We start from the raw sequence: 48786 nt of genomic DNA, 5'->3' as shown, positions 1-48786 counted from the left end.
GTGCTGCCATCGTCTGGTATCACAGTCTCCTCGGCTCGTATCACACCCACGGCCGACCATTCCCTTCCCTTTGACGCGTGCATGGTAGTCAGCACGAGCGCATCCGGCGTAGGCTCATTGTTCGCGCGCCGCAGGAATTCCAAGCGATCAGAGAATGGCCCGTTGAGTCGAGACAAGATGTCGTAGGTCGTGTTGATTGCTCGCTTACCCTGGTCCTTCATTGCCCACTGGAGCATACATTCCCGTACCCCATCGAGGACGAGAGAGAAGAACTGGCGCTCGCACAGCGAGCGCCACTCAGAGAGCTTCTTTATCAGGTCGCGATACTTGTCCGCAGCATCTTCCGAAATGCCGATTGCCACGAGATCTTTCTTCTTCGGTTGATCATCGAACTGGGGCATCGGCCCAGACTTCTCGTGCACTAGCTGAAGATCATGGGATCTGAGACCTGCGTAGCCGAGTAGTGAATCGAGGCCAGTTGCCTTCGTCTTCTGGATCAATTCGAGCAGGCTTCCCATCAACGCCGCTTCAGGCCGATCGAGTATCGAGCGCCCGGCAGCTCGGTAATACTTGACGCCGTGCGAGCGGCATACCGCCTCCACCGGATCGAGAATTCTGTTGGTTCGCGCGAGTACCGCCGCAGTCTTCCCCTGCCGCAATACCGGTGTCAGAGCTTCTATCGCAGCAACGGCTTCCGCGTACTCGTCATCGAATCGCTGAAATCCCACCGTGCCTCCAGGGCCTCGGTGCGCCACCAGCGTCTTCGGGATTCTGTCACGATTATTCTGGATGACTTTGTCGGCCGTGGCCAGAATCTCAGAATGGGAGCGGTAGTTCTGCCCAAGAACAACTGGCTGAGCGTCAAACTGCGTGATGAACGCCTCCATGCCTTTAGAGCCGCATGCGTTCCTGAAGCCATATATGCTCTGATCGTCGTCGCCAACGATCGTGACGATCGCGCCCCCTTGAGCGTGTTGAGCAGTCCATAAGGTTTGCAGACTATCGCAATCCTGATATTCATCGACAAGCAGATACGTGAGACGGTAGGGGGCGATGGTGCCACGCTGCATCCCATCAACAGCGAGACGCAGGAGGTCCTGGAAATCGACACGCCCGTTGCGCTCCAAGGCGTTTTGATACGCTTCGAAGAGCTGTGCCTCGATGGTTCCTGCCGGGGGACTGGAAAGATCGGCTTTGAGACGCTCAATGACGGAAACGGCATCTTCTACCTTCCACTCTAGTCCGTTGTCCTGGAGTACCTGAGAGAGGATGGCGAGCCGATCCCCGTCGGTTGTGATATCGGGGCGCTTCCCGGACTTTTGCCCAAGCTGCTTGTAGGCGAGGGAGTGGAAGGTTCCCGCCACCAGCCGCCTCTTAGCGCCAGGACCCGCCAAGGCCAAAATGCGGTTGCGCAATTCCACCGCAGCATCCTTGCTGAATGTCACCGCGCCGACCGTGGCATGGGGTTCGGCCAGCAGCATCGCGGCCTTGGTGGCGATGGTCTTGGTTTTTCCAGCACCAGGGCACGCCACGGCGACGCAGTGTCGGCGCATCTCCACGACTTCCCGTTGGGATGGATTGAGTTGGTCGAGCAAGGAAGTCATAGAGCAAGCAGCCGTCAGATTCCGCGAATCGTCGTCATCAATTTCAAGTGCGTGGTGTAGCTACGCAACGCCAGCGGCTGGAACTTGCGCAGGAAGCTGTTCACCTGGTCATTGACGTCGGACTGATCACGGATTCCGTTCCACACCATAAAATCAAACTCATCCATCGTCTTGTCGAAGTTGACCAGAACCTGCAGCGCGCGCAGCGAGAAGCGTGAGTACGCTTGGATCTCCATCTCCAACGACGGCCGGGTAACCGTGGGCCGGAAGATGATGTCGTTCTTCGCCTTCATTTCCGCCTCGCGCATCTCGCAGTAAGCCTTCGCCACGCGCAATTGCTCGTCGACGTAGTCCTCAAGCTTGGCAAGCTCACGTTCGAGGAAGTCGTTGACGGTAGTCAGTTCGCTTCGGCTGAACGTATCCGCACCGAAGCGCTGCAGGTTCAGGCTCATCCGGTTTAGGTAGGGCCACGACTGGAGGAACAGCGGGCGGAGCCGTGTGTGGTTCAGCTTCAGGTCGACTGCCACCACTGCGGCACCGGCGAGCTCGCGGTTCAGGATCTGCAGACCCAGGTCGCGGCGGCGCTTGACGATGGCCGCGCGTTGCTCGGGCGGCAGCTCGCGGAACAGCTTGCGAGTCTTCTCCACTTCGGCCTTTTTCTTCTCAGCGTCGGCGGCAGAGATCACACCGTCCTTGCGTAGGGAGTCCGCCGCATCGACCATCTCTTGAAGCTCATGCTCGACCGAACCCGGCTCAAGCTGGCCCGCTTCGGTGAACTCCGAAGTTCCGGCTGTGGAGGTATGGTCGCCGGAGAGGGCGACCTCGGCCGGCAGGGTCATTGCATCGTCGATCATGTCGATATGTTCTGCGGTGGTCATGTAGGTTCTCCGTTGGTGCGGTATAGGGTCCGCGAATTGAATGCAAAAAAGGGCGAAGCAAGCTAGCGATTGACGTGGAATGAGGCTGCAAGACGCCAACCAAGCACCCCGACCAGAAGTGCCGCAGCCGACCAGTAGTAAGCGAGCAGCGGCACGGGAACCAGAAGCGCTGACGCGCCGATGCCGAACGTAACCAGCAAGCCGTGCGCGGCGAGGTGAAAGGAGAGCGGACTCGCGAATCCGGCGGCAGAAGCTTTGATGCGCCTGGCAACGGCGCCGTCGTTGAGCATCGCGATCAGGAAGACGATGGTGCCGAATGCCCAGGTGTGTGCGACGGCTGCCCGATACAGCGCACGATAGATGGTCATCCAGAAGTTGCGCACCCATCGCCTCCCGAGGTCTGACGCACCAGCGTCCGAAAGGGCGGAGCTGGACGCTGAACCTGACAGCGAAGAGCGCAACAACCCAGAGTCGAGGAACCACGCACGAAACCGCTCATTCGCGGCACCTGTGGCGCCAGAGGCGCGCACTTCACCCAGGACGGCCTCGACAGAGGTCTGCTCGTCGGCGCCAATCTCGAAGCGCTCGCTCTCCGGCAGCATGGGTGCGAGCACGCAAAGCATCAGGGGTGCGGCGAGCAACCAAACGCGGATATGCCCGGCAAATCGGCTTCCTGCCATCACAGCACCCACTGGCGGAGAAGGAGAATGGGCAGTACGGCCAGCGAGCCAACGGCACCCCAGAAATGCCTGGGCTTCACGAGCGACAGGCGTATGAGCGAAAAGCAGAATGCTGCGCGGCCGTAACGGAACTCTTCGGGAATGGCGCCACGCTTCTCGGCCGCCATGTCCTGACGAATCCACGCTTGCATGCCTGCAGCGTCGTCCCACGCCACGCCGGACAAGCGGCTCGCGAGCTTGACCGGGAACATCCGGACGCTCTCCACGGCGTAGCGGAGGGACACACCCATCTCACTGAGCATAGAACTTTGCGACATCGTATTCCTCGAAGTAGCGGCGGAAGGTGTGACCAGTCAGCACGCGGGCGGCGAGCTGAAAGGCGGCGCTGCGCTGCGTCACGACGCCCGGGCAGGGTTCGTCGACAACCCGGCATACATAGCCAGGTTCCTGCCTTGCCTCGAACACGGGGATCGGCTCGTTGTATGGATACCAGACGTTGTACTTCTCACCTTTGAAGGCGGCATATCGCTTCTCGTAGAGCTCGTGCGAGCGCGAAAACAGGCCTTGCATGAAGGCGATGTTCGCGTCGCCGGCCTTACGCGCGGCCCGGTACGACTGGATGGCATCGACCAGCATTTCCTTGACCAACGGCTCTTCCCGGATGCAGAAGTTGAGGCCGATGTAGTCGACAACACGGCTGCACGCGTCGATCAGTTCGGGGGACACCGTGAACGCCGGCGAGAGCTTCGGCGACAGCTTGTATTGCTTGACCACTGCGCGGAACAGACTTGATTGCATGTCGGCGTACTATCCTTCGATGATGGGAATCCGGCCTTGGTAGACGGATCCACCAGAGATGCGCAGAAAATATTGCAGGTTGGGCAGCATAGTGATCAGCTGAGTCGGGATAAGCGGCGCCTTTTCCAGTTGCGTCGAACGCGAAACCGACCCGTTGAACTCGCCGATATGTGCCTCGGATCCAGTGCTCGTGCTGCTGGTGGTGGTGATGTTCTGAATCGCCGTTTCCCCAACCTTGTCCGAGAACCACTGGGCCGTGTCCGTGTCTTCCAATCGTAAGATGATCTGGTTGTTGAGATTCCCCAAAACCTGCATCATTTTTGCTGCGTTTCCCAGTTTCGCCTCCAAATCGGAGCGGCTTTGGAAGGCGACCAGGGCATTGAAGCCTGCGCCGCGGCCCTTGTTGAGGATCTGGATCACCTGCTCATTGATCGCTTCTGCCACCTCATCGATGACCAGGACAACCTTAGGCGGCTTGGCGTAGAAGTTGTAGATGGCCCCGGCCACCGACGCGACGTCGGACAGGATCATCGAGGCGATGGCCTTCGCGACGATGCTGCTGGAGAGCGAGTCCAGGCCGACGAACAGAACTGCCTTTTGCTTGATTACCTTGTCGATGTCCCAAATCTCACGGTCATCGGTGAAATCGTCCGCCTTGGGGGCGAGCATGAGCCCCGTCTCCCCTGTGGCAAGCATCTGCAGGAGCGGAAGGACCGAGGCGATGATCCGCATGTAGTGGTCGCGGTCATGGACAAAGGTGCCGACCAGGCCGTCGATGGACTCGTGCCCGCGGCCGACGTTGAAGTACCGCTCGGTGTACAAGCGAACCATTGCCTCGATCAGCGTCCCGCCGGGCCGCTGCCCGACCTGCTGCATGTAGGATCCCGCCTCGTCCTCCCAGGCGGTGAATCCCATTTCCGCGAAGAAGCGACGCAGAGCGCGGTCCAGCAGATTGTTGATGCCGCTTTGCGCGTAATTCAGGATGGAACGCAGGTTCGGCTTGTCACCGACGTAAAGCTCGCCCTTGACGGCACGGTCGATGAAGAGGAATGCGAAGTCGCGGAAAGGTCCTTCTTCCAGCAGTTGGGCAATTCGGCTGGCGATTTCCGACGGCTGCGACCAGTTTTCTAGCGGGTTGAGGCGGATCGACTCGGATGGCGCTGCCTGCTTCCAGTACAGGAACTTTCGGCCGGCGCGGGCGCATTCGCGCTCGACGCGCTCTTTCCATTCGCGGTCATTTTTAGGGTCCACAATAATCAAAATGTCGTTCGGATCGTGAACGACCTGGGTGCAAATGACCTCATAGGTGCGGGTCTTGCCGCTGCCGGTCGTTCCTGCCACAGCCGTGTGGCCCGGCATCGCCTTGTAGTGGAGAGGGACGTGCACCTTCTTCGGCTCCATCCCGTGGATCCAGGACTTGCCCTGCGGAGACCGGTCCCGTAATGCATTCGCCGGGGCAAATTGCCTCTCGATGACGGCGGCCACCTCTTTGGGAAGCCACTTCGGCAAGCCGGGAATGTCGTTGGTGGGCATCCGCAGGATGTCGTGAGCGATCTGGCAATGACGCTGTGTCCATTCGAACCCGGTGCCAAGGTACATGGCGTCTTCATCGCGCCGCATCTGTGCCGTGGTGTGCAGAAGGTTCTCGATGCGGATCTTGGTCAGCCACTTCGTGGAGATGGCCATGCGGAACTTCAGGGCCTTCCAGACTTGCGCCGCGCGCAGGGAAAATGCAGCCAGGCAGAGCAGGGCGAAGTATCCCCAGTGCGGCATCCCGGACAATGGCAGCAGGACCAATGCACCGAGCCACCCGGTCGCGGCTCGCATCTCGAAGATCGGCCGAAAGGGGTTCACATAATGGCGCATGCTCAAGGCTCCTGAACCGGCGGGCGCGATGCGAGAACGCCACTGATCTTCTCGGTCAGCACGAGATCGGTGCCCTGGACTCGCGCCAGAAAGGACAGCTTCTTTAGGCTCTCGATCAGCGTGTCGCTAGACAGCCCATAGTTGCCCAGCGCCCGCTTTGGCAAGACAAGCCGGTTGCCCGCCCACGTCACCGGAACCTTCCCCGCTGTAACGTCCTGCGCCAACGCGAGGAAGAACTCGCGCATCAGGTTAGATGCATTCCCGAGGACGTCTGCGAGTCCTTCGGGCGCGGTGGATTCATCCGAGCCGCGACGGAGGCTGCGCCCACTATCCAGCTGCATTGGCTGAGCACTACGCGGTACTTCTTGCGGGCTGGGGCGATCTTGCGGAGGGGTCGCGTCACGGGCTTCAGATGCCGGAGTCCCCTTGGCGCCAGCGGCTGCAAAGAGGCTGATGACAGAGGCTGCGGCGCTCTCGGTCGGAGGGACCACGGCATGGGGCGGGGTATCAGCCGGAACAGCCTTCACCGACTCCTGGGGCAGGGATCCCGCAGCGAGCAGGTCCGCCGACGGTGCCGGCGTCCCCACCGGGGCAAAGTCCGCGCGACGCGCCTTCAGCTCAAAGCTGGTGGTGGCGTCGACGGCAAGTCGGACCACCTTGTGCAGCAGCGATTCGAGCGTGACCGGTCGAGGTTCGGGGTTGATGGCGGCGAACAGCTCCGACAGCACTTCGCTGTCCAGGCTGGCCAGGATGTCCTGGCCGAGAATCTCGCGGGCGAGAAGGGCAGTTCGCATGCGTTCGACGGGTAGCGTCGCCGCACGGCGTGTCACACGGTAGCTGCCATCGCCCAGCCATGGACCAAAGGCGCCGTGCAGTGCCGGCAGCCATTCGGCGCCGTCAACCGCGCGGTGAAATTGGAAATGCCTGCAAGGCTCGTCCAGTCTGGAGCAGCAAGCTGCGAGGAAGAGGGCGTGCAGGTATTGCGGCTCAAGGCGACGACGTTGCTCGGAGGGCTTATCCGCACCGAACTTCTGGCCACCCGACAGGCGCATGGCGAAGTAGGCCACCTCGACCGTGGCACGGAACGCGCCACCCGGCTCCGCGTGCTCTTCAGGACGTAGCGGCATCGAGGAGAACCAGACGGCGCACCGTTCCAGTATCGCGGTCCACTTCTTCGCGAATACCGCCGGCTCGGCCTCGTTGGCGTACTGGCGGATCAGGTCGGTGCGCGCCTGGTGCGCCGTCAGAAGCTCGCCGGTGGTCATTGGGGTATGCATGTTCACTTCACCATCTTCCCGCCGAGCTTCCAGGCACCGCGGCCCGCGGCACGCAGCGCACCGCCGCCCGAGACGCCACCGCCTGTGCCGAACAGCTTGCCAGCGATAGCGGGGATTTCCAGAGAAATCAGTATCAGCATGATGGAGATAGCCAATGCGTACACGCCGGCCGCCATCGTGTCGGTGCCTGCAGCATTGACAGTGCCGAGCGTGGAGTCCAACGTGGTTGTCACGAGACGGGAAATGATCGCTGCGACAACGATGTACAGCGAACCGCTGAACATGTAGTCGAGCCATGCCGTGAAGTAGCGACGCGTAAAAGATGAGAAGGCTAGCGCTACTGCGATCGGGCCGACCACCACGCCTACCGCGACTTGCAACTCTCCAAGCATCGTGAAGAAGTAAAAGATAATCGCTGCAAACGCACAGGCCAGAAAGGCAAGGAACAGAAGGATCGCAGCAACCATGGACTTCAGAATGTTCTCTAGGCTGAATCCGCTCGTGGCGATCCTGACATACGAATCCCACAGCTTCCCGGCCGTTGTGATGATGCTCGCGCCTGGGGTGACCTCTGCGCCATTGATCCGCGTGGCTAAGGCGTTGAACCACTCGAAAATCCCCGGCCCGAACTGGTCGTAGCCGACATAGATCGCGGCAAAGATCCCAATGAGGGTCAATTCCTCCAACAGATCCGTCCAGGCAGCGGTGGCGTCCCCAGTCCCCGCGAAGCGGAAGCCGGCCAGGACAAGTGTGATGACGCCCAAGGCGAAGGCCAGCTTGTCTGCTTCGGATCGGACCGTATCGCTAAGCCTGAGTGCGCCCGCCGAAAGCCCGCTTCGCAGACCCTGAATCTTCCCTGCAGCCTTTCCGAGCCCTTCCGCAACCGTTCCCGGCGGGGAGATATAGACCGACTTGCCGTTACCGGGTTGCGTGCCGCTCCCCGACCCGCTATCGGTCGACCCACCGCCGGATGGCGTTCCTATCCCGGGAAGATCCACGGTTTCGCTTTGCGCGAATACGGCACCAGCACACAGGCTGAGAAGGACAGCCGCGAAGGCGGCGAGCAGCAGACGCGCGAAGCGTGACGGCATGACAGGGGCTCGAAAGGTACGCATCAGTTCTTGAACACCGTCTGGCGCAGTTTGTTGAGTTGGGCTTCCTGATCGCGTTGGATCTGCTGCGTCACGTTCGTGGCCTCGGTGTCGGCGGCTAGTGCCCTCTGGTCCTTCGTGGCATCCGACTGCGCCTTGGCACTCATGAGCTGCAGCACGTCGCTGTTCTGGCTGGCCAGCACGTCGAGCATGTGATTCGTCGCTTCTGCGGTCGCTTGGGCGGTAGGGGAGAGTGTCATGTCTTCCTGGATCTTTGCCCGTCGCTTCGCCAGAGACTGATTGTTACCCGCGATTTTTCTAGCTATGGAGAAGAGCTGCTTAGCTGCCTTGTCGCCATTGCCGATTAGCGTACGTTGGTCCTGGAACCATTGTTCAGGCGTCTTTCCAGACACAACCACAAGACTTTGGACACGCGCAAGAAAGTCGGCGCTTTCCGAAATGCCACCATAGAGGGACTGCAGTGTTTGGCCGTACTCCTCAAGCTTGGAGATGTCGGCCTTGATGACATTGGCCTGTTCCGCCAGGGCGGCAGGGTCGAGACCTGTGGCCTGCGTCAGTTGATTCAACATCATCTTGTACTGGTAGGCGATGTTGGTGTTTTCGTACACCTCGGTCTTCAGGGCCTGAGCAGCTGTCAGTGTGTTCTTCAGGAAGTTGGCCGCGTCGAAGACTGGCCAGCCGCTTGCGAATGCCGGCATAGAAGCGGACCCCATAGCGAGCGCCAGGATGCCAGCGGCAGTCATGCGTTTGATCATGGTGAGAATCTCCTTTACTTGCCAGTGCGGGCGAGGATCTCGCGCACATAGCGTTGTTGCCAGCCTGGTTCGCCTGATGCCATGTGCCTGTCTAGAACGGCTTGGGCATATCCGTCCGAGCGCAGCATGGCGATCATCTCGTCGGAAAAATTGGTTTGCAGCATGCGGGTCTGCGATCGCGTCACCAACAGGTAGTCGCGGTTCGGGACGGCATCATTGATCATCTTCACTTGATCGCGGGTCAGGCCGAAGGTGTCGCAATAGAGATCGGTATCCGTAAGGGCCTGGTTGTTCGGCAGGTAGATCAGCGAGCCGATGTTGTCCTTGAGGATCTCGAAGTCGGCAACACGGACGATCTGCCGCAGCGATTGGGTCGCCATGCGGATCGCGCCGTTAAGCTTGCGGATCGTCGTGACCCAGTTCTCCAGGCGGCTATAGACGTTCTTGTTCTTAAAGAAGAAGCCGGCTTCCTCCACCTCGATGACGACGTGCGCGATGCCATCCATCGTCTGCTTGATGCGGTAGAAGGCATAGTCCACGAACAGCACGGCGGCCGCAGGAAACTTCTCCATCAGGGATCCCATCTCGATGGCGAGGTCGTCGCTCACGTCGAAGGCGTCTTCCACGTTGTCGAAGAAGTGCCCATACTGGCCGCCGGTGGTCCACATCTGCAGGCGCTCGCGCAGGTCTGAATGCAGCAAGGTGCAAAGGTGAGTCAGCGTCCATTTCTCGCGCGGATAGCGAGACAGGATCTGCACAGCCTCGAAAATATCGGTGCGCTGCTGGGGGAGAGCCGAAACTCGTCGTCTTCCATCGCCAGACCGAGCCATTCGACCAGGTACGAGAAATTGGCGGGATCTGCCACCAGCACAAGCGGATTGACCTTCGTCGCGGCCTGGGTCTCGCCAGTGATATCAATGAACTTGCCCCCACCCAGCAACGTGGTGATGCGGGTGGAGCGGTCCTTGTCAAAGCGGATGCGACGCGCCTTTTGCCTGCCAGCCTGCGACATCAGGAAGTTCAGCATCACCGATTTGCCGGCGCCGATGGGGCCGAGCATGAGCAGGTGGCCGTTGCCGCCTGGTTGATGCAGGTCCAGGTTCTGCGCGGTGCGGTAGCGCGTGGGCAGGCAAGTTAGCGGCGGGATCTCGATGCCGGCCTTGTCGGTGAGCCAACCGTTCAAGCTCGGACCATTGTGGACGGCTCGGACCGGCGCGATGTCGGAGAGGGCGGGCGTCTCAACGAACTGCAGCCGGCGCTGCTTGTCCCAGCGACCGGGCAGGGTGCTGTTCCAGGCAGGCATCAGATTTGCCTTCTCCCGGATCGACCCGAATCCCGCGTTCGTCAGCGCGCCCACCACTTCGCTGACGGAGTCTTCAAGCTCATTCTCCGTGTCGCCGTAGACGATGATGGAGATGTTGGCGAATCCATGTTGCTGGCCTTCCGCGGTCAGACGCTTCAGTGCCGCCCCGGCCTCCTTGGCGAGCTGCTCACGTCCCTCGTCGTTCTCCGGCTCTTCCTTCGATGCATACTGCTTGATGATCGACCAGACGTTGAAGGCAGCCATCTTGTAGAAACGACGGACGGCCTCGATGTGCTTCGTCGCCTTGGCGGTGTCGAGGAACCGGAACATCAGGCAGATATCGAGTTCGGCATCGATCTGGGTCAGCACATCAAGGGCCGCCTCCTGAAAGCCGAGCCACTCCTTGACAGCGACGATGGCGCCATAGCGCTTGCCATGCGCGGACTCGAAGATCAGCCGCTCCGCACCGGCCGTGACTTCCGACTCGGTCAGGTGCGTGTCGAGCAACGTCATCGGATAGCGGATGCGACGCTGAGGCACAGTCGGGTTGGCGGTTTGATGGAGTTCGGCCAGCGCGTCCTGCAGAACCAGACGTTTCAGCCCCAGTCGGACGGCCCCGCCCTTGAAGGCATCCAGCATCGATTCGAAGCGCTTCGCGTCCGCGCTCATCCTCTCGACGTCGAAGGCGAATGCGTTGCGAGCCAGCAGAATGTCCTTCGTCGTCTCTACCGCCGCTGGCACAAACGCCCGACCTCCAACGGTCATGTGGTAGCTCATCTTGTCGAACACTTTATCCATCCCGTTTTCCGGCGTGTAGGCCAGATGCAGGCTATGGGTGTTCGTGAAGTACTTCCCGGTCGTCATGTGCTGCCGGTTCAGCTCGTCAATGCGCGCATCGGACGGAGACGCGAACTCGCCGCCCACGTATCGCTTAGTGCGACGGTGGCGCAACCGCCACCACGCAGTCACCCGGCTGTCGAAAGAGCGACAGGCCTGGTCAAGCTGATCTCTTGCCGAACTGATATCGCTGGCGTTTGGCGCATCCGCGTCAATACCCGTGAACTCGTAGCTTGCCAGCAGTGAGCCGTCCTTGTTCAGGACAAGCTCGGGCGTAAAAGGGGTGAGCCAGGGAGCGATTTCCTGGAGGGGCGGCGCTTCAGCATGGGAGGTCGCTATCAAAGCCGTAGGGACGGCGGAACCGGGCGTGCATGCGACCATGCCACGGCATCGAATCGTAGACGTCACCGTAGTGATTGAAGACGTTCAGGACCTGGTTCCACCACGGATCCCGCGTGGTGATCCAGCGCAGCAGGCCGTGAACCATGATGCCGAAGACCAATGCCGCCACGGGCAACTGCCAACCGGCCCTATAGGTGACGTAGATCAGCAATGCCGTGATCGTGCCATTGGCAATGGCAATGCCTCGGACCGCGCCACCGATCATGCGCGGAAGAGAAAGCGAGCGGCTGACGTGGTGGCTGCGCATGTCAGAATCCGGAGCACGCGGCGCCGATGCCGTAGTTTTTGAGGATGGGGACAGCCGCCGCCGCGATGCCGATACCAACCCCTGCGAACGAGACGAACTTCATGATGGTCGACTCGGCGTTGGCGATGCCAATCGCGGCCAGCACAATGATGATCAGGCCGGCCACGAACAGGAACGTGGTGTTGAAGAAGCTTGCAATCCCGCAAATGGTGTTGGTGAGACCGGACAGAAAGCTGGCGTCAGCGGCAGCAGCCGGAGTAGCGACGGCCATGAGCAGCAACAACGCGACACCGGGCGGTGTGGCCAACTGCTTCTGCGCTGCCTTAAGGGAGTTGCGAAAGGACATAGGTCAATAGCTCCTGGTTAAAAGACCCGTTTGAGTACGTAGTTGTTGTCGTCGAACCCCTGAATTTCCAGGACTTCGGAAAGGTGACGCAGCTCGCCGGTGCGCCGCATGTGGACCACATAGTGGAAGCACTCGGCGATGAGCTTGCGCATATCGTTGAGTTCCCAGCGGGAGCCTGGCGGGATGCCGAGCATGGCCATGCCCTCCAGGCGCGAGAGCGCCGAGCGGGCGGTGCTTGCGTGCAGGGACCCCATGCCACCATCGTGGCCGGTGTTCAGTGCCTGAATGAAGTCGAAGGCTTCGCCGCCTCGCACCTCGCCAACGAGAATGCGGTCTGGCCGAAACCGCAAGCTGAGCGCGACCAGCATTTGCGTCGTGACCTGCTTGTCGGTGTTGCTGAGCAGCCGTACCGAGTTAGGCACGCTCAGCTTGAGCTCTTGCGTGTCCTCGATGGTGATCACGCGTTCGGTGTCGGGTATTTCGCCGACCAGGGCGTTAAGCAGGGTGGTCTTGCCAGAGGAGGTACCGCCTGCGACGAGGATGCTCTTGCGCTGGCGAACCAGTCCTGCGAGCGCGTGCATGACCTCGTCGTCCACCGCGCCGGGCGGGAAAATCGGGGCTTCGGCTTCGCGGCTTCTTGCGACGGCCGCTGAGAAGGCGCCCATCCTGACGTAGTCGGCAAGGGTCAGATTGGTGTCGCGATGGCGTCGGATGCTCAGCGCGTGGCCGTCGATCGCGGTCGGTCGCATCACCGCTGCAATGCGCAAGCCTTGATGACCGGCGTTGATGATGCCTTGGTGCGTTCCTCTAACAGCCGACTTCTGCACGGACGAGGCGAGCGATCTGACGGCGCCTTCGACCATGGCAGGATCGAGCTTGATGTCGAGCTTGAGCAGCTGGCCCCTGCGCTCGATCCAGATGCTGTCGTGGCGGTTGATCATGACCTCGGCCACCTCGGAGGACTCCATGTACGGACGAACAGGCGACAGCGACTCGAAGAACATGCCGACGGCACTGTCTTCCAGTTGGCTCAGCTGTAGTGCGGGGTGGTCGAAGGCATGGGTAGACATGCCCGCTATTGTTGATTCGCTACCGGATGACGTGAGCGTCGAAAGCTCTACGATTTTCGCGAGTTTTCTCAGAATATCGGAAACGAGGGCTGTGCCGCGCCCCGCGCCGTGGCTGGCTGCGGATCGGGTCACGACCTTGTGCGCACCCCTTCAGGCCGGCTAACGGACTTGCGAAGCCCAGACTCCCGATTGCGTTTCGGGATGACCGTTAATCATGATTCACAGTATTCCCCAGAAAGCTCACACAAATATGTCGCCTTTCTGGTCTTGCATGATTGCCTCTGATGGTCATATCCGGACCGGCGAACACGACCGATCGTGCGACGGAGGTACGAGAATGAAATTACCCAGAAAGCTGTTGAATATCACATAGCTTTTGACGGCCGGTGGGGTAGCAATTGCTGGTTCAATTAGCGGCATCCAATAGGACGCCTCATGCGACTGCTTTCCCGAAAGACCGATTCCAAAACCGCACTGTCCCCGGCCCCCGGTATGTATGCCGGAGAGAGCGGCGATCAGGTGATCTTCGACCGTACGACGCGACTCTCAGTCGAGCGCAATCACTGGAAGCTTGCCACGTTGGGACTGGTCGTGGTCGCGCTGGCCGCGATCCTCACACGCCAGCCGCCTGAACCGCAGGTGCGCGCGTTCGGTGTCTCGGCGGACGCCGGTGGCAAGCCCGTCGTGCGTGAGCTGGAGGCGTACCAGCCCAGCAACGTAGCGATCCAAGCCGCATTCAAGGACTTGGTGGTGCGCTGGTTCACCATCGAGCCGATTCTGACGGAGAAGATCGAGGACTCGCGGATGTCGAAGAGTCTGCGGTCCGTCAAGGAGCAGATGATCGGTGCGGCGCGAGGCCAGTTCGATGACTGGGTCGTCGACGATGAACCCGTCAAGGCGGTGAGCGCATCGCCTGGTCTGACGCGTGAGCCGAAGGTGACGAATGTCTCGGTACTGCCGGATAGCACGGTGGTGGTCGACTTTGTTACGACCACGGTGGAAGAGGGACGCAAGCCTAAGCCCACTCGTTATGCACTGACCGTGCGCTACCAGATCAAGCCGCCCACGGGCGAGGCCATTCTGGGCCCCAACCCATTTGGCGTACACCCGGTCTTCTTTACCCTTCAGAAGTCCGGCGTCTGAACATCATGGATTCCCTCATGCGTAACCGACTCTCGTCGCTGGCCATCGCCGGCAGCATCGCTCTCGTTCTCTCGTCACCGTTGGGCTTTGCCGCCGACAAGGTGGCGCGCAAAGGCCTCGGTGGCGTACCGCCGCTCGGCGTTGGTGATATCAGCGATGCGATGAACCCGTTCAATCCGCTGAATGGCGGTGCCGATCCGGTCGCGCTGCCGGCGGACTCGCGTCTCGTGGTCTTCACGTACAGCCAGGACCAGATCTTCCGCGTACTGTCGGCGCCGCTCAAGACGACGACGATCGAATTCCCCGCCGGGGAGACGATAGCCTCGGAACCGGCCTGGGGTGAGAACGTTCGGTGGAGCTATGACACCGACGGCATTAACCACATCTATTTGCGCCCGCATGCGCCAGGCCTCGTGAACACGCTCTCGGTGAACACGAACAAGCGTAGCTACGAGTTTACTCTGGTCTCGTCGCCTCTAGGCGGCATGTTCTATCAGAAGGTCCGCTTCAACGTGCCAGAGCCGATGATGGCGAAGGTGAAGGCTCGGGGCGGAGATGCGCCCGGAATAAGCGGCGCAGAGCCGGACCAGGCTACGCAACCTTCGCTTGGTGTCTCCCCGGACAAGCTGAATTTCGACTACTCGGTGGGTGGCAACGCCGAATTCCGTCCCGATCAAGTCTTTGACGATGGTAAGGCGATCTGGATGCGCATTCCCAAGGGCGCTGACTGGCCCGTCGCGCTGGTGAAGGACGGAAGCGACTTCGTCGTCGCGAACTTCATCCGCCGTGGTGAGTTCCTGGTGCTGCAGCGTCTCGCGGAGAACGTGGTGCTGCGCTCGGGCAATGCTGAAGTCACTGTGCAACGCGGTCGCCGCCGGCTGCTCGGCTTGTTCTGAAGGGGGCCAAGGTGAAGAAGACGCAAGTCGAGGACGTGACTGACGCGCAGGCTCGCGCGACCAAGGGGAAGCTTCCTCGCAATATCGTCTATTCGTTGGCGACCGTGGCGGCGGTTGTCGTCGGCACGCTGGGGTACTACTACCAGAGCCGCAGTGATGCGGAGATTAAGCAGAAGGCTGAAGAACAAAAGGCCGCGCGGCTGCGCGACCGCACCTCCGCGTCGGAACAGGGCAACAGCCTGGACCAGGAGATCCGCAAGCAGCAAGAAGAAGCTCGCGCCGAGGCTGCGCGCCAGAAGGTGCTTGCCGGCAAACAGAACGAGCCGGCAGGCAAGGCACCCATCCTGACCGCACAGGATTTTGGTGGCGGTGGCCAGAGTCAGGGTGGCGAGAATTTGTCTAAGAAGAGCAACGAAGATGCGCTCTTCACAGCGCCCATCTTCAAAAGTGCTGGTCAGCTGAAGAATGCGCGGGCTTCGGGTCAGGCGAACCTATCGGGCCTGCCTGATGATCCCGCGCAGATGCGCGCAATGCAGCAGGCAGCGGCGGCGGGCGCCGGCGGCGTGGGTGTGCCCCCGGGCCAGGAACCTGCGACGGTATCTAGCGACCGGCAGTTCCTGAACGAGACGTCGGCGACGAAAACCCTGCGCACCAGTTTCTCCGGCGTACTGCCGAAGTGCACGCTGAGCCGCGGGTTCGTCATCCCGGCCACCTTCGTTGGCGGTAATAACTCGGACAAGCCAGGTGAGTTCCGCGCGACGGTGGATCAGGACGTGTACGACACGGTAGATGGGACCTGCAAGGTGATCGCGGCCGGCACGACGCTGGTCGGCGCCTATAGCCCAGACATCGCCATCGGGCAGGAGCGCTTGCTCGCGGCATTCATTCGGATGCAGATGCCGAATGGCAAGGTTGTGCCTCTCTTGGGTATGCAGGGTACGGACACCAACGGCTACGCCGGCATTAGCGGCGACGTCAACAATCACTTCTTTAAGATCTTCTCGGGTGCCGTGATCATCGGCTTCCTGGAGCAGCGATTCAACAACACGGCGACGGCCACCACAGCGACGCCGGGGGGACTGACCACCTACGGCAACACCGCCGGGCAGGTTGCGGCGCAGACCGCGCAGACCATCCTCAATCGCAACCAGAACATCCGGCCGACGATCACCACCGAGCCGGGCCAGAGGATGCTCGTGCAGGTCAAACACGACATGGTCTTGGAGCCCTACCGTGATTGAGCGCGCATGCCTCTTAGCGACGGCGCTCGCGGCGACGCCTGCCATCCCGCACGCGGCAACGATCGAGGCGATTGTCAGTCCGACCGCGGTGGTCGTGCGTGCGGATGGTGCCGCACGGCTGCTGAGCCTTCCCGGTAAGCCAGTGCTGTACTGCGGGCTGGAGCGCTTCCTAGGCTGGTCCGCCCAGCTGATCGGTGCGCAGATCGAGGCTGGCGGCGCGCAGGGCCCGGAGATTGTCCGGGAGGGAAAGACGGTACCCCTTGCGAGCGTGTTTGCCGGTGAGGGCTGGCTGCGGCCGACCGAATTGACCGAGGCCGCGCAAGAGGCGATGGTCGAGCGTCGTGGCGGCTGGGCTTGCGCACCGAAGGCTGCACCGTTTGCGGCCATGAGCCGTCGCGTGGACCCGCTGATTCTGGCGGGCATTGCCATGAACGAGTCGGCCTATCGCGGCCGGCCCTGGCCCTGGACGCTCAACGTTGCCGGACGCGGCATGTTCTTCGCCACCCGCGAGGATGCGCACGCGACGGTCAACCGCCTGCTTGCCGCCCGGCGATGCGACTTCGACGTCGGGATTATGCAAATCAACTGGTGCTACCACGGCCAACGCTTTGCGTCCCCCTGGGAGGCGCTGGCGCCAGCGACCAACATCCGCGTGGCCGAGACGATCCTGATGGAGAACCTGCAACGGAGCGGGTCCGCGATGAAGGCCATCGCCTGGTACCACAGCGCCGATTCGAGCCGCGGCGGTGCCTACTTTGCTCGCTTCATGACCCACTTCAAGCAACTCGATCCGGCGACCCATACCCAATGACCAAGTCCATTATTTTCGCCGCCGCGCTGCTCCTTTGCGGAACCGTTGCCGCTGCACCCACCGATCCGTTCGATTTCGACTATCAGGTAGTAGCGGCCTCGGCCGCACGGCCGGCCATGATCTTCAACGACGGCAGCAGCACCTACATCCAACCGCGCCCCGGGCAACAGGTCGTCGCGGAAGGGGGCCAGTCTTCCGGTCCGTACGTAGTACTCGAAGGGGTGCCCGAGGTGGTGCGCTACACGGCGAACGGGAGCGCTGTCACGGCGCGTTGGAAGCGGGCCCATGGTTTTACCGGCGAGCCTGCGAATCCGACTGGCGACCTGCCGCGCGCCTTCACCGGGTTCATCGGCCGGCTGGCGATGATCGGCGGCCACAACGGCCTCGCGTTGGTGCGCCAGAGCGATACCACCTTGGCGCTGGCACCCATGATCAAGACCATTGCGCCGACCGGCTGGACCGGGACAGCGCAGAAGGATATCGCGCTCAGCGAGGAACTGCGCTTTGCGACGCGGGCCGGCGAGAACTGGGTGCAGGCGCTCGAGCGCCTGTTGGCGCAGCGCGGTCTGTACGCAGAAGTGGATTTCGACCGAAAGAACATCGCGTTGCGGGCCACCCCGCCCAAGTCTCTGGAGATTGCGGGTTCCGGTGCAACAGCGGTGGCAGCGACGGCAGCACCAGCGCCCGAGCTCACCGCGGCGGCCACCGATGCCAGCGAGGCCGATGGCTCCGCGCTCAACGCCGCCTTCAATGCGGAGGCCATTCGCGACAACAAGGCCGGTCGCATCGAGATGCGATTCCCTGCAAAGCCGACGAACCTGCTGGTGCAAGGGGAGGGCGGGCGCGAGATCGATACCGATTGGAATGAAGCCGAAAAGGTTTTGTCGTTCCACACCGCCGATCGGTTCACTGTGCGCGGTGACGGCAAGGCTGTGGAGGTCGCGCGCGTGCCCGGCATTGCCTATCAGTTCCCCCGCGACAACGCGGCTGGCCTGGAGCGCGTCTTCGAGAAGGACGGGGCCACCTACCTGAGTTTCCGCCAATCGCTGATCGCGGTGTCGGTGCGGGATGAGGCCAACCAGTCGAATGGTGAGCACAAGGACCGGTACTACAAATACAACGGCATCAGCGCGCGTCTGATGGTGACGGCTGACGGCAAGACGGTTAACGTGACCCGCCAACCCGAAGTCCGCTTCTATGAGCGGGCGGCGTCATGAGGCGTCTGCTCAAGCGGGTGTCGCCGCTAGTGGCGCTCGTGCTCTCCCTCTGCGGGCCGAGTTTCGGCTGGGCGGACTGCCTGGACGATGCCGCGATGTTCCACCAGGTGAGCCCGGTGTTGCTGCGAGGCATTGCGCAGCACGAGTCTGGGATGCGGGCCAATGCCGTCAATCGCAACGCCAACGGCAGCGAGGATATCGGTCTGATGCAAATCAACACGGTGCATCTGCCGAGGCTCGCCCGATTTGGCATCACCCGGCAGGCGCTGTTCGAGCCTTGCACGAATGCCTATATCGGCGCCTGGATTTTGCGAGAGAACCTGGATCGATACGGGCCAACTTGGGATGCGGTGGGAGCCTACAACGCGGCTTCGCCGGATAAGCGTCTCAAGTACATCAACCGTATCTACAGCACGCTCCAGCGCGGGGCGCCGGCCAACCAAGCCATTAGATAACCGAAGGTAAAAAGTCATGCTTCCCATTGATCAGATGCGCCGGTTGAGCCGGACTGTTCTTGCCACGAGCGCGTTGTGCGTGTGTGTCGGTGCCCATGCGGCCGTGCCGTCCGCGACGCCGTTCGGCATAGAGCCAACAGGCAACTTCGAACCCGCGGCGCCGCTCAAGGGCGATGGCTGGCAGCGTCTTGCTGCAAACACGAAGGCGAAGTTGCCCAAGGCGGCGGGGCCAGCGGTGCCCGCTGCGAGCGATATCGCCCCCGCGTCGGTTCCGCCCGTTTTGGCAACGTCGCAAGTCGTTGCGGCGCCAGCAGGGTCCGCAATTGTCGCGGCTAGCAACGCTGCGGCGCCTGCCGCCTGGACAGTGTCGGCGACGGACGGGAACTACCGGCAGCTGATCGAGGCGTGGGCTACCCGTGCGGGGTGGACGGCCGCACCGTGGGAACTCGACAAGGATCTTCCGATCGTGGGGAACGACTCGTTCCAAGGCGACTTTAAGTCAGCGGTGCGTCACGTCTTGGAGGCGACAGAACTCACCGACTACAAAGTTAAGCCGTGCTTTCACTCCAACAACATGGTGCGCGTCGTGAAGCTGACCACCAAGTGCGATCTGACCCAGTAAGGCCATGCAAATGAACCGAATCTTTCGCCCCACCGCCGCCGCCTTGCTCGTATCTTCGACACTGGCCGGTTGCGTCTCGCCGCGCCTGCTCGAGGATACCAGGCAGGCTGCCGAGGACACTCGGGCCCAAGGTGACGCGATGACTGGTGCGCTCTATGCCCGGATGCGCCGCGACCGCGCCGCCGTTGAGGCTGAACAGGAAGTGTCCAAGCCTTTCCTCGTGGGCAGAGCCGTTCCGACAGCGCGAAACGTTACCCTCCCGCTTGCATTGCGCAACAATGTCGACACATGGGTGATCTTTCCAGAGCGTGTCATGCCGCTGGCGGTAGCCGGGCAGCGCATCACGATGGCCACGGGCATCCCGGTAAAGGTCGAATCGGATGTCTATCTTCCCGCCAACATGCTGCTGCCGCGCAGCATGATGTCGCAGGCCGGGCAGATGTCGCGCAACCAGCAGGCCGGTGGCGCGATGCCGCAGGCGATGCCCGTGCTTGGCCAGGCACCTGCTCTTGGTGCCCCGCTTCCGACCGGCCTGCTGGGCGGCACCCCCAGCATGGCTCAAGCGACACCGCTGGTGGAAAGCGCCTTGAACGTTGAGTTCAAGAACAGCGAAAAAATGCCGCTCGCCAACATGCTCGATCTGATTGCGACGCGCCTGGGCATCAATTGGGAATACAGCGCCTCGAAGGGCGTGATTCGCTTCTACCGCCTCACTACCAAGACCTGGCAGTTGCCGATGAAGGCGGGCACTAGTTCCTTTACCACCGAGTTCAAGGAGAGCGCTCGGGGTTCGAACGGCAGTTCCGGCGGTAGCGCCGGGCAGACCGCGAAGATCGATGGCGCGGTGAAGTCCGAGAGCAAGGACATCGACGACCTGGACGGTATCAAGAAGAGCATCGTGCCGGCCATGTCGATGGTGGGCAGCGCCGAGATCAATCCGGCCACGGGCATTCTGACGCTGCGTGATACGAAAGAGGCCGTCGACGCGGCCGACGAGATCGTGCGTCGCCAGATCGCTATCTACTCGCGGATGGTCTATCTGAAGTTCCAGACGGTTGATTTCACGATCACCGACAACGGCGAGGCTGGGATGGACTGGAATGCCGTGCTCACCAAGGCACTGGACCGGGTGCCGGGTTTCACCTTCAGTGCGCTTTCGCCAGCGTCGCTGGTTTCGTCCAGTGCCGGCAGCTTCGGCCTCGGGATCACCTCGGGCGGATGGAATGGCACGCAGGCGATCGTGACTGCGCTGAGACAGTACGGAACCGTTACGACGTCCGTGGCGGTTCCGCTGGCGATGCGCAACCGGCATGCAGCTCAGTACAACAATCGCCGCGAGTATGCCTATGTGTCTGCCACCACGCCGGCTGCATCGACAGTTGGCGGTACCGGCGGTACCCCGGGCATTACCACGTCCACGGGTACTGTCGGCTTCAAGCTCACGGTGTTTCCGGATGCGACTTCGCGCGACGACGTCAACCTGACGCTGGCATTCGACCAGTCCGCGCTGGACGGCCCTATCCAGACGTTCACCTCGGGTAGCGGCGTGAATCAGCAGTCCGTGCAAGTGCCAAAGACGATTGCCAAGGGCATTCCGGCCCAAGACTTGATTGTGCGCAACGGGCAGACGGTGATTGTGACCGCGTTCGATCAGACGGATACCCAGATGACGCACCGCACGCTCGCGGACTTGCTCCCGACGATCGCCGGCGGCTCTCTGACTGCGACGAAGTCCCGCACCCTGACGTTGGTCCTGGCCACCGTGATGATTGAAGATCAGGGCGAGGCCCCAGCGCAATGATTCTCGACATCCACGGCAAAAAGCTGGTTTTCGGCATGCAGTGGCGCACGCTGACCGGCAGCGGCGCGCCTGCGACGCTGGCGGCCAATATTGCGCGGGAGGTCAAGGCCGCGCGTATCTGGCACGAGGATCAGTCGCTTCACATGGGCTATCTGGACGCGGCGGACGGCCAGGCCAAGATCAAGGACAAGCTGTATTCGGGGGCCGCCACGTTGGCCCGCATCCCTGACGTCGTGCCCAATGCGTTCTTTGTGTTCCGCCTGGACGCGCCTGGCCAGCCACCGATCTATCTGGTCTGCGGCATCGTCAAAGGCCGCCCCGCGTGGGCTTCGATCAGGTGGTGCACGACGAGAAGACGCTCGCTCAGCTTTCAGCCGATTTCCCGACGAAGTGCGACGGCGACTTCAAGCTGGTGGGCAACGCGCCGGAACTGATGGCCTTGCTGCCGGCCGACCGCCGGATCACGCATTTGCCTTTGCGCTGGAAGCGCTGGCCGCGCAAGCGGGGCCGGGCGCGCTGCTGAAGAAGCCCGGTGCATCTTCCCAGCGCAAACGGTTGCTTGTGCTCGCGACCCTTGCGCTGGTGGGTGCGGTCGGCTGGAAGTATGGCAAGGCGGAGTACGACGCCTATCAGCGGCGTCTTCACCCGCCGCCTCCGCAGAAGACGCCCGCAGAGCGTTATGCCGAGGACCTGGCCCAGCGAGCGGCAGCGCCCGTCGCGCCGGTGGCCACCGCGATGGCGTCGTGGTATCGCTGGTTTGCCGATGCCGTGCCATTGCAGATCGGCGGCTGGACGCTCGCGACCATCGCCTGTCATGACGTGACCACGCCGGAGACGACATGCCTGTTGACGTATGAGATCCAGCAGGGTGCCAAGGGGCTGACCAACCAGACGTTTCTGGCCGCGCTGCCCGACCAGTTCGGTGTGCCGACCTTCTTGTCCGGCGACACCAGGGCCGTGGTGCCCGCTCAAGTGCCGGTGGGAGCCCGGACGCCGCTCGCGACAGTGCTGGAGAAGCTGCCGACAGCGATGGACCTGCGCGTTCACTTTGGCTCCCAATTGCAGACCCTTTGGCCGGTTGCGTCCAAGGCCGAGCTCAAGGATGTCGCGATCTTTGGCACTGTCCCGACGGAAGGGGCTGCCTCCCTGACCCACCCGGTTGTCTCCGGCGCCTGGGAAATCACCGGACCGCTGCGCAACCTGAGCGAGTTCAAGGGATTCGGTCCGCAGGTCGTGGTGAAGAGCATCGAACTCGCCGTGAACCTGAACGCCGCTCCCGACCTCAAGCAATCGAAATTCATGTTGACGGTCAAGGGCGATGCCTTTGCCCGCAACTGAGAAGGAAGACTGAAATGCGTGCTCATCCAATGACAATCCGCCGCGCGAGCGTGGCGATGTTCACACTCCTTGCGTGCGGCGTGGTGCTTGCCGATGACGACGTGTCGATCACACGGAAGCTGATCGAGGCCGATGGCAAGGTTGCGCTGCAGAAACTGGAGCAGGATCTTGCCAAAACCGCTCCGGCTCCGACCTTGACCGCCGCGCCGGCTGGCGCCACGACGGTCAAGACGCACGAGCGCTCGCCGCAAACGATTGCCCTTTATGGCGTCGACGGCCGCGCTGCTGGCGGCGCTGTGAACCTGCGCAGCTACGTCAGGTGGGGCGATCAGGTCTATCCTGCGCGCGTCGGTGCGAAGTGGCGCGGCTTCACTGTGGCCGACATTTCGGCAGCCGGCACGACGTTTGCCCGAGGCAAGACCAAAGTGTTCGCCCCGTTGGTGGAAGAGGATGCGGCCGTCCTACTGGAGTCTGGGCGGGCGGGCGCACCCGAGGCAGCAACAGCCAGACAAGCCGCGCCAATGCCTGCTCAGGTCCCAGGGATGACGCCGGGCTTCCCACCGGCGCCTCAGATGCCCATGCCCCAGCCGGCATTCCAGTCTCCGGTCCCGACGCCGCCGTTGCCGGCGGCGGCGCCGGCGTCCGTGGCACAACGGTGAGGGCCGCTGCGATGGCACTGTTCAGCAGGCGCGACCGCGCGGACGCCAATGTCGCTGGAGTCGGGGGCGTGACGGTTCTCACCGGCGCGGCGCCGGCCTTTGCCGCGTCTGCGCCCTCGAGGCCGTCAATGACTGGCGCCGCCGCGATCGCTTCGCCGGCAGAAGAGATCGGTACGGTGGACGAGCTCCCCATCTTCATCAAGACGCTCTACGACGAATTGGACATGGCGCCATCGCTGCGGCATGGGATCTGCCCGGTGCTGGTGGAAGCGGCGGGTGGGCCGGGCGTGCGCGGAAAGTTCGCGCTGGTGGTCTCGCGGGAGATGGCCACATCGGACGAAGCGGAGGAGATCATGCGGCAGGCTCGCCTGCTCTATGACCAGGCAGCGCCGGCGACGCACCTCGCGGCTACGCAAGTCATGGTTGCCCTTTCCCGTGGCAGCGTCGATCCGCGCGGTGGGGTCGAGACCGACTACACCGTCGGCCGCCGGCGCCCGGCCAGCGCGCTTTGGAACAACTTCGAGGCTGCGGCGCGCTTTGCGTTGCGAGAGAAGGCCTCGGATATTCACTGGGAGGTGGAAGATCAGGGGACGCATTCCCAGATTCGATTTGCCATTGACGGCTATCTCGTTGCCCCGGCGGAGTTCCGGATGGAAACGGGCGTGATGCTCGATACCCTGTCCCATATCTGGCAGAAGGGAAAAGGGGATCGCAGGGCGTGTTCAGCCGGGTCCTGCCGCAGCAGACCAGCATTCGCACGCGCATTGACGGGGAGGCACTGGTATTCCGCTGGGCGTCGATGCAGAGCGCCACTGGCCATGTGACGGTCATGCGGATGCACCGCGAAGAAGCCCAATCGGTGGAAGTTGACTTCGTCAACGACCTCGGTTACTTCGAGCAGCAGGCCCAGCTGCTCGACCGAAATACGATGCACCTCGGCGGCGGCACTGTTCTCGTTGGCGTTGTTGGCTCAGGCAAGACCACCACAGCCCACGCGATCATGCGGCGGCAGCCGGGGTGGATGAACAAGATGGCCATCGAGGATCCGGTGGAGCTGCTTGCCAATGGCACACACCACTTCTCCGTGTCGCGCACGCTCGACGGTGCGAACCGGGATGAAGATCCCTTTATCGCGGCCAAGCGCCAGGTCAAGCGGATGAACCCGCATTTTGTAATGGTGGGTGAGCTCCGCGATCACGAATCGGCCGGCCTGTTTCGGGACGTGGCGGGCGCCGGGCTGCGCGCGTTGACGACTGTCCACGCGCCGAGTGCGCTGACGGCGGCGGACCGGCTCTCGGACGGAGAACTGCGCATTCCACGCAGTGTCCTCGCCACGCCTGGCTTCATCAATCTCTACGTCTATCAGGCATTGATGCCGAAGACCTGCAGTTGCGGCGTCCGGCATACGGCGATGAAGGAAGCCCTTGGCGCGAGGAAGCTGCAGCAGATTGAGCGCCTCTTTCGCTTCGATATCGAAGGCATTCGGCTACGGAACCCGCAAGGGTGCGAGCTTTGTCGCCGTCCCAATCTGCCGGAGCTGAACGGCGCCCGCGGCCGGACCGTGGTGGCCGAGATGTTCGAGCCTGACGAGCAGGACCTGGCCTATATCCGCGACGCCAAGAACATCGAGTTGGCGGCTTACCAGCGCAGCAAGCGCCAGGTCGGCTTCGACGTGCCAGACAGCACCGGGAAGACCGTGTTCGAGGTCGCCATGTACAAGGTCTTTGCCGGCGTGGTGGACCCGCGTGAGGCGGAGCGGCTGTGCTCGCTCGACGCCTACGAAGCCAGACTTGCCCGCCAGCGTGCGCGCGGTGAAAAGCACTGAGAGGAACGGCATGTTCAACAAACTAGCACAGTGGCTGGTTGGGCTGGCCCAACGCAAGGTCGGCGGTCCGATGCTGAAGGCGGGCGATCAAGTGTTCATGGACCGCCTGTTCTGGGCCAAGTATCGCTTCCGCAGCATGCGAGCGACGTACTACGGTGATCTGGCGAAGCGGATTCTCCATATGCCGGGGGAGCCGGTTTCCAACCATTTCGCCAAGGACGCGGCGCGGCGCGTTGGCGAGCCGGTAGGCGTGCTCGCGGCGTACTGGCTTGCACGGTCCGAGGGGATCGACGGGCAGATGCAGCGATCGCGGTTGACGGAGATCTTCCGGGGGACGATTCCGGACGAGGACATTCCCATCCTCGCCGTGGCGGAAGAAGGCGGCGACATTCGGGAGGGCCTGGAAACGCTGTCGCGCAACCTTACCGCTCTTGGCGAGGCACGCGCTGGCATTGCCATGACGCTGGCAGGCGTGGTCATGACGGTTGTGATTCTCCATGCCTATCTCGGCGCCCTGGCGTTTCTGATCGGCCCGGCCATCGACAAGTCATTCAGCGCAATGCTGGATGTGAGTCAGTACGGTCCCATTGCATCGACCTTCCACCACGCCTCGACGTTCCTGCGGCACTGGGGATGGTTGCTCGTGATTGCCGAAGTCGCCGCCGGCGTGTGGGTGGCTCGGGCCCTGACCCGCTATGTGGGGCGCTACCGCGGGTGGCTGGACCGCAGGATGCTGGCGTTCGACTTCTTCCGTCGATTCCAAAGCGCCCAGTTTCTGGCCGGTCTCTCGGCCGTGACCAAGAAGTTCGGTGGGGATGCACGCAACCTATTGGACGGCCTGGTGCTGATGCGGGCCAATGCCTACCCATACCTGGCGTATCACATCGAGCGCATCGAGTTGAACTTGGAATATGCGCCGAACGAGGGTGGGAAGGTGTTCGATACGGGTCTGTTTGACCGCGATACCAGCTACAGGATTCAGGACATCGCCGAGTACGAAAGCGACCTGTCGAAGATGCTTCACACCGTGTCGGAGGACCTGCTCAAGACGACCCCCAGCTCATGCAACAGCGCGCGTCGCGCTTCAATCGTCGCGCAACGATCATCCTGATCGTGATCATCACCGCGCTTGCCTTCATGCCGGCCTTCATGGCGCAGGAAATGAAATCCCGCACCGCCATGGCGGCTATGGGCGGCAAGCGCCCGATTCCCACCCAGACGCAACAACCCTAACCCAACGAGGAATACCAACATGAACGCATTGCAGAAAGACACGGGCCTGGAACAGGTAGAGATGGACAAATCGGGCGCGGATTTGGGCGCGCAACCGGTGCGCGATGTGCGCCGTATGCCGGAGGGCAGCCGCAATCGCCGTACCCGCCGCCAGTGGGGCGGGGTACTGGATGAGTATGGCTTCTACCTGCTGCTGGCAGGCCTCGCGCTGGTGGCCATCCTGGTGCTGTTCTCGCGCAACCAGACGGATACCCAAGTCCAGCAGTTGACCACTGAGCTGAACGGGGTCATCGGGAAGGTCAAAACCAGCTACCGCGGCCAGTACAGCAAGGTCAGCATTTCCGCACTGATGGGCAACGGTGTATTCAAGGATCTGACCACGATGACCGAGACCGGCTCCGACATCATTCTGCAGCCCGGCGGTGGCAAGCTGACAGTGACCGCCGCCCAATTGCTCAGCGCGAACGACTCGCTGCAATGGTCCGTCCCGCAGCAGCCCGACGCCGCATGCATCGCCATCGTCGCGTCATACCAAGGCAGTGCCGGCAAGATCGTCGTGAACGGGACGACCATCAAGGCAGTGGGCGGCGCTGTCGACCCGAGCAAGGTGTCATGCTCGGGTGGCAGCAATACCATCGACCTGTACATTGCCTGACCGCCGAAAGCTATCGAGTTTTGGTGAGTTTATGCCGGTCAGCGACACCGGCTCTGCTGGCATAGTTGTTGGTATTGCCGCCGCCCTGCCTCATTCAGGGCGGCGTTCTACTTGGAGGTAGGCTAGATGTTTCTGACCGAAGCGGCGCTTCAACTATCCGTCGCGGCGATTGGCGCTGCTGTGATGATTCACAACACCAACAACCTCATTGACGACGCGTTGGCCGCCGGTACTGGCCAGTACATGTCCAACGTGGCGAGTGCCGTCAATACCTATGTCTTCGACAACATGACGTTGCTCGCCGGCAGTCCGAATGGGCCGACGACGATCAATGCGGGTAGTGTATCGGCGACCGTCGCTAGCCCGCTTCACCCCACGGTGCAGGATCTGATCAACCTGAAGTTGCTGCCGATCGGGTTCAGTGACACTAGCCCGCTCGGGCTGTCGTTTCGCGTGGACCTGGTGCCGACCAACTGCAGTGCGGGTCTGACAAATTGCACCATCCCCGGAGCGATGTACTCGACCACGGCATACCGTGATGCCAGCGGCAACGTTCGTACCGATCAGATGGCTACGGTTGTCGCGGCCGCTGGCGTAGATGCTGGCGTGTCCTACGCGGAGAGCCCTGCGGTTATTACCGGGATGGCCGCGAGCTGGTCGGCGCCGAATCCCCTGTCTGGAAGCAATGCGGGTGTGCTGATGATGCGGGTAGGCAACACGTCGCTCCTGGCGCAGAGCATGAACCAGTTTTACAAGCGCGATGGCTCCCTGAACCTGACTGGTCCAATGGACGCGAACAACCAGGCGATGAATGCCGTTGGGAATTTGCAGTCAAATGGAGCGGTATCGGCGAATGGCGCCGTGACCGGAGGCGCCCTACGTTCGAATGGCGATGCTTCGGTCGCAGGGAATGCGAGCGCAAATGGTGTGTACGGAAACTACGTGCAGTCCAATGGCAGTATCGTCGCCGTCGGGACAGTGCAAGGCAATGCCGTCTCCGCGAATGTTGTTGCCTCGGCTGGCAACGTTGTCGCAAATGGATACCTGTATGCATCCGGTGCTGTCGTTCCATCGACCGGCGGTGGCCAGCAGGTCTATGACGGGTGGGGCTGCGGCGATCCTCAGGGCGCAATCCGTAGCGATCCGAACGGGAAGATTCTGTCGTGCCAGTCCGGCGTTTGGCGGGCGGCGTCAGGGGGTACGGGCATAGCCGACTTTACGGCTTGGTATCATCCGTGCAGCTCGGCGCCGTTTGGCGGAGACCCGTGGGGGAACGCTTCGGGTTGGGTCTACACGATCACCTACGCGAACGGTTCGACCCGGAGTTTTATTGCACGGGACCTTGGCGATTGCAGTGTCAGCGGAGGCTGAGGCAGGCGTTCCAATGCAAAAGAGCCGGCATAGCCGGCTCTTTTGCTATCTATGCTTCAAACCTTACTGGCATTGCAGGACCACCACCCCGGTCACGTCGCCGCTGGACGGCGTGGGCATGGCGTAGCCGATGGCGATGAGCGGCTTAGCTTGGTCGGTGCCAAGTGTTTCGACATGCAGGAGGACGCCGTTAGAGGCCGACACACCTGTGATTGCCGTTGTTCCAATTGCCGCCAAAGCATGGGAATCGGAACCGATGGCTATATCCAGATTTGCCGCATTAAGGATCGGGCCGATCAGATCGATGGTGGCAGTTGCTCCGTTGACCTTACCGGCTCCGAAATTGCCGGACACGGCAGTGGGGCTCGTGCTGGCCGCCAAAGAGCAAGCCAGCGTCTTGTTTGGTCCGAGAACTTGTTGCAGTTTTAGCGGCTTGCCTACGACATAGTGCGCACCCTGGTTCACGCTCATGTTCCCGATGCTGCTCGAACCGTCCGTCCAGCGACCGATAGCGAAATCACCATTGCCGGCCACGTCGGCAATCTTACCGGTCGTCAGCGAGATCAGGCTGTTGGCATCGATCCCGATCTGCTTATAGGCGCCTTCGGCCGTTGCCTTCTGCAGCGATCCTGGGAAAGCGTTGGAAGCGATCGACTGAAGCACGGACTTGGTGGAAGTCTCGGTCTGCGGCACGAAGATCACGGCCATCGGGTCCGCGGTGACAGCCGGCGCGGAGCCTTGCACCACGATGGTCGGGGGCGGCGGTGCCGGCGTGACTGCGGCCGGGGTCGACGAACCACCGCCGTCGCCACCGCCACCGCAGGCTGCCAGTGCGAGGAGCGAAGCGACCGAGATCGCGGAGAGAGACAGTTTGATCTTATTTTGCATTTTTCTTCCCTTCTAAACGTTGAACATTGCGGCCCGCCCTCGGATCGCATAAGTCCATCCTACGTGGTTCCAAGCGATGTCAAGTTGGCGCGGTAGTTAGCGAAATGGCGCCGATACAGAACCCCTAAACCGGTGTAAACGGCAATGCGACGGCCATCCTTCACCCCACTTCGTGGGGGGCAGCAACACTTTTCCGGAGCGGAGGTTCAGGTGCTATAGAGATGCGTGCCGCAATGGTTGCAGAGATGCTGTTTCTCGTTGGACAAGACGCCTTCGCGGACCCAAAGCCGAATACTTCGGGAACCGCACTTACTGCACGCCACGCCATGGCCAGTGGAGCAACCTGGATTTGCGTCGAGATACTTCTTGAGTGTCGGCGTCGCTCGGGCCACCACCACGCGGAGTATCACTATCGAGAGATACGGCACGAGGAATCCGATCGCGGCCCAGAGCAGGATGTTCCGCTTCCATTTGCGAGCCAGAAGCGCCGTGAGCACGGCGGAAACGTACAAAACCAAGTTCCAGTCCTGTGCCGCGCCAACATAAATGGTGGATATCGTGCTCATCGAATGTCCTGACGATTAGGGCAAAAGCGCCGATTCTAATGGAAAGTACAGATTTCGGTCTGACCCACTACTTATCGCGCCGCTTGCGTTTCGCGACGGTCTGATGGCTGAGGGAGGCAGAGCAGCTCGGGCACGCGAAGTTGTGAGACAGCTCGATCCGAGGGCCAGTGTTTGCGATCAGATATGGCGTGCTGCAAATCCGGCAAGGCGCCAGTTCGACTTCCGCGCTGGACGCCATCGCTCGGCAGATGTGGCAGGCGCGATCCGCAGTCAGCTTGAGATCAGATCCGAAGAGGCTCTGCATGATGTCGAAGGCTGCAATGAATGCGGCTGGGACGTTGGAGCCAGTGGCCAGGGCCATCCGATACAGCGAGACCATCATCGTTGCTTGCTGACGATAGGTTGGGGCCTCGAAGTACCAATTCAGGGAGCTGGGTACCTTGCCGCTAGGTGACGAGACGCCGTGAATGTCCATGTAAAGGCGGCGGCTGGTCGTCAGGCTGATGGCGAGCAGGGAGCCAACAGTGGAAGCGCGGCAGTGCTGCCGAATCAGCATCTCGCTGTAGACCTTCGACTGGTATCGGTGCAGTCGCAAATTGGACCATGAGTGCTTGTGCTCCAGGCGATCGGCCCGAATGGGCGTCGACGCCAAGAAGTAATGCGCCAGCGCCTCTGGGCTGATACGGTCTGATTGATACTCAGTCCAGAAGAGCTTGCTGGAGATCCGCCACCGGAAGATCGGAAACTCGACCTGGGCGATTCCGAGATCCAGCACGTGCTGGGGGACCTTGCGCAGGTAGTCGGCCAGTTCCTGGCTGATGCCGAGCAGGGGGCGGCAAGGACGCTGGTATGAAGCAGCTCGACCAGCATCCACAGGTATTGCCGGTTGTTGTAGAACAACCGGATCTGATCTTGGCCGTTGAGCCTGGGGGTGTCCTTGCGCAGCTTGTCGATGGCCAGTGTGCTGGTGGTATGGTCGGTCAGGCTCTTCCAGTCGTTTACTTCCGTGAGCGTGGGTGTCACCACGAGGAAGGGGGTCCCCATCAGGTCCCGGTAGGCTGCCTCATTGGTGCGAATCGAGTCTAGGTTCTTCTTGCTGACACGCAGCGTCAGCTCAAAGTCCCGATGCGAACCGAGGGCTTCCGTCAAGAAGTCCGTCAAATAGTAGTTCGCGGATCGAATGCGATCCTGTGTCATGCGGGAGAGTTTCAGTCCGTTGAATGTGTTGCTACCCTGGCTAATGATCATTATATTTTCTCGACGCGATTATTTATTTGGAGATGTAGGCCTGCAAGTCGTTGCTCAAGCGGTTGGCGAAACCCGCGAGCACCTCAAACGTTGACCGATACATGTCCTTCTTGTTTTCAAGCTGAACGGTAAGCTGCAGTGCAGAGAACGAAGAAATGAGGCGCTCAAAATCTGTTAGGAGCTGGGTCAACTCGTTATGTACGTCGCGACTCGACGCGAGTCTGGTTTCTGCGTCGCGTACCTCAACTTCCAGTCGGGCGCGTTCTGCGAGGAGATTATCCATTTCTCGCTTCGCCACCGACATGCGCTCATTCATCGCTGTGAGCGCGTCTTCCAGGCTCGCATAGCCAGGCGGAATAATCTCAACCGTATTGGGTTGGGTACCTTGCTTACCCTTGGCGTTGGAGACTGCGACCGCTTCCTTCAGGCGCTGATTTTCCTTCTCGGTCTCATCGATCGCCATCTGTAACCGGCTGAAGGCGGAATTGGCGCGAGAAAGATCGTTCTTGCTGGAGGAGAGGGCGGATTCGGCTTCCTGCCGTTCGCCTTTCAACTGTGTGATCTGCTCGCGCAGGCGGCGAATCTCGAAATCCTTTTCGGAATGCTCAGCCGTGCTGTCGGCCAACTCATTGGCGGCCAGTTCGAGCTTGTTCTGAACATCCTGAATCTCAATTTCCTTCGCGCGAAGTCTCTCGATAAATGGGCGGATCTCTGACCGCTTCATTTTCGGGTTCTTGGTTTTCTCCTCCACGAGAAGGTCGACTTCATCCAGGGTAATGTCGGACCTTATAAGGATCGCCATTTCGCCTTGGTTGAATGTCGAAAGGGCACCGGTTTCGTCCAGAAACTTCCGATAGGAAGACATGTAGATACGTGCGCTGGCCTTCTTGAGGTCGAACGCTTTCTCGGCGATCACATAGAACAGGGTGTGCGCCTTGTTGCGAGCGCCGCGATTATCTCCGAGGGCCATGATCAGATCATCGGTCAAGGCATTGTCAATCAGCGAGAGTTGGCCGCCAATAGTGACGTGTTCGGTCTTGATGCGTTGGATCGAGCCGCGAACCACGCGCGTGGCCTGGACAATCGCTTCAATCGTTTCATCGCTAATTTGGCCGCGCAACGTGTCTCGTAGCTCGTGCGTGACCCGGTCGATCTCATTGGTGATGGGGAACTCGAAGGCCGGGGGCAGCTGAGGCTGGCGCCGGGCGATCTCCTGCTGGTTAGGTTTGGTCATCCGCGTTGTTTCTTCCAATTGTCGTTATCTGCGCAAAGGTGCGCGTAGTCCTTAGCCTAGCCCGAACTTTTTTTGTCAAGGGCGGCGTGTCGCGAGTGAAAGAGTACGAAAGCAGGGCGCGGTTGTGCGCGGTGAAAGCTCCGATCTTTTGCATCGCTTTAGGCCCGAAAAGACGCCCAAGAACTAGCAGCTATCGGCATGAATGACTCTAATGTTTAGGGGTTTAACCCTACAGTTGGGGGCCGACTTAAGTGGGATTTATATCTGTCGTAAAAGAAGAGGTGCCCGTCATGCGTTAATCATGATTGACACTATTCCCCGAAAAGACCGCACAAATCTGAGAGCTTTCTGCGGAATAGTCGGACCCAACACGATGTAGAGTGAAGGGACATCAGCGTCCTAGACGCATCGACTTCGCAGGGGTACCACGCCCTTGCCCTCTGGATGCCGGCATCACCGGTTTCCGATATCCCCGCCACGCCTCAGCGTGCTTGCGTGATGCCTAGGCATGACGCAAGCGCTTTGTCGTTTGAAGGATTCCTTGCTCTTCTGAGCATCGAACTTTCCTGGCCGTCGCCAGGACATCCACTGCAATCTGTTTTCTGGAGAGAAAACCATGGAATCCTTCTTCGTTCGCGCCATCAAGTCGCCAATCCGTTTGTTCATCTACGTCATGGTTCTCTACCTGGCATCGCATAGCGCGCTTGTCGCGTTCTTCGTGGTGATCGTTGTCGTTTCGATGGTCTATCACTCGGTGGCCGGCTATGGCGAGCAAAGCGACCCCTGCCGCTCCTGACGTTGTCGTACCGCGTCATAAATCGTCGCAGGCAAGCCCGCCTGTTGACGAAGATCGCAGCTTTACGCCGCAGTATGCGAAGTCTGCTGTGATCACACCCTTCCCGCGCTCGGGAACGAGCAGTCGTTCCTAAGCCATACCTGCCCTCGTCAAGAGGGCGGGCCCCTCACCTGTTCCGGGTACCCGCTACCCGCCGACAGGTGGTCCATCGGGTGCTCGCATGGAGAACCCAAAATGGAAGCCAATCTCATCGGCTGGCAACTCGATATCTTTGGTGGCGAGTCAGCTGTCGTTGCTCCCGCCAAGAACCCCGACCCCCTTCCTGACCCTCACACCTGGAATGAAGACGTGCGCGAGAAGATGGTCGACGCGCTGATCGGCCTCGCGTGTGACAGTCGCCGCGGCGACAACATGCCGGAGTCCCTGCTCGACTGCGCAGAGATGCTCCGTGCTCGCATGACCAACCGTGCCGTCGACCATGAGGATTACGCCATGACGCTTGGGTGGATCTTCGAGATGTGGGACGGCGCACTGCCATACCGCTATGTCTGCGCCGTCAACGCAATCGACCCCGAGACGATGCAGGACGTGATCCTCAACAATCCCCGGCTAGCGCGGGACCTCGGCGAGGTTCGGCTGCTGTCGCGAGGCACGCTGGTATGAGGTGACGAACATGCGATTCCTCAGAACGATGTTGGAAGCCTTGTTGGGCACTTCGCCAACACCCGCTACCAAGGATGTTCGTGTCGGTATTGGTGCGTCGAACGAGGCGCAGTTGGCAATCGGTGGCACCCCCACCTGTTTCGCAAGGAGGCCTCTGGCGTCGCGCATTTTGTTGCGACCTTCGAGCGCGTGGTCGGCACTACTGACTTCGGTCAAAAGCTGCTGCCTTTGGTGGTTCCCTACTGGAAGCTGGTATCAGTGAGCCAGGGCCTCTCTCTTGGCGAAGCCGTTGAGCTTGCTGTGAGGGCAGGCAAGGTGCCGGAGGGTGCTTCACAGCATGCTTCCTCGCGCAAAGGCCAGGAGGGATGCCCTGCGGCGAGGACGGAGCCGACGCCAACGCGGCCGGCGACACCGACTGCGAGAGCGGAGTCTGGCCCCGGCGATGCAAGGCACGCCGAGGCGGGCGGAACGCTCAAGAGTTGGGGCTTGGCCACCTATCCGGATCGCAAGAAACCTGGTCGATCCTACGAATCATTCACGGTGTGGCTGGAGACCCCTTCAGGCGAGCGCAGTCTTCACGGTGAAGGCCTCAAAGACGCGCTGGCGGAAGCCGGCTGCAAGGTGGGTGACTCCGTTCGCATCAAGCGATTGCGAAAGGTCAAGGTGCAGGCGTTCCGCGGCAACGGGGAACCGAAGCTCGACGCCACGGGCAATCAAATCTTTTGGGACAAATGGCTCTGGTCTGTGTCCCGCATTCATTAACACTTCAAAGGAGGGCCTATGGCCTCTATCAACAAAGTCATTCTTGTCGGCAACCTTGGAGCGGATCCCGAGACCCGCTATCTGCCCAGCGGTGACGCCGTGACCAACATTCGCCTGGCCACGACCGATCGCTACAAGGACAAGACCAGCGGTGAGATGAAGGAATCGACCGAGTGGCATCGCATCGCATTCTTCGGCAAGTTGGCCGAGATCGCAGCGGAGTACCTGAAGAAGGGCTCCCAGGTCTATATCGAGGGCCGCATCCGCACGCGCAAGTGGACCGACCAGGCGGGCGCGGAGAAGTACAGCACGGAGATCGTGGCTGAACAGATGCAGATGCTGGGGTCGCGCCAGAGCAATGGTGGCGGCGCAGACGACTCGCATGGTGGGGGTGAGAGCCGGAATAGCGGATACGGTGCCCGGAATGGTGGGACCGGTGCCGCCGGTGCTAACGCTCGCGGCCAACAGGGCGGCGGTGCTCGCCGACAGCAATCTGCTCCTGCTCCGTCCAATGGTTTTGAGGACATGGACGACGATATACCGTTCTAATTTAGTGCTCTAAACGTATCATTAAGTAAGCTGATTTGACTGTTTAGCCCACGAATACCGGCATACGCCGGCATTCGTGGCGCATCGCTACGGCACGCAGAAGCGTGCTCTCGTCTGTCTGTTCCCAGTGGTAGCTCGTCATGCTGAAGACACGATCTGGCCGCCCGGGTCGTGCCTTGAGCAAGCGTTCCTCTGCCTGTCTCAGGCATCGACCCAACCTCCCATCTGGAGAAATCACCATGAAATTGCGAAAGATAATCGCGAATTGGACTCCCGCGCAGTGGGAGGCCTTGTTGTTGCAGTACCAGCTGCCAGTCAGCTGCTTGACCGGCAATCCTGGTCCTTGCCCCATCTGTGGTGGCACAGATCGCTTCACGTACGACAACAAGTCGGGCCGTGGTGATTGGGTCTGCCGCAAGTGCAAGGATGGCAGCCCGATGGCGGGAGATGGGCTTCAGCTCATTTGCCGTTTCACTGGCATGTCTTTCATCCAGTTGGCCCTTGAAATCGAGGGGAGCGTATGCCTGCACCGGTGGCGCAGCGCGATCGCGCACTGCCCGCTGTTGCACCTCGTCGTCGGTTGGATCCCGCGAAGGCCGCAGCTCGTCTAGATCGGATCTGGGGAGGTGCGCAGCCCTTGCGCCCCGGCGATCGTGCCATGTCTTACTTGAGCCAACGTGTCCGAGGGTTGGATGTGGCACCGTCTACGGCAATTCGTCTGGCGCAGCTGGAGTACTGGCATGGTGGGAATGTGCTCGATACCTATTGGGCGCTTGTCTGTCGGTTCACCTTACCGGATGGCCGCATGGCTACCTTGCATCGGACCTATCTGGATGCCGAGAAGCCAAGCAAAGCCACAATCGTTTGCCCTGCCGGTGAGATCCTGAATAACAAGCGCAACGAGGTTAGCGCGCTCCCCTAGCGGGCGGGGCGGTGCGGTTGATGGCGCCAGTCGACGGAGTGATTGGCGTCGCTGAGGGGCTGGAAACGGCCTACGGCGCCTACATGTTGCATGGGGTGCCGGTCTGGTCTTGCCTGAATCGTGTAATGCTGAGCCAGTTCGTCGTTCCACCAGGACTTGGTATCCACACGGTGCACATCTTTGCGGACTTCGATCAGATCGACGCAAAGACCGGGAAGTCTCCTGGCATGGCCGATGCGTTGACGTTGCAGCGCCGGCTCCGCGCGGAGGGTTTCACCGTGGTGCTGCATCGGCCACTGGTTCGCGGAACCGATTTTTGTGACCAATGGGCTACGGCCTATAGCCTGCGCGGGATCGCCGCACGCTCGCCAGGATTGGTCATCTCATAGTTCTTGAAGCCGCGCACGTCGGTGCGCTTATTTCCAACACTGCCCTGTGGGTTCGCCCACGGGGCGAATCCGTCTGCGGGCAGCTCTCTGAGCGAGGTCGATATGCAGAAGGGATTCACTGTTTTTGTTGGCCACCTGGCCATTCGTGCAATGCGCACCACAGCGGACGGCGACGTACAGGCCGCCAGCCAGTCTGAGGCGCAGAGCTTCTATGTCTACCGCCGAGGACCCAACCGTGCGGAACAGTTCCAGCGCACGGAGGATAGCTTCGACGCTGCATTTGCCTTCTGTGTGCAGCCTACAGCGGTGCACTAAACACGACGATCATGACGACAAAAGCCCGGCATCTGCCGGGCTTTTGTCGTTTCTAGGATCGGGAGAACTATCCGCGCGTGCGGGCGAGCCAGGCCTTTCCCAGCATGAGGGCGCATTCGTAGAGTGCCCATGCCGCGCCGGCCGCAGCCCAGAGGCGTCCCATCTTGTCGTAGTCGAGCGATGCGAGGTAGTCGAACATTGGGCCTCCGAAAAGTTGGCGGTGATTGGATTCAGTCTATCGTTCAGCCGAACCGTGTCAAGGCGCAAGCCGGCTAGAAGAACCGACTCATCGCGTTGTTGAGATCGAGGAGCGCGGTCGCGGGTAGTCCGGCCTCGGCACCTGCTTGCTCCGTGTCCGGCAGGTAGGCTGACGGTCGGCCCATTGATGATCTGCGGCAACGACCGCCGATATGCTGGGCGGCGCTGGTGCCGGCGTTGGTGCTGGCAAGGGCGCGAGGGGCGGCGTGGAGGGGATGGCGACGTGCTCGAAGCTCTCCCGCACGGGCTTGGGAGTGGTAGGCGCTCGCGTGGCCTGGGCATGGGTGGCGCGAACGCTCGGCGCCGAAGCCTCAAGCAATCCGGAGGGTGGCAATCGCAGGCCCATGCGTTGGGCCGCCAGTCCAATCTCCGCCAGACGCCGGAGCGCACGGGCGCGATGGCGAGCGCTCTCGATCGCGGTGAGATGGTCGATCAGTTCCGGATTGTCGAACTCCGTGAACGTCAACTTGATCGTTAGCTTGTCCATCGCGACCGTCCCATTCAAGCTGCAGCGCGTGCTTGACGCGATGCCCCGATTTCGTAGAAGCCGTTGACGTTGCCGAAGCACGGAGACTTGAGCACTTCGATACGGGTGCGTGGGAACGCAGCCCGGATCGCCGGAAAGTAAAGGGAGCCACCACCACCGGTGAGCACGATCGAGCGAATGTCCTCGGTCCGACCAACACGGGTCTGCATTTCCTTCACCGCGGTCTGGCACACCGCGCGTCCTTGTTCCAGCAGCGGCTGGAGCGCAATCTCCTTGTCGTAGAAGAGAAACGGCTTGCTCTCGCGCAGTGCCTTGTCGATACGCTCGATGCTCGTGACGGTTTCGCCTTCCTGCTCGGAGATCATGGCTGCGATCTGCTGATAGATACGGGCTGCACCGCCAGGCACGCCTCCACTGCGGCGGTCGTCCATCGTGAAGCCACGGGCCACAACCCAATCGGTGGTGAAGTAACCCACATCGATCACCAGGTGAGAGTTCTCGCTGTCGTAGGCGCTACCGCTTTGGCGCATGAACGTGACAAGGGAGCCCAGCGGCTGGGGCAGTCCCACCACGTTATGTACGACGACCTGCCCCTGGCCGAAGTCGTGTCGTCCGCAGAAGCGCTCCTTGAGGTAGGCGGCATATTTCTGGACGGTGTGAACCGGCAGGCCCAGCATCAGCTGCGTGATCTCGGTTGCGCCAGTGTAGTGGAGCGCGCCGCCTAGCAGCGCAGCGTATTCGGGCGTGGTCACGAAGTCCTCGGACAGTGTGCGGCCGGTGTTGCCATAGGCCGTGCTGATTGAGACGTCAGGGCCGACCTCATAATGGCTGCCCTCGACCATGACGTTGACGACGTCGCGGGCCTTGAAGAAGCCGCCGCCGTTCGCAGTCAAGCGTGTTCGCCGATGCCGGCGGCGCGAGGGACGGGAACATACGGTGGACCGTCTCGGCGCCCATGCCGTAAGCGAATTTCGTGTTTCCATAGCCAACGTCGACCGCGACCGTACCGAGTTTCATTTTTGCTGCTCCAATTGTGTGATGAGAGTCGTCGGCCGGAAGGGTCCGCGTGCGCATAGGGCGCTGGGCGTTTCGGGTGGCGTATCGGGTCCGTAAAGTGCCCCCGATGTGCCCTTGAGCGGTATGGACTGAGTCGGTGCCGTATGCGGGCCATGATGGTCCCGCAAACTGCCCCTAATCTGCCCCGATAGTGCCCTTGCTGCCGACCCTTTGAATCTACCTGCCCTGAAGCGTTGTCAAGGGCGCGAGATCTTCGAAATGGCGCGCGCTTTCCCGGTTGCGATGTCCAGCGCCATCCCTTATTCTCTGTCCCACACCCAGCGTCCCCGACGCATCGACCTCGCCGCCACTTGCGCGGCACCCCTCAGCACCTGCACGAACACGTGCGGATCGCTTCTATGTTCAGGCCGGACAATGCACCGGCATTTTTTTCAATCAAATCAAGTGGCCAGTGTTGGACAGTGAGGACACCGGACACCGCGATAACAAGCCGATCAGCGGGCTACTTGTGAAAGTAGACCAGAGTAAGGACGAGTCCGAAGCCGGACACCGGACAGTGTTCGGGACTTTTCCTACATGACACGCACCCTTTCAGCCGGATGGCTGGGCACGGATCACGAAGCTCGACACACTGCGGTGGAGATGATCTGGCTTTGGGGTGGGGAGTAATACGTGCAGGCCATGACGGTCTGTCCTACGTGCTCCTGAAGATGACGACCCGGTAGGCGCAGCCGGCACCAGAAATGCGCAACAGGAATCGGCCCCCATAGGTTTAGGGGTGGCGTCGGGCAGGGCATGAACCCTGGTCGTCGCCAACCGGCATCGAACGATGCGACTGGGGAGGTCGGCCGCGGGCGCCAGGCAGCTAGCCTGAGCGCACTGTGGACAGTCGGATGGCATTGCTTCCATGCATCTGGCTGATCGGTTGCTATCGCTAAAGGATGGGAAGTGGGACCAGGTTGAGGGGGACTCAGCAAACGCGGTGGTGGTGCGCCGCGAGGAAGGTTGGATGTGGCGTTCGGGGCGCCGCACCAAGATGGCTCGCAACGGTGCGAGTTGGCGTTGCTCGTCTATCGCGGGCACACAGAGCAAAGACGGCATGCTTCGTACAATTCAGCTTCGGCCGCTACTGGCGGCTTATTCTCTTCCCGAGCGGTTCAAATCCGAGTTCGCAGTACTGGCGGGCGAGAACCTGCATCGCGCCCACAGTGAGACCCGGGTTAGCGGACGCGGGCTGTCGCAGACCACCCAGCGCCAACGGGCGCAGATTCTGCTGAGCATGGCCGTGGAGCTGCACGATGGCGGCTTCGGGTTGACCTCGCCCTACAGCCTGCGGCAGAAGCACATCCGATGGCTGGTGCGCCGGTGGGTGCTGGAGCGCGGGATGGCGGTCGGCTCGGTCGAGCTACGGCTATCCCACCTGCGCGCGCTGTGTGCGTGGATGGGAAAGGCCGGATTGGTCGGGAAGCTGGATGACTATGTGGAACGGCCGGAGGGCTATCAGCGCAGCTATGTGGCGCAGTCAGACCGGTCTTGGACGGGCAACGCGGTACGGGCGACGGAGCTGATCGAGAAGATCACCCAGACGGATCGCTATGTCGGCCTTCAGCTCCGTATCGAGGCGGGGTTCGGGCTGCGCGCGCAGGAAAGCTGGCGGCTGCGCCCGCGGATGGACTTGCTGCCTAGCGGGCAGCTGTTCGTGCGGGAGGGGACGAAGGGCGGCCGGCCCCGGCATGTCCCGATCGAGTTCGATTGGCAGTATGACCTTCTAGTCGAGGCGGCGCAGGTTGCAGCCCAGGTGAACCCGGGCCGCGAATCGATGATCCCGGCGCAGTACAACCAGAAGCAGTGGCGCCGACGGTTCTACGCGGTGCTGGAGAAGCATGGGGTGACGAAGAAAGGCGAGGGCGTGACGGCCCACGGTCTGCGGCACCAGTATCTTCAAGAGATGTACGAACGCATCGCCGGGCGCCCGGCTGCGGTCAAGGGAGGCGGGAAGGTCCTAGACCCGGCCGCGCACCGGGACGCGATGGAGCGGGTAGTGAGCGCGGCCGGACATAGCCGGGCCAGCAAGGCGAACGCCTACCTATCGAGCTTCCAGACGATGTCGACGCTGGGAAAGCCTGTCGTCACTGTGGGACAGGTTAGGGAGGCGGTGCTGGCGGCGGCCGGAAACAAAGCGAGCGCCGCGAAGGCGCTCGGGATCTCGCGGGCCAAGCTGTATCGGGTGTTGGGGACCGAAGATTCGCAGGCGCTACTTGCCAAAGCACCAGGAGAGGTAGACGAACAGTAAGACCAAGGCCGTTGCATCGATGATGCGCCCACGGTAGCGGTGGAGCAGGCGGGAGAAGGATTGGATCTGTGGCATGGGAAGTCGATTCAGAAATGGAGGGTGGCCACGGCCATGACGAACCGTGCGGCGGGCGAGTCTTGAAAGCGCGTAGCCTCGGCCTCGCCGGAGGACTCAGCCTTTGTGAGCGCGCCAAGGGGTGCGAGGCGACCAGTCTTCTCGCCCGGGTGCGGGGTCGGCGGTGGCAGGTCGATGGCGTTCTGCCGCGCAGAACGGGAGAGCGCCGGGAACGGATCGACGCCGGCGAATCGGGCGAGTTCTTCGATGCTGATGACCGAGTAAAGCAGCTTGCCATCATTGCGTGCAATATAGGCTGCAGCGCCGGCATTCGGGATAGCGATTGCCTTCCAAAGATAGCGGGGCACTGCCACGCGGTCTCGAAGGCGCAGCGGCGCCGGGCCGTAGACTGCTCCGGTCACGACGTAGACCGCGCCATGCTGGCGGGCCAGCCGCCTGGCGGACGTCTCGATGTGGCTCCACAGGCGACGGTTACTTGCCGGGTCTTGCGGCACCACATTGGCAAGGCTGAAGCTGTCGGCCTGCCCGGCCTTGTCGGCGAAGTCTCCCGAGGGCGCGAGGTGGCCGCGATCGTAGCCGGAGCGAGCGAAGTCGGCCAATGCAGCGCGGCCGGACGGGGGAGACGTGGTTCTTCGTAGAAGTCGCTGTCGCGGGCCAGCTGGCGTGCCGACATCACAGCATCCCCCGTGAGCCGTTCTGCGGACCAATGCGGCGCTCGAAGCGTCGTGTTCGACAGCACGGCATAGCTACTGAGGCAGAGCTGCTGTGTGCGCCCCTGTGCAGTAACCAGGCTGGGGGAGTGGAATTGAGGAAGAGCTTTCCGCATGCGGCGGAGCCGTCGGCGTATGCGAAGCCCGCTGCGGTTGAGATCAGGCCGGCGAACAGGAAGTGGCGAAGCATGGTTTCTCTTGGAGTGATCGTGCTTCTATCTTGCCGTGCGCCCGCCGATGTCAAGGCGCCGCCGCCGGCAGCTGGTCGACCGCGTTTGCAACCAGGTCCTCAATCAGCCCGAACCCCTCCCGGTCTTCATCGATGAGTTCCGCAACCGTCGCTTCGAATGGATCGATCCGGATCCAGGGCTTGCCATCGATGCGGATCAGCCTGGCACGGCGAACGAGCTTTCGGTACCGTCCGGCATCTTCGAGCACGGGCGCGACAGGCAAGAGCGTCTGAAGGCGCGTCTCCGGCTGTGCCAGGCGTGCGGCCATGGCAGCGAAGATTGGGCCCTGTGTGGCCCAGTCCCCATTGTTTGCGGCAAGCAGGTTCAGGAAATAGGGGAGGTCGGAAGTGGTTAGCTCCTGTCGCGCCAGCGCCGCAATCTTGTGCTTGTCGGTGGGGCGATGGTCCGCCCGCGTGATCCAAATGGCCTGCAGGCGGGCAAAGGCGGCGTCCCGGCCCTCATCCATCGTGCAGGGGGCGTCGAGATTCCGCACTCGGCGCAGGTGACGACGGCTTCCAGGCGGCCGGCAAGAAAAAGCGCCTCACCTTCACAGTGGGCGCAGGGGATGAGTCCATCCATGGCGAACATCCGGGTGGAAACCCGGGATTATGCCGCTTCAAGGAATGGTCGCGGACATTAGATACTATGTAAGGGTCGCGGAGGTAAGCCCCCTGGAGTAAAACGAGGAATCGGACACTCGTTTTTCGAAAGGAGCACGCAAATGAATGCGCCTGACACAGCCCTTCAAGGGCAGGATACGGCAGTCATCGGTTGGCTGTATGTCGCCTTCGAATTGGGTGACAAGAGCTGGAAGCTGTCGCTGGGTGACGGCGTACGCGCGCCGAGCCGATGCTCGGTCGCGGCAGGGGATACGGCATCTGTGCTGACAGCGATCACGAGGGCCAAGGCACGTTGCGGCCTGGCCGCGCAGGCGCCGGTGCGCAGTTGCTACGAGGCCGGCCGTGACGGCTTCTGGCTGCACCGCTGGCTGACCGAACAAGGGATCGCCAACCTCGTCGTGGACTCGGCCAGTATCGAAGTCAACCGGCGCGCGCGCCGCGCAAAGACGGACCGGCTCGACAGCGACAAGCTGCTGTCGATGCTGATGCGCTACCACGCTGGTGAACGGCGGGTGTGGGCCGTTGCGCGGATCCCCAGCCCGGAGCAGGAGGATGAGCGGCGCGTGCACCGGGAACTTGGGCGCCTGCGGCAGGAACGCACCGCGCACAGCAACCGGATCCGTTCGCTGCTGGTGCTGCACAACCTGCGAGTCGAGCGCATCGGTGGGCGCGCGTGGGTGGGCTGGTGGACTCAGCACGCCGAGCGACTATTGCCAGGTTTGCGCGCCGAGATTGAGCGCGAGTTCGAGCGCCTAACGCTGGTAGCCAAGCAGATCAGGGCGCTTGAGACACTCCAGCAGCATCAGGTCCGCAGCGGCGCACAACCCGCGATCGCACTGCTCGCCCGGCTGGCAGGTATCGGCACGGGAAGTGCATGGACCCTGGTCAAGGAACTGTTTGGCTGGCGGCGGTTTCACAACCGGCATGAACTTGCCGGCTGCCTGGGCCTGGCGCCGACGCCCTACGCAAGCGGCACCAGCGACGTCGAGCAGGGCATCAGCAAGGCCGGCAACAAACGCAGCCGATGGTTGATGGTCGAGCTCGCGTGGAGCTGGCTGCGCTTCCAGCCGGCCAGCCAGTTGAGCCAATGGTTCAATCAGCGCTTTGCCCTCGCCGGCAAGCGCATGCGACGGATCGGCATTGTCGCACTGGCGCGGCGGCTGGCGATCGCCCTGTGGCGCTATCTGGAATATGGTGAGATTCCGGCCGGGGCAAGGCTCAAGCTGCCGGGCAGCGAAGTGGTGGAGACCTGAACGACAAACCTCGAGCGACAACAGGAGTGGAAGGTTAGCACGCCCGGACAGTAGGAGGATTACCCGACGGGCAGTCGTAGTTTTAGATGGGGCGTGCAGTAATGGGGTGGTACCAGCGCATTGCGCATGCGGTATGTGGTGACCGGCCTAGTGCCGGCACGGATAGAGTTGGCCCCGGGCAACCGCCCGGACATCACGCACCCCGCCTAAATCCTCTCGATGCATCGCTTTATGCAAAGGACTCCTCAATACAGGCAGAGGTCTTCGTCTGCGGGTTATCCACCGCCGGCCAGCGTCGTGGTCGTGGCAGACGACCCGCTGGCCGGCCGTGGATAACCCGCGGCACCGACTCAAACAGGGGAATCGACCTGCAGAAAATGGATCCTCAAAGGGCTTGACTTCCAATGCCCCATAGAAGTCTTACTGTGTCACAAATTTAGCTTCACATCCCAGCAGCATGGACACCGGCGGAGCCGGTTGATAATGGCACGAGCGATGAGTAGCCGCAGCGTCGAAATCGACTCAGCCACGTGGCGCTGCACTCGTCCGGCTGCCGCGAGGGACGTAATCCTTGGGTAAGGAAGGCGTTTCTGGTTGAGCACGGTTTTTTTTGAGGTGCTCTGATTGAGGCGCATAGCGACGAGGAAGGCGTAGGCCGCAATACACAGGGTGGCATGGTGATGAAAGCCCCTCCAGCCGCGGCCTTCATAGTGCGCGAGGCCGAACTCCTGCTTGAGTTCCTGATAGTCGCGCTCGATACGCCAGCGCATCTTGGTGACGAAGACCAATTGTTCCAGGGTGGCATCGGACGGACCGGTAGAGAGGAAGTATTTCACCGGCTCGGCTTCTCCTTCGGGCCATTCGATCAGTAGCCACTCCTCGGGACGCATCTGCGTGCCCAGGTAGTCGCGATGAGCAGGGCGAACCCGCACGGCGGCGAAGCGGGAGGACAGTTCAGTGTTGGAGCCTTCCCGCCAGGTGACCGTGCGATAGACTTGCTGCGGCAAGTCCATCGCCAAGGCCTTCACCGTCACCGGTTGGTGTCCAGGCTCCCGACGCAGCTTCGTCGGCCGTATGCCGCGACCGCTCCATGCCTTGGGCGGCAGCGGCGCGGTGCCGGGCGCCCATACCGTAGTCCCCGGCCGTATGCCGACTGCATACGGCATGCCCATCTCAGTAATGCCATCGCGAAAGGCGGTTTCATCGCCATACCCGGCGTCCGCCAGCACCACGCCCATCGGCACGCCCGAGGCGAGCGCCTCACGCATTTGCGCCAGAGCAATTTCCGGCTTGGTCGCGAACGTCATGCCGTCCGGCACCCCGGCCTTCTTCTTGCGCACCGGGTCACTCGCCCAGTCTTTGGGCAAATACAGTTGATAGGCGACAGGAATGCTGCCCTGGACGCTGGCCAGCGAAAGACTGACCGCCACCTGGCAGTTGTCCTGCTTGCCCAGTTGACCGCAGTATTGGCGCGCGACGCCAACTGAATGCGTTCCCTTCTTCGGGAACCCGGTGTCATCGATAATCCAGTAGCAGCCACTGTCCAACCCGAGGTGTGGCACAACCCAGTCGCGAACGCGCGACATCACGGCACTGTCCGACCATCCCGCCTTGGCCACGAAGTGATGTAACGATTGGTGCTTGGCAGCCACGTGTAGCGGATCGGTATGCGCAGCCAGAGGCTCAACACTCTTGCGCTGGATCGGCAACATGAGGCCTCGACAATAGTCCTGCAATCCGACGTTTCGATCCACATGATCCAACGCCACGCATAGGTACTCAATATAACGATCGAATTCCGCCAGATTTCCCATTGCCGCCTCTTGCCACGATGGAATCTTGGTTATAACTGAAATTCAATATTATTGACACAGTAATTGTCGTTTTTGTGACACAGTAAGATTAGGTAGCTGTAAGACGTCGCCAGCAACTCCTGGGCGGCCTTCCGCTGAAAGCCGGAGACGAGCTGGGCGTCCTGGGCCGCAGCTTGTCCGACATGCCAGAATTCATTGAGCCAATGGCCGGCTGGACCCTGAGGGCCGCCCCGCATGCCCAACTGAATGGCACCGCGGATGGCCAGAATGGTCGCGATGCTTGCCTCGTCGGTAAAGTCGTTTGTATTGCTAATCATTGTGGCGGGTGGGAAGGGTGACCGGTTGGCTGGAGCCCTCGGCATTGCTCGGTCATTTGTTGTCGAAAGATTGGAAAGGCGTCATGCAATTGGCCATCGAGGTGCCGCCCGGCTACCGTCCTTCCGACCATCTTCATGAGCGCGGCGGCGGCTGAGCGGAGCTCGCCCTGAGAGTCGCTTGCATAAACCATCCGTCCAGGCTCCGTCGGCACCTCATTCAGAGGCAGCCATTCGCCGTGTTGCTTAAACAGGAACGGAACGCCGGCTTCACGGCATTGGTCACGGAGGTCGCGGGGCCAAATGGGATGCATCGGCCGTGCGTTGGGGCCGCTCTCTCCGCCGACGACGACCCAGTCGACCTGTTCGGAGCCCACGCGCCGCGGCGGTTGGGTCTCAAAGGGATCGCTACGCAACCAGATAGGATTCAGCGAGATCCTGCTGAGAAGCGGCTCGACGCTGAGCCAATGGATCGCCGCAGGCACGCTCAACAGCTTTGGCACGTCGCGATCGGCCTCGGCCTGGTTGCAGACGGTGGCGCCGAGCCACACATTGCGCCAGCCGGCGCCCCAATCCGGGGGCAGCATCGACGGGGCATTGCCAATGCGCTTCGTTAGCAACAGCCAGTCGAGCGATGGCGTGGCGCGGATCAGCTCAAACAGATCCTGGCGCCACTGGGGGTCAACGGCATTGTCGAACACATCGGCCAGGCTTGCGCAGAATACGCGGCGGCGGCGGTTGTGTGCCGTTTCGAACTCGGCGCGGCGCGCATGCCAACGCAGCGGCTGTCCCCAGTTTGCCGCGGTCGTGCGTCTGCGCTCTGCCGTTGGTCCCCAGGATATCCCCGAGGCGCGGGCGGGTGTCGAGACTTCCGCGTAGCAATGGTCGCAGGCCGGGCTGACCTTGGTGCAGCCCATCCAGGGATTAAAGGTGCTGTCGCACCAAGCGATAGCAGTTTGCTCAGCCATTGGACGATTGTCGTTGGGAAGTGTCTTCGGGGGCCGCGGTGGCCGTCTTCTGCTCAAGGACGTGCGCCGTATGGCGGGCGTAGGTGGCCACGGATCGCCAATAGGCGGCCATCGGTCCCTTGCGTCGGCGCCACGCCTGCTCTGCCTCCGTGTTGGCCTGATCTCGTAGCTGGCGAAACACCAATGCAATCGCGCGCCGTTGTTCGAGCGGGAGGCGGCGCAAGCTATCAGCTGCAGGCAATTGGAATAGCGGATTGATGTAGCCCATTTTTGCGTTCAGAGTTTTGTCCTCCACAAGCGTAGCGCCCGAGCCTCGGTGTCAAGCTTCGTCGACCTGAGGCGCGAGACCATGTGCGGCCGCCAGCGCAGTCAATGCAGCGTTGTCCAGAAGGCGGTCTTGAGACGCGGACAGTGCTTGTCTGGCGAAGGCGCGCAATGCGTCGAGTTCCCTGGCGATGGCCGGCGGCGTGTAGGTGTACACGCCGCCAGGAAGCCGTTGAATCACGCCGGTCTCCTTCGCTATGGCCTGCAAAAGCGCTTCGGCTGTCAGCGGGTCGACAGCCAGCCGGCGTTGCAGCAGGGGGATCGATCCGGCGCGATTGGCTTGTACGATGGCCAGGGCCTGGGCGATTAGCGGGTCTGAGAGGACTTGAGCTTCTTCAGGCATGGTCCTATTGGGCAGCTGGGGGCAGGACTAGCGACGCCAGGGGCTGTGCCGACGGTGTCCACTCGATGCAGGCGATCCCTTCCCGCCGATAGTAGGCCCGCTTCTCAGCCTGGCGCGCGTCGTAGACCGCGTTGCCGGACATGCCAAGCACCTCGATGACCGTGGGGGAGGCGCAGTCGCTCAGGACGAAGTCCGGGTGGACGGCCTTCCGGTCGACGTGTCGTACCGGCTTCTCGAATGCCCGGCCGTGGGAAACAAGGTGATCAGCCATCTCGACCTCGAACGACGAGTCACAGGGGATGAAATCGCGGTTCGCGAGCAAGGCAGCCATGTCGACGACGCTACGGTTTCCGCTCGCGGTCAGTTCCACGGCGAGGACCGCGATCGCGCGACGTTCGGGTTGGCCAATTGCCGATACAGCGGGCGAATAGGATTCGCACAGCTTGGCGTACAGGGCCTTGGACATATAGTAGACATTCCTGCTCTGGCGAAGGATCAGCTGGTATCCAAATTTGCTCAGGCCAATGCTGTCGATTTCGCCGATGACGACGCCGCGTGGCGTTGTCGTTGGCGTCGGTGCGAGTCGCGCCTGGAATGCGGCAAGGTCGGCCAGGATCTGCTCCTTGCGATCTGGATGCCACGGCTGCATGACGTGCAGTACCGTCTCGTCGGCGTTGCCATTGATGCGGCAACCGTCCAGTTCAGTCGTGAGATGCGACCAGAAGGCGCTCCAATTTCGACGACCAGAGCCAGGCCAGACATTGAGGCCGGCGCGCTCCCAGGCATACTCCAAGAACGCTAACAGGCCGGCGCTACGGCGCTGTGCTCGGGCTGCTTTCGGCGAGGTCGCCGCGCTCTTCGGCCGAGCCGGGGACTTGGAGCTGACAACCATGGAGAGATCCAGCCGGATGTCGTGGATACCATCGTCCTGCCGAAACGCATCGAGTGACGTGCCTGCCCTCCCGCTCTGCCCCTGCTTGCGGTGAAACGGGCATGCCTTGTCATGGAGATGGGCCTCATCGGGCCAGCGTGCGAGCAGGAAGATGTCCCGGTGGCGTCGGATCACGACCCGAGGCCGCGGCCGGCTGGTGGTGCAACCGCACTCAGCATAGCCCGGCCGGATCTTGGCCGTTTCAAGGACGCGCGAGTAGCGGCCGGGGTGTTCCTGCACGTCGTTGAGGTCGTGCTCCTCGGCGCCAATTCGGATTTGCGGCATGATTTTAGACTCCTGCGTCGAGAAAGACGCGTTGTATGTCGCGGTGAACCTCGGACGTGTCCAGCAGCTGCTTTGCCCGGGTCGCGCCGA

At 61.7% G+C, this 48786-nt stretch carries 51 protein-coding genes and 4 pseudogenes; 26 read left to right on the top strand and 29 right to left on the bottom strand.

The features are described from left to right. The 13 genes and pseudogenes from OMK73_RS11335 to OMK73_RS11275 form a co-directional block, all read right to left on the bottom strand. Positions 1-1604, bottom strand: a 1604-nt coding sequence (locus tag OMK73_RS11335; protein WP_267602149.1) for an ATP-dependent helicase, incomplete at its 3' end; no start/stop codon positions are given. A 14-nt stretch (positions 1605-1618) separates the two neighbouring features. After that, positions 1619-2482, bottom strand: coding sequence for an ATPase (locus OMK73_RS11330; protein WP_267602148.1), 864 nt, complete (start codon positions 2480-2482; stop codon positions 1619-1621). A gap of 62 nt (positions 2483-2544) precedes the next feature. Beyond that, positions 2545-3162: a DUF4400 domain-containing protein gene (locus OMK73_RS11325; RefSeq protein ID WP_267602147.1), complete on the bottom strand. Its 618-nt coding sequence runs from the start codon at positions 3160-3162 to the stop codon at positions 2545-2547. Further along, positions 3162-3452, bottom strand: coding sequence for a hypothetical protein (locus tag OMK73_RS11320; protein WP_267602146.1), 291 nt, complete (start codon positions 3450-3452; stop codon positions 3162-3164). The genes OMK73_RS11325 and OMK73_RS11320 overlap by 1 nt, the downstream gene beginning before the upstream one ends. 1 nt (position 3453) lies before the next feature. After that, a complete protein-coding gene (locus OMK73_RS11315) occupies positions 3454-3960 on the bottom strand; it encodes a hypothetical protein (protein WP_150984873.1) in 507 nt (168 codons plus the stop codon). Between the two features lie 9 nt (positions 3961-3969). After that, entirely contained in the window at positions 3970-5826 is a 1857-nt protein-coding gene (gene traD / locus OMK73_RS11310) for a conjugative transfer system coupling protein TraD (RefSeq protein WP_267602145.1), read from the bottom strand. Positions 5827-5828: 2 nt separating this feature from the next. Further along, entirely contained in the window at positions 5829-7103 is a 1275-nt protein-coding gene (locus tag OMK73_RS11305) for a TraI domain-containing protein (RefSeq protein ID WP_267602144.1), read from the bottom strand. A 2-nt stretch (positions 7104-7105) separates the two neighbouring features. Then, the gene (locus OMK73_RS11300; protein WP_267602143.1) at positions 7106-8194 is read right to left on the bottom strand and encodes a type IV secretion system protein; all 1089 of its coding nucleotides are present in this window, start codon (positions 8192-8194) and stop codon (positions 7106-7108) included. A gap of 23 nt (positions 8195-8217) precedes the next feature. After that, the gene (locus tag OMK73_RS11295) at positions 8218-8970 is read right to left on the bottom strand and encodes a conjugal transfer protein TrbJ (protein WP_267602142.1); all 753 of its coding nucleotides are present in this window, start codon (positions 8968-8970) and stop codon (positions 8218-8220) included. Positions 8971-8984: 14 nt separating this feature from the next. Continuing rightward, positions 8985-11491, bottom strand: a pseudogene (locus OMK73_RS11290) (VirB4 family type IV secretion system protein). Beyond that, the gene (locus tag OMK73_RS11285) at positions 11430-11759 is read right to left on the bottom strand and encodes a VirB3 family type IV secretion system protein (protein ID WP_267602141.1); all 330 of its coding nucleotides are present in this window, start codon (positions 11757-11759) and stop codon (positions 11430-11432) included. The pseudogene OMK73_RS11290 and the gene OMK73_RS11285 overlap by 62 nt, the downstream one beginning before the upstream one ends. Before the next feature lies 1 nt (position 11760). Then, positions 11761-12105, bottom strand: a complete 345-nt coding sequence (locus tag OMK73_RS11280) for a prepilin (RefSeq protein WP_183032537.1) — start codon at positions 12103-12105, stop codon at positions 11761-11763. A gap of 17 nt (positions 12106-12122) precedes the next feature. Then, on the bottom strand, positions 12123-13175 hold the full coding sequence (locus OMK73_RS11275; RefSeq protein ID WP_267602140.1) for a CpaF family protein: 1053 nt from the start codon (positions 13173-13175) through the stop codon (positions 12123-12125). Between the two features lie 435 nt (positions 13176-13610). Here OMK73_RS11275 and OMK73_RS11270 point away from each other — a divergent pair, with 435 nt between their 5' ends. From OMK73_RS11270 to OMK73_RS11195, 16 genes are all read left to right on the top strand, one after another. Continuing rightward, positions 13611-14318, top strand: a complete 708-nt coding sequence (locus OMK73_RS11270) for a type IV secretion system protein (RefSeq protein WP_183032539.1) — start codon at positions 13611-13613, stop codon at positions 14316-14318. A 17-nt stretch (positions 14319-14335) separates the two neighbouring features. Next, entirely contained in the window at positions 14336-15214 is an 879-nt protein-coding gene (locus tag OMK73_RS11265) for a TrbG/VirB9 family P-type conjugative transfer protein (RefSeq protein ID WP_267602139.1), read from the top strand. 11 nt (positions 15215-15225) lie between these two features. After that, the gene (locus OMK73_RS11260; RefSeq protein ID WP_267602138.1) at positions 15226-16455 is read left to right on the top strand and encodes a TrbI/VirB10 family protein; all 1230 of its coding nucleotides are present in this window, start codon (positions 15226-15228) and stop codon (positions 16453-16455) included. After that, positions 16448-17266 carry a transglycosylase SLT domain-containing protein gene (locus OMK73_RS11255; RefSeq protein ID WP_267602137.1) on the top strand — a complete coding sequence of 273 codons (819 nt, stop codon included), beginning with the start codon at positions 16448-16450 and terminating at the stop codon, positions 17264-17266. The genes OMK73_RS11260 and OMK73_RS11255 overlap by 8 nt, the downstream gene beginning before the upstream one ends. Next, positions 17263-18483 (top strand): pilus assembly protein PilL, encoded by a 1221-nt coding sequence (locus OMK73_RS11250; protein ID WP_267602136.1) that lies wholly within the window; start codon positions 17263-17265, stop codon positions 18481-18483. Before OMK73_RS11255 ends, OMK73_RS11250 begins: the two co-directional genes overlap by 4 nt. Then, the gene (locus OMK73_RS11245) at positions 18480-18938 is read left to right on the top strand and encodes a lytic transglycosylase domain-containing protein (RefSeq protein WP_183032544.1); all 459 of its coding nucleotides are present in this window, start codon (positions 18480-18482) and stop codon (positions 18936-18938) included. Before OMK73_RS11250 ends, OMK73_RS11245 begins: the two co-directional genes overlap by 4 nt. Positions 18939-18954: 16 nt before the next feature. Continuing rightward, complete coding sequence (locus OMK73_RS11240) at positions 18955-19560, top strand: toxin co-regulated pilus biosynthesis Q family protein (RefSeq protein ID WP_267602135.1); 606 nt, start codon at positions 18955-18957, stop codon at positions 19558-19560. A 139-nt stretch (positions 19561-19699) separates the two neighbouring features. Beyond that, positions 19700-21361 (top strand): protein PilN, encoded by a 1662-nt coding sequence (locus OMK73_RS11235; protein ID WP_267602134.1) that lies wholly within the window; start codon positions 19700-19702, stop codon positions 21359-21361. Then, positions 21358-21795, top strand: coding sequence for a hypothetical protein (locus tag OMK73_RS11230; protein ID WP_267602133.1), 438 nt, complete (start codon positions 21358-21360; stop codon positions 21793-21795). The genes OMK73_RS11235 and OMK73_RS11230 overlap by 4 nt, the downstream gene beginning before the upstream one ends. Further along, positions 21752-22699, top strand: coding sequence for a hypothetical protein (locus OMK73_RS11225; protein WP_267602132.1), 948 nt, complete (start codon positions 21752-21754; stop codon positions 22697-22699). The genes OMK73_RS11230 and OMK73_RS11225 overlap by 44 nt, the downstream gene beginning before the upstream one ends. 14 nt (positions 22700-22713) lie before the next feature. Beyond that, positions 22714-23358, top strand: a complete 645-nt coding sequence (locus tag OMK73_RS11220) for a hypothetical protein (RefSeq protein WP_267602131.1) — start codon at positions 22714-22716, stop codon at positions 23356-23358. A gap of 11 nt (positions 23359-23369) precedes the next feature. Next, positions 23370-24182, top strand: coding sequence for a hypothetical protein (locus tag OMK73_RS11215; protein ID WP_267602130.1), 813 nt, complete (start codon positions 23370-23372; stop codon positions 24180-24182). Next, positions 24077-25183, top strand: coding sequence for an ATPase, T2SS/T4P/T4SS family (locus OMK73_RS11210; RefSeq protein ID WP_267602129.1), 1107 nt, complete (start codon positions 24077-24079; stop codon positions 25181-25183). Before OMK73_RS11215 ends, OMK73_RS11210 begins: the two co-directional genes overlap by 106 nt. Then, on the top strand, positions 25149-26294 hold the full coding sequence (locus OMK73_RS11205; protein ID WP_267602128.1) for a pilus assembly protein TadE: 1146 nt from the start codon (positions 25149-25151) through the stop codon (positions 26292-26294). Before OMK73_RS11210 ends, OMK73_RS11205 begins: the two co-directional genes overlap by 35 nt. 141 nt (positions 26295-26435) lie before the next feature. Further along, positions 26436-27071, top strand: a complete 636-nt coding sequence (locus OMK73_RS11200; protein WP_267602127.1) for a type 4 pilus major pilin — start codon at positions 26436-26438, stop codon at positions 27069-27071. A 126-nt stretch (positions 27072-27197) separates the two neighbouring features. Beyond that, entirely contained in the window at positions 27198-28442 is a 1245-nt protein-coding gene (locus OMK73_RS11195; protein ID WP_267602126.1) for an adhesin, read from the top strand. A gap of 63 nt (positions 28443-28505) precedes the next feature. Here the strand turns inward: OMK73_RS11195 and OMK73_RS11190 are convergent, their stop codons facing one another. The 4 genes from OMK73_RS11190 to OMK73_RS11175 form a co-directional block, all read right to left on the bottom strand. Next, positions 28506-29330, bottom strand: a complete 825-nt coding sequence (locus OMK73_RS11190; RefSeq protein ID WP_267602125.1) for a hypothetical protein — start codon at positions 29328-29330, stop codon at positions 28506-28508. Between the two features lie 206 nt (positions 29331-29536). Beyond that, entirely contained in the window at positions 29537-29896 is a 360-nt protein-coding gene (locus OMK73_RS11185; RefSeq protein ID WP_267602124.1) for a hypothetical protein, read from the bottom strand. A gap of 67 nt (positions 29897-29963) precedes the next feature. Then, entirely contained in the window at positions 29964-30770 is an 807-nt protein-coding gene (locus OMK73_RS11180) for a FlhC family transcriptional regulator (RefSeq protein ID WP_267602123.1), read from the bottom strand. A 396-nt stretch (positions 30771-31166) separates the two neighbouring features. Next, positions 31167-32378, bottom strand: a complete 1212-nt coding sequence (locus tag OMK73_RS11175; RefSeq protein ID WP_267602122.1) for a hypothetical protein — start codon at positions 32376-32378, stop codon at positions 31167-31169. Between the two features lie 616 nt (positions 32379-32994). Here OMK73_RS11175 and OMK73_RS11170 point away from each other — a divergent pair. The 8 genes from OMK73_RS11170 (at position 32995) to OMK73_RS11135 (ending at position 36774) form a co-directional block, all read left to right on the top strand. Next, the gene (locus tag OMK73_RS11170; RefSeq protein ID WP_267602121.1) at positions 32995-33174 is read left to right on the top strand and encodes a hypothetical protein; all 180 of its coding nucleotides are present in this window, start codon (positions 32995-32997) and stop codon (positions 33172-33174) included. A gap of 234 nt (positions 33175-33408) precedes the next feature. Beyond that, entirely contained in the window at positions 33409-33837 is a 429-nt protein-coding gene (locus OMK73_RS11165; RefSeq protein WP_267602120.1) for a hypothetical protein, read from the top strand. 486 nt (positions 33838-34323) lie between these two features. Next, positions 34324-34599: a hypothetical protein gene (locus tag OMK73_RS11160; protein WP_267602119.1), complete on the top strand. Its 276-nt coding sequence runs from the start codon at positions 34324-34326 to the stop codon at positions 34597-34599. Positions 34600-34617: 18 nt separating this feature from the next. Continuing rightward, the gene (locus tag OMK73_RS11155) at positions 34618-35148 is read left to right on the top strand and encodes a single-stranded DNA-binding protein (RefSeq protein ID WP_267602118.1); all 531 of its coding nucleotides are present in this window, start codon (positions 34618-34620) and stop codon (positions 35146-35148) included. A gap of 239 nt (positions 35149-35387) precedes the next feature. Further along, entirely contained in the window at positions 35388-35759 is a 372-nt protein-coding gene (locus OMK73_RS11150) for a primase-helicase zinc-binding domain-containing protein (RefSeq protein WP_267602117.1), read from the top strand. Next, complete coding sequence (locus OMK73_RS11145) at positions 35669-36070, top strand: DUF7146 domain-containing protein (RefSeq protein ID WP_420715519.1); 402 nt, start codon at positions 35669-35671, stop codon at positions 36068-36070. The genes OMK73_RS11150 and OMK73_RS11145 overlap by 91 nt, the downstream gene beginning before the upstream one ends. A 20-nt stretch (positions 36071-36090) precedes the next feature. Continuing rightward, positions 36091-36459 carry a toprim domain-containing protein gene (locus tag OMK73_RS11140; protein WP_267602115.1) on the top strand — a complete coding sequence of 123 codons (369 nt, stop codon included), beginning with the start codon at positions 36091-36093 and terminating at the stop codon, positions 36457-36459. A 102-nt stretch (positions 36460-36561) separates the two neighbouring features. Then, positions 36562-36774: a hypothetical protein gene (locus OMK73_RS11135; protein WP_267602114.1), complete on the top strand. Its 213-nt coding sequence runs from the start codon at positions 36562-36564 to the stop codon at positions 36772-36774. A gap of 67 nt (positions 36775-36841) precedes the next feature. On the opposite strand, the gene OMK73_RS11130 is transcribed toward OMK73_RS11135, so the two are convergent. From OMK73_RS11130 to OMK73_RS11120, 3 genes and pseudogenes are all read right to left on the bottom strand, one after another. Continuing rightward, positions 36842-36973 (bottom strand): hypothetical protein, encoded by a 132-nt coding sequence (locus OMK73_RS11130; protein ID WP_267602113.1) that lies wholly within the window; start codon positions 36971-36973, stop codon positions 36842-36844. Between the two features lie 87 nt (positions 36974-37060). Further along, entirely contained in the window at positions 37061-37519 is a 459-nt protein-coding gene (locus tag OMK73_RS11125) for a hypothetical protein (RefSeq protein WP_267602112.1), read from the bottom strand. Between the two features lie 14 nt (positions 37520-37533). Further along, positions 37534-38536: pseudogene (locus tag OMK73_RS11120) on the bottom strand (PRTRC system protein D). Positions 38537-39635: 1099 nt separating this feature from the next. Here OMK73_RS11120 and OMK73_RS11115 point away from each other — a divergent pair. After that, positions 39636-40829 (top strand): integrase domain-containing protein, encoded by a 1194-nt coding sequence (locus tag OMK73_RS11115; protein ID WP_267602111.1) that lies wholly within the window; start codon positions 39636-39638, stop codon positions 40827-40829. Between the two features lie 86 nt (positions 40830-40915). On the opposite strand, the gene OMK73_RS11110 is transcribed toward OMK73_RS11115, so the two are convergent. The 3 genes and pseudogenes from OMK73_RS11110 to OMK73_RS11105 all read right to left on the bottom strand — a co-directional run bounded on the left by OMK73_RS11110 (position 40916) and on the right by OMK73_RS11105 (position 42310). After that, the gene (locus OMK73_RS11110; RefSeq protein ID WP_267602110.1) at positions 40916-41503 is read right to left on the bottom strand and encodes a DNA/RNA non-specific endonuclease; all 588 of its coding nucleotides are present in this window, start codon (positions 41501-41503) and stop codon (positions 40916-40918) included. Positions 41504-41577: 74 nt separating this feature from the next. Continuing rightward, positions 41578-41730, bottom strand: a pseudogene (locus OMK73_RS38290) (hypothetical protein); the annotation flags it as partial. Positions 41731-41854: 124 nt separating this feature from the next. Continuing rightward, complete coding sequence (locus OMK73_RS11105; protein ID WP_267602109.1) at positions 41855-42310, bottom strand: hypothetical protein; 456 nt, start codon at positions 42308-42310, stop codon at positions 41855-41857. 255 nt (positions 42311-42565) lie between these two features. On the opposite strand from OMK73_RS11105, the gene OMK73_RS11100 reads away from it, so the two are divergent. After that, on the top strand, positions 42566-43717 hold the full coding sequence (locus OMK73_RS11100) for an IS110 family transposase (RefSeq protein ID WP_267602108.1): 1152 nt from the start codon (positions 42566-42568) through the stop codon (positions 43715-43717). A 420-nt stretch (positions 43718-44137) separates the two neighbouring features. On the opposite strand, the pseudogene OMK73_RS11095 reads toward OMK73_RS11100, so the two are convergent. From OMK73_RS11095 to OMK73_RS11070, 6 genes and pseudogenes are all read right to left on the bottom strand, one after another. Then, positions 44138-45531: pseudogene (locus OMK73_RS11095) on the bottom strand (IS701 family transposase). 29 nt (positions 45532-45560) lie between these two features. Next, complete coding sequence (locus OMK73_RS11090; RefSeq protein WP_267602107.1) at positions 45561-45848, bottom strand: hypothetical protein; 288 nt, start codon at positions 45846-45848, stop codon at positions 45561-45563. After that, positions 45845-46813 (bottom strand): phage Gp37/Gp68 family protein, encoded by a 969-nt coding sequence (locus OMK73_RS11085; protein ID WP_267602106.1) that lies wholly within the window; start codon positions 46811-46813, stop codon positions 45845-45847. The genes OMK73_RS11090 and OMK73_RS11085 overlap by 4 nt, the downstream gene beginning before the upstream one ends. Next, entirely contained in the window at positions 46806-47081 is a 276-nt protein-coding gene (locus OMK73_RS11080; protein WP_267602105.1) for a hypothetical protein, read from the bottom strand. Before OMK73_RS11080 ends, OMK73_RS11085 begins: the two co-directional genes overlap by 8 nt. Positions 47082-47132: 51 nt before the next feature. After that, positions 47133-47480, bottom strand: coding sequence for a hypothetical protein (locus tag OMK73_RS11075; protein ID WP_267602104.1), 348 nt, complete (start codon positions 47478-47480; stop codon positions 47133-47135). A gap of 4 nt (positions 47481-47484) precedes the next feature. Beyond that, positions 47485-48696, bottom strand: a complete 1212-nt coding sequence (locus OMK73_RS11070; RefSeq protein WP_267602103.1) for a DUF1173 family protein — start codon at positions 48694-48696, stop codon at positions 47485-47487. Positions 48697-48786 lie beyond the last annotated feature (90 nt).

The organism is Cupriavidus sp. D39, assembly GCF_026627925.1.
Lineage (GTDB): Bacteria > Pseudomonadota > Gammaproteobacteria > Burkholderiales > Burkholderiaceae > Cupriavidus > Cupriavidus ulmosensis.
The sequence above is the reverse complement of the archived record's forward strand: the minus strand, read 5'-3'. Positions and strand labels throughout refer to the sequence as shown.

What these genes read in the sequence shown, in the direction of transcription:
- OMK73_RS11220 (WP_267602131.1), top strand. Translation starts at nt 22,714, where the DNA reads ATGCGTGCTCATCCAATGACAATCCGCCGCGCGAGCGTGGCGATGTTC.
- OMK73_RS11135 (WP_267602114.1), top strand. Translation starts at nt 36,562, where the DNA reads ATGCAGAAGGGATTCACTGTTTTTGTTGGCCACCTGGCCATTCGTGCA.
- OMK73_RS11155 (WP_267602118.1), top strand. Translation starts at nt 34,618, where the DNA reads ATGGCCTCTATCAACAAAGTCATTCTTGTCGGCAACCTTGGAGCGGAT.
- OMK73_RS11315 (WP_150984873.1), bottom strand. Translation starts at nt 3,960, where the DNA reads ATGCAATCAAGTCTGTTCCGCGCAGTGGTCAAGCAATACAAGCTGTCG.
- OMK73_RS11100 (WP_267602108.1), top strand. Translation starts at nt 42,566, where the DNA reads ATGAATGCGCCTGACACAGCCCTTCAAGGGCAGGATACGGCAGTCATC.
- OMK73_RS11235 (WP_267602134.1), top strand. Translation starts at nt 19,700, where the DNA reads ATGACTGGTGCGCTCTATGCCCGGATGCGCCGCGACCGCGCCGCCGTT.
- OMK73_RS11295 (WP_267602142.1), bottom strand. Translation starts at nt 8,970, where the DNA reads ATGATCAAACGCATGACTGCCGCTGGCATCCTGGCGCTCGCTATGGGG.
- OMK73_RS11320 (WP_267602146.1), bottom strand. Translation starts at nt 3,452, where the DNA reads ATGGGTGTGTCCCTCCGCTACGCCGTGGAGAGCGTCCGGATGTTCCCG.
- OMK73_RS11285 (WP_267602141.1), bottom strand. Translation starts at nt 11,759, where the DNA reads ATGCGCAGCCACCACGTCAGCCGCTCGCTTTCTCTTCCGCGCATGATC.
- OMK73_RS11245 (WP_183032544.1), top strand. Translation starts at nt 18,480, where the DNA reads ATGAGGCGTCTGCTCAAGCGGGTGTCGCCGCTAGTGGCGCTCGTGCTC.
- OMK73_RS11275 (WP_267602140.1), bottom strand. Translation starts at nt 13,175, where the DNA reads ATGTCTACCCATGCCTTCGACCACCCCGCACTACAGCTGAGCCAACTG.
- OMK73_RS11150 (WP_267602117.1), top strand. Translation starts at nt 35,388, where the DNA reads ATGAAATTGCGAAAGATAATCGCGAATTGGACTCCCGCGCAGTGGGAG.
- OMK73_RS11185 (WP_267602124.1), bottom strand. Translation starts at nt 29,896, where the DNA reads ATGAGCACGATATCCACCATTTATGTTGGCGCGGCACAGGACTGGAAC.
- OMK73_RS11105 (WP_267602109.1), bottom strand. Translation starts at nt 42,310, where the DNA reads ATGGATGAGGGCCGGGACGCCGCCTTTGCCCGCCTGCAGGCCATTTGG.
- OMK73_RS11170 (WP_267602121.1), top strand. Translation starts at nt 32,995, where the DNA reads ATGGAATCCTTCTTCGTTCGCGCCATCAAGTCGCCAATCCGTTTGTTC.
- OMK73_RS11200 (WP_267602127.1), top strand. Translation starts at nt 26,436, where the DNA reads ATGAACGCATTGCAGAAAGACACGGGCCTGGAACAGGTAGAGATGGAC.
- OMK73_RS11165 (WP_267602120.1), top strand. Translation starts at nt 33,409, where the DNA reads ATGGAAGCCAATCTCATCGGCTGGCAACTCGATATCTTTGGTGGCGAG.
- OMK73_RS11125 (WP_267602112.1), bottom strand. Translation starts at nt 37,519, where the DNA reads ATGGACAAGCTAACGATCAAGTTGACGTTCACGGAGTTCGACAATCCG.
- OMK73_RS11280 (WP_183032537.1), bottom strand. Translation starts at nt 12,105, where the DNA reads ATGTCCTTTCGCAACTCCCTTAAGGCAGCGCAGAAGCAGTTGGCCACA.
- OMK73_RS11270 (WP_183032539.1), top strand. Translation starts at nt 13,611, where the DNA reads ATGCGACTGCTTTCCCGAAAGACCGATTCCAAAACCGCACTGTCCCCG.
- OMK73_RS11250 (WP_267602136.1), top strand. Translation starts at nt 17,263, where the DNA reads ATGACCAAGTCCATTATTTTCGCCGCCGCGCTGCTCCTTTGCGGAACC.
- OMK73_RS11175 (WP_267602122.1), bottom strand. Translation starts at nt 32,378, where the DNA reads ATGACCAAACCTAACCAGCAGGAGATCGCCCGGCGCCAGCCTCAGCTG.
- OMK73_RS11195 (WP_267602126.1), top strand. Translation starts at nt 27,198, where the DNA reads ATGTTTCTGACCGAAGCGGCGCTTCAACTATCCGTCGCGGCGATTGGC.
- OMK73_RS11240 (WP_267602135.1), top strand. Translation starts at nt 18,955, where the DNA reads ATGCTTCCCATTGATCAGATGCGCCGGTTGAGCCGGACTGTTCTTGCC.
- OMK73_RS11215 (WP_267602130.1), top strand. Translation starts at nt 23,370, where the DNA reads ATGGCACTGTTCAGCAGGCGCGACCGCGCGGACGCCAATGTCGCTGGA.
- OMK73_RS11190 (WP_267602125.1), bottom strand. Translation starts at nt 29,330, where the DNA reads ATGCAAAATAAGATCAAACTGTCTCTCTCCGCGATCTCGGTCGCTTCG.
- OMK73_RS11115 (WP_267602111.1), top strand. Translation starts at nt 39,636, where the DNA reads ATGCTTCGTACAATTCAGCTTCGGCCGCTACTGGCGGCTTATTCTCTT.
- OMK73_RS11330 (WP_267602148.1), bottom strand. Translation starts at nt 2,482, where the DNA reads ATGACCACCGCAGAACATATCGACATGATCGACGATGCAATGACCCTG.
- OMK73_RS11145 (WP_420715519.1), top strand. Translation starts at nt 35,669, where the DNA reads ATGCCTGCACCGGTGGCGCAGCGCGATCGCGCACTGCCCGCTGTTGCA.
- OMK73_RS11075 (WP_267602104.1), bottom strand. Translation starts at nt 47,480, where the DNA reads ATGCCTGAAGAAGCTCAAGTCCTCTCAGACCCGCTAATCGCCCAGGCC.
- OMK73_RS11090 (WP_267602107.1), bottom strand. Translation starts at nt 45,848, where the DNA reads ATGATTAGCAATACAAACGACTTTACCGACGAGGCAAGCATCGCGACC.
- OMK73_RS11070 (WP_267602103.1), bottom strand. Translation starts at nt 48,696, where the DNA reads ATGCCGCAAATCCGAATTGGCGCCGAGGAGCACGACCTCAACGACGTG.
- OMK73_RS11080 (WP_267602105.1), bottom strand. Translation starts at nt 47,081, where the DNA reads ATGGGCTACATCAATCCGCTATTCCAATTGCCTGCAGCTGATAGCTTG.
- OMK73_RS11305 (WP_267602144.1), bottom strand. Translation starts at nt 7,103, where the DNA reads ATGCATACCCCAATGACCACCGGCGAGCTTCTGACGGCGCACCAGGCG.
- OMK73_RS11325 (WP_267602147.1), bottom strand. Translation starts at nt 3,162, where the DNA reads ATGGCAGGAAGCCGATTTGCCGGGCATATCCGCGTTTGGTTGCTCGCC.
- OMK73_RS11230 (WP_267602133.1), top strand. Translation starts at nt 21,358, where the DNA reads ATGATTCTCGACATCCACGGCAAAAAGCTGGTTTTCGGCATGCAGTGG.
- OMK73_RS11085 (WP_267602106.1), bottom strand. Translation starts at nt 46,813, where the DNA reads ATGGCTGAGCAAACTGCTATCGCTTGGTGCGACAGCACCTTTAATCCC.
- OMK73_RS11130 (WP_267602113.1), bottom strand. Translation starts at nt 36,973, where the DNA reads ATGTTCGACTACCTCGCATCGCTCGACTACGACAAGATGGGACGCCTC.
- OMK73_RS11265 (WP_267602139.1), top strand. Translation starts at nt 14,336, where the DNA reads ATGCGTAACCGACTCTCGTCGCTGGCCATCGCCGGCAGCATCGCTCTC.
- OMK73_RS11300 (WP_267602143.1), bottom strand. Translation starts at nt 8,194, where the DNA reads ATGCCGTCACGCTTCGCGCGTCTGCTGCTCGCCGCCTTCGCGGCTGTC.
- traD (WP_267602145.1), bottom strand. Translation starts at nt 5,826, where the DNA reads ATGCGCCATTATGTGAACCCCTTTCGGCCGATCTTCGAGATGCGAGCC.
- OMK73_RS11140 (WP_267602115.1), top strand. Translation starts at nt 36,091, where the DNA reads ATGGCGCCAGTCGACGGAGTGATTGGCGTCGCTGAGGGGCTGGAAACG.